This is a genomic window from Stenotrophomonas sp. 05L413 (genome assembly GCF_056397945.1).
Window position 1 is genome coordinate 345644 of record NZ_JBFTOL010000002.1, and the last position, 56461, is coordinate 402104.

Sequence of the window (56461 nt, forward strand, 5' to 3'; positions counted from 1 at the left end):
CGCACATGAGCATCTTCTCAACAGCATCGAGGACGAGCGCATCGATATCGATGCGTGGGCCCCGGACACCGTGTCGCGCTACGTGCACGCGCAGACCGCCGGCTTCGTCCACGAATGGCGGATCCCGATCAACGAAGCGGAGAAGGACATCGTGGCCACTGCGCTGGTCAAGGAACTGACCGGCTTCGGCCCGCTCGATGACCTGCTGCATGACCCGGAGATCGAGGACATCCTGATCAACGGCTACAAGGACATCCACGTCTCCCAGGGCGGCATGCTCAAGCGGGCGCCGCAGCGTTTCAGCGATGACAGCCACCTGCTGCGGATCCTGCGCCGGATCCTGGCCCCGCTCGGGCGCCGCCTGGACGAATCCAACCCGATGGTGGATGCGCGCCTGCCCAACGGCGGCCGCCTCAATGCCATCATCTCGCCGTTGGCCGTGGATGGGCCGATGGTCTCGATCCGCAAGTTCCGCAAGGACCCGTTCACCCCCGATGAACTGCTGCGCATGGGCACGTTCGACCGGCCGATGCAGGCGCTGCTGCATGCGATGGTCCTGGGGCGCTGCAACATCCTGGTGTCCGGCGGCACCAGTTCGGGCAAGACCTCGCTGCTCAATGCACTGGCCAATTACATTCCGGCCAACGAACGCGTGATAACCGTTGAAGACACTGCCGAGCTCTCGCTCAACCATCCACACGTGGTGCGCCTGGAAAGCCGGATCGGCGGCGCGGACGGCAACGGCGCGATCAGCATCCGCGACCTGGTCCGCAACAGCCTGCGCATGCGCCCGGACCGGATCGTGGTCGGCGAAGTGCGTGGCGCCGAAGTGCTGGAAATGCTGCAGGCGATGAATACCGGCCATGACGGCTCGATGGCCACCATCCACGCCAATTCGCCGCGCGACTGCCTGTACCGCATCGAGATGCTCGCCGGTTTCGCCGGCTTCCAGGGCAGCGAGGACAGTCTGCGCCGGCAGATCGCCAGCGCCATTGATTTCATCGTGCAGATCTCGCGACTGGGCAGCGGCCGCCGCGTGCTCATCTCGATCACGGAAATCACCGGCGTCACCGACAACATGATCGCCACCCAGGAGATGTTCCGTCACGAAGTGCAGATCGACGCCGATGGCAACGAGTACGACCGTTGGGTCGGGCTTGGCTTCCAGCCACACTCGCACAAGCTCGAACCGTTCCGCCGGCAGCTGCGCGAAGCACTGGGCGGAGGCTTCTGAGCATGGCCTTCGTCCTGCTCCTGTGCAGTGCGGCACTGGTGCTGATCGCCCTGGCCGTGGAGCTGTGGGGCGGCGCGGCCGCACGCGAGCAACGCCGGTTGTCATTGCAGCACGCCGAGCAGCGGCTGGCGCGTCCGGACACCTCGCCGCGCCTGGCAGGCATGGGTGACAGCCCGGGGCCGATGCCGGTGAGCACGGCACCGGCGGGGCTGCCGTGGGACGCGTTGATGCAGCGCGCTGCGCTGCCCACCGGTTGGCGGGTACCGCTGCTCATCCTCGCCGCCGCGGCGCTGATGGCCTGGATCGCCAGTGCACGCCTCGGCACGGTGTGGGCCGCGCCGATCATCCTGGTACTGAGCGCTCTGGCAGCCTGGTTCTGGGTATCGCGCCGCATCAACCGGCTGCAGACCAAGCTGTTGCGCCAGCTGCCGGACTTCCTCGACAACCTGGTGCGCCTGGCCGGTCTCGGCAACAGCCTGCAGATGGCCTTCCAGACATCGGCCGCGCAGATGCCGATGCCGCTGCGGGGCCTGCTCGATGCCACCCTGTCCTACACCCGCAGCGGCCTGGACCTGGACCGCGCCCTGGCGCAGGCCGCCCAGCCCTATCGGCTGGAAGCCTTGAATGTGCTCTCGGTGGTGCTGGGCGTCAGCGTGCGGATCGGCGGGCGCGCCGATCAGATCCTGCAACGCATGGCCGATTTCATGCGCGATCTGGATCAGGCCCAGCAGGAACTGATGGCCACCACCTCCGAGACCCGGATGTCGGCCTGGGTACTCGGTCTGCTGCCACCGATCAGTGCCGTCCTGATGGCGATCACCAGCCCGGATTTCTTCCAGCCGATCATCCACGAGCCGCTCGGCCACAAGCTGTTGCTGTGGGCATTGGGGCTGGAACTGATCGGCGGCTTCCTGCTGTACCGGCTGGCCAAATCCCTATGAGTGCCTGCCTGCGCGTCCAGATCGGAGGCCCGCATGACCAGTAGCAGCTGGTGGATCGCCACGTTGTTGGTGCTCGCCGCCGGCGTGGCGCTGTTGGGGGTGCGTGGCTGGGTGCTGAGCGGGCGCGAACAGCGCCACCAGGATGCGTTGCAGGCCGCATTGCGGCCGCGCGATGTGGCGGGCACGCCGGCCGCACCACCACCGCCGGCGGTGAGCCTGCGCCAGCGCTGGCTCAAGGGTGTCGCCGCGTTCGGCCAGCGCTTCAACGGCGGGCGTATCGAAGCGGCGCTGCTGGCTCCGGAAGACCGGCTGCTGCTTGATCAGGCCGGATGGAACACCCAAGCCGGCACCGCGATCTTCCTCGGCCTGCGCCTGTTGATCGCGGTCGCCACTCTGGCCGTGGTGCTGGCCTTCAACCACAGCACCGGCTTCAGCCGCGCGATGGTGATCTTCGGCGCGCTGGCCTTTGGCATCCTGCTGCCCAAGTTCGCCCTGCGCGCGTGGGCGATGCGCCTGCGCAAGCAGGTCTCCGCCGAGCTGCCGCTGCTGATCGACCTGTTGCGGCTGCTGCAGGGCGTGGGCTTCAGCATGGACCAGAGCCTGCAGACCCTCGGCGACAAACTGCGCAACGCGGTCCCGGTGCTGGGCCGGGAGATCCACCAGGCCAACATCGCCTACATGCATGGACGCAGCCGGGAGCAGTCACTGCGCCGCCTCAGCGAATCCTTCGATGACGAGGACCTGCGCAGCCTGGTGCAACTGATCCTGCAGGTCCATGCCCATGGCGGCGCGGTGCAGGAACCGCTGCGTCAGTTCAGCCTGCGCCTGCGCGAGCAGCGCCGTTCCACGCTCAAGGAGAAGGTCGGCAAGCTCTCGGTGAAGATGACCGTGGTGATGATGTTGACGTTGTTGCCGGCGTTGATGCTGGTGCTGGCCGGTCCGGCCATCATCGCCCTCGCCTCCGCCCTGACCAAACTGGATTGAACGCCATGCGCCACGCCGTGCTTCCCCGCCTCTGCCTGCTGCTCGCCGCGACGGCGCTCTGCGCGGCCTGTTCGAACGTGCGCAACGGTTATCGCCAGGACCCGATGGCGCTGGCCTCGCCCGAGGTGGCGCCGCAGGACGACAAGCAGCTGTACGTCGAGCTGATCTCCAAAATGCAGCAGCAGGGCGCCTTCTACGCCTCGCTGGCGCATGTGGAGGCATATCGCCAGCGCTATGGCGACAGCCCGCAGCTGCGCCTGTTGAATGCCGATGCACTGCGCGAAACCGGGCAGCGTGAAGCCGCACTGACCATGTACGGCAGCCTCACCAGCGGCCCGCAGGCGGCCGCGGCCTGGCACGGCATCGGGCTGATCGCCGCCCGCGACGGCGATGCGGTACGCGCCGAGCAGTCACTGGCCAAGGCAGCGCAACTGCAGCCGTTGAACACCGGCTACCTGGGTGATCTCGGCTTTGCCCGCCTGCGCGCCGGTGACTGGGCCCGCGCACAGGAGCCGCTGGCCAAGGCCGCCGAGTTGTCCCCGGGCAGCGCGAAAGCCAACGCCAATCTGGCGGTGTGGGCACTGCTGCGCGGCCAGAACGAGATGGCCGAGACGATCATGCGCAATGCACGCCTGACCGACGGTGCGCAGGCAGAGGTGCGCCGCCTGGCCGAGCAACTGCGCCAGCAGGCGACACCCGCACCGTCCGTGCAACGCGCGCCTGCCAGCGTCGCGGCAGCGCCCGCCGTGCCCGGGCCCGGGCACGGCGCCCTGCCTGCGCCGCACCCCGCTGCCCCGCGTCCGGCCCCACGCCACGTGGCGGTGGATACCGATCGCCGCACCAGTGCCGATGCGCGCCTTGCGCCATCGATGCTGGAACGCTTCAGCACGCCCTCTCCTGCCAGCGAGACCACGCCATGAGCCAGCTGCGTCGCCTACCTGTTCCGCTCCTGCACGCTGGCCTGCTGCTGATGCTGGTGACCTGGGCGGTGCCCGTGATCGCGCAGCAGGCACCGCTCACCGGGCAGATGCTGGGCGGGCAGGATGCCCCCACGGCCGTCACCACGCCGCTGCCCCTGCCCGCGCCCGCGCCCATTGAGCGCGTTGAGCCCGTACCGGCTTACGTGCAGCGTTCGCATGAATATGTGGCCGCCACAGCTGCCGAGCGCTACACGCCACCCGCACCGCCACCGCGCGGCGAGATCGGCCAGACCACCCGCGACCTGCTGCGCATGCAGGCCCAGGGCACCCATGCCGGGGCACGGCTGCCGATCCTGGGTGACCAGGCCGCCGCCAGCTACGCGCGCTACCTCAAGAGCTTCGAGCACGAGATTCCCGAGTTCCTCAAGACCAGCGTCAAGAAGGACGTCGCGGACACCAACTAAGGAGGGCAAGGCCATGCACCACTCCAGCGCCTACGCACCCCGGCCGTCCCGACGGCGGCTGCGCGGCGGGATGTCGGTCACCATGATGCTGGTGCTGCTTGGCCTGGTCGGCATGCTCGGCCTGGTCGAAGTGGGCTATCTGTACTGGGCCAAGCGCGATGCGCAGAAGGTGGTGGACCTGGCCTCGATGGCCGGCGCGCAGCGGCTGGACCTGTGCAATGCCAACCGCACGGACAACAGCGCCGCCCGCGGCAACGCGCAGAAGGACAACGGCTTCACCGGCACGCTGGCGATCCAGTGCGGCAACTGGAACCCGAGCCGCGGCGCGGACGATCATTTCAGCATGATCCTGGACGCGGCCAGCCCGCTCAACGCGGTCAAAGTGGTCGCGACGCGCTCGGTCGTGCCGTTCTTCGGCCAGAACACGCGCCTGCCCACGCTGCGTGCGGAGGCCGTGGCGACCCGCGCCCCGCCGATCGCGGTGTTCTCGGTGGGCTCGCAGTTGCTGCGGGTCAATGGCACGACGCCGTTGGGCAACGTGCTCAATCTGGTGGGTGTCAATCTGGACCGGACCACCCTGCTTGGCTATGACGGTTTGGCCCAGGCGAAGGTCAGCCCGGGCGGCCTGCTGCAGGCACTGGGAATTCCAGTCAACGCAAATATCGGCGTCGCCGAGTTCAACGCACTGCTGGCCGCCAACCGGGTCTCGCTCGGGCAGCTGCTGGATGCCACGGCCACCGTGCTGACCAACAGGGGTGTCGCCAACGTGGACCTGAGTGCACTGCGCGATGCACTCGCGGCAAAGCTCGATCTCAACCGACTCACTATCCAGCTGGGCAGCACCGATGCCGCGGGCGGCCTGTTTGCACACATCGTGGCTCCCGAAGGCCCGGCATCGCCGGCACTGCAGGCCGACGTCAGCGCATTGGACCTGATCACCACCAGCATCAGCATCGCCAACGGCGGCAACGGGGTCACGGTCAACAATCTGGACATCCTTGGCATGGTCAAAACGCAGGCGGCGATCATTGAACCGCCGTCCATCGCCATCGGCGGTGTCGGCACGCGCGCCTACAATGCGCAGGTCCGGCTGAAGATCAATATCGATACCGGCGGCCTGGCGCTGCTCGGCCCCATCCTCAATACGCTGGGCATCCGTCTGAACCTGCCGATCTATGCAGATGTGACCAACGCGATGGGCACGCTGGAAGCACTGAACTGTGGCGCCACCCCGCCAACGGCCACGGTGCGGGTGCAGTCGTCGCTGCTGCGCGCCTGCGTCGGCCGTGTGGATGCGGCCAGTCAGTTCTCGCAGCGCAACGTGTGCGATACCGGGCTGCAGAACGAGCAGCTGCTGACCCTGCTGGGGGCGCCGCTGGTCACCGACAAGATTTCCCTCACTGCGCTCACCCACGATGAAGCCATCACCCTGGCCGCCGGGGAAACCGCGTCCACTTACTTCAACCAGGCGCAGGTCGGATCGGCCGTCTCCGGCCTGGTGAGCGAGCTGCTGCGCGTTCTGAGCAACGTGGTCACCCCGGGCAAGCAGGGCACCACCGATGCTGCTATCGCCAATCGATTGGCGGACCAGTATCTCAAGGCGGCCAATCCAGGTAATGGGTTCTACGATGCCAAGAAGACCATCGAGCTGCTGCGCCATGGTGATCCGGTGCATGGCGTCGGTGCATTGGGCGACTGGACTGTACCCAATGGCGTGCCGTTCGCATGCGGGATTCTGTATCTCGATACCTGTTTCAAGGCGGGATCCGTCTGGGACGGCTACAACGCTACGGTCACCGGCGAAGGCATGGGAGCATTGAGCGGCCTGCTCGGCTCTCTGCTTGGCGGCTTGGTGATCAACCGCTGCAACAGCCTGCTCAGCAGCCTGCTCAACTACAACAACTGCGTGAAATCCAACCTGGCCTCCTACATGCAGACCCGGCCCGGCGGCCTGCAGGACCTCGGCGGCGGCACCGGGGTGACCGACCCCGGCACCGACCAGGTCCGCTGCAGCGGCCTGCTGTGCCTGGCACTGACCCCGGTGCTGGAGACCCTCAAGCCGCTCCTCAACGGCGTCGGCACCCTGCTCTCGCAGACCCTGGCCCAGATACTCGGGCTGGAGCTGGGCCGGACCGACGTGCACATGCAGTCCATCCAGTGCACCCCGGCGCAGTTGGTTTATTGACGCTGTGGCGAAGTGCAGACCACGCGATTGTGCGTGCTAGACTCCGGCGGGGACTTTACTTCACTGATAATCCACTCGTGGATGGCCTGAATATGCGAGAGAGAAAAGGGGTTGGTTCCATCGTCGCGCACGCGCTGACCGGTGGGATTGTGTTGCTGCTGACGTTGAGCGTCGTCCCGCAGGCCCTGGCCGCGCGCGCACCGCGTGCCGAGCCGGCCGTGGATGCCGCTGCGCGCCCGGCGCCGGTGGTCCGCAATACCGTGGATGAACTGCGCCAGCTGGTCGATTCCAAGCAGCTCACCGAGCTGCGCACCACCTATAACGGCAGTTATGGTGCCAGCCTGCTGTTCAATACCAGCACGCTGAACTATTACGTGGCGCTGTTCCACGAGAAGGATTTCTGGCGCGTGATCAAGACCGATTCGGTCGACAATGCCGAGAAGGTCTACCGCACATTCGTCGAGCAGACCGAGCAGCTGGCCCAGGTGTATATCGACACCACCCGCCTGCAGGCCGGCAAGCGCTATACCGAGAATCTGGTCGCTTACAACGAAGAGCGGTTGCGCAGCCTGCAGCAGGAAGCAGATCTCCAGCGCCAGCAGTCGTTGCAGGTCAGCGCTTCGCTGGAACAGGCCAAGCAGCAGGCGGTCAGCCTGAGCACGGACCTGCGCAGCAGCCACAGCGAACTGGACGCGCTCAACCAGCGCATCCAGACATTGCAGGCCCAGCAGCTGAACCCGGCACTATCGCTGCCCTCGGCCGAGACGGCCACGCCGGACCCTGCCCCGCAGGGCAACCCCGGCAACCCGTAACGGCATGACGCCCTGTAGTTGCAGGGCACGTGACAGACGGCGCCGAGGGCGCCGTCGTTCTTTCCGGTGCAGTACCCTTGGTGGCGCAGACGTACTGCGCATCAGCAAGGAGTGCACCATGCCCGTTCCACGCCCCCGTAGCGCCCTGTCCCGCGCGCGCGCCGCCCTGGTGTCCTCCCGCACACGGCTGGCCGCGGCCTTGGTTGCCGCGCTCGCCCTGCCGGTCGCCGCCCCTGCCGCCCCGGCCCCGCCCGCATCGCCGCCACTGTCGGCCGAAGCGTCCGATCCCAGGCGGCTGGGCTGGATGCAGGGCGCGCCGCCGCCGGAAGACAAGCGCATCCGTTACACGGATGACGACTATTTCAGCTTCCCCAAGCTGCGCTGGACGGCCTGCCATTTCCGCCAGTTGATGCCCACCGTGGGCGTCAGCCGGGGACCGGGTGCCGCGCATGACCTGCCGCGTCGGCTGGATGCCGCGATCGACGCGCTGTCGTTCACGCCCACCGGCACCAACCGTCAGATGACCTGGGCACAGTCGCTATTGGCCAACTACACCGACGGCATCGTGGTGCTGCACGACGGGGTGGTGGTCTACGAACGTTACAGCGGCTGCCTGGACGAGCACGGCCAGCACGGTGCGATGTCCGTCAGCAAGTCGATGACCGGCCTGCTCGGCGAGATGCTGGTCGCCGAGGGGGTGATCGATGAAACCCAGCGCGTCAGCGCGATTGTTCCCGAGCTGAAGGACAGTGCGTTCGGCGATGCCACGGTCAAGCAGGTACTGGAGATGACCACGGCACTGAGCTACAGCGAAGACTACGCCGACCCCAACGCCGAGGTCTGGGCGTTTTCCGCCGCGGGCAGCACCCTGCCCCCTGCCCCCGGCTACACCGGGCCGCGCAGCTATTACGATTACCTGCAGACCGTGCAGAAGCAGGGCCGCCACGGCGAGGCGTTCGGCTACAAAACGATCAATACGGACGCGCTGGGCTGGATCATCGCCCGGCGTACGGGGCAGTCGGTTGCACAGGTGCTGCAATCGCGGATCTGGCAACGCCTTGGCGCCGAGCAGGACGCGTACTACACCGTTGATTCCACCGGCACGCCGTTTGCGGGCGGCGGCTTCAATGCCGGCCTGCGTGATCTGGCCCGCGTCGGCCAGCTGCTGCTTGACGATGGCAAGATCAACGGCCAGCCCATCGTGCCCGCCGCCGCGATCGCCCGTATCCGCGCTGGCGGCAACAAGCAGGCCTCCGCCAAGGCCGGCTATCCCCAGCTGCCGGGCTGGAGCTATCGCGGCATGTGGTGGATATCGCACAACGACCATGGCGCCTACATGGCGCGCGGCGTGCACGGCCAGGCGCTGTACATCGATCCCACCGCACGCGTGGTGATCGCGCGGTTCGGCTCGCACCCGGTGGCCGGCAACAGCGCCAATGACCCGACCACCCTGCCGGCGTTCGATGCCGTGGCGCGCTATCTGATGGACCGCCACTGACGGCAGTGACTGCCGACGATGCCTGCACCTCATCGGCAGGCATCGTGCACCAGGTCATCCATCCGCCGGCTCAGTGCCAGGCTCGGGCGGTCACCCGCCTTTGCGTAGGTTGCCTCGCGCTGGCGGCGCGCGGCATCGCACCGGAGCGGATCGGCATGCACCGAGATCACTGCGCCCCGGAAGGCGGGCGCCGGCCGCACGTTGCGGCGCGGCGACCGGCGCGGGCGCGCCGGTGCGGTCTCTGCGCGCCGTTTGGACTTGAGCTCCTGGCGAAGCGATTCGATGTACAACGCATTGGCGCGCGTATCCACAGGCGGCGGCATGTCACGGATGCGCTCGGTCCGGCCGCTGCACGGCGTGGACTGGTACTGACGGTTGCCTTCCACGACACAGGTGTGCACCTGCCGCGGAGAAGCCTCGCTCGCTGCAGCGCTCATCATGATGGCCAACATCCACACAGGCATGGCTCAGCTCCCTCCAGGAGGCTGCAGCATCTCCCCGGCCCATCATCCCCGGCCGTGACCTGCCGCACGCTGGACGCGCGACGCGGATGATCCCGACACGGAGTCAGTCCTACGCCCTACCCCGATCCTACGGCGTGGCGCCCACGTGCAGCTCGAGCACCTCATCGCCCAGCGCATCGATCTCACCGGTCGGCCGCCAGCCGAGATAACGATAGAACCCGTGCGAGCGCACCGCCGGATCCGCTGCACACCCCAGGATCAGCCGCGTATGGCCCGCCTCGACCAGATCGGCGATGGCCAGATCCAGCAAGTGCCGACCGATGCCCCGCCCTTCATAGGCCGGCAGCAACGCCAGGACCACGATCTCGCCGCCTTCGCGATCGCCAAAGCAATAGCCGACCATCCGCCCGTCTTCGAGTGCGACATGCCCCGGCAATGCATCGTCACGGATACCGGCCGCCCAGCTGTCTTCGGTGATGCCCAGTTCGGCCAGCTGAGCGGCGGAGAAGGCGTTCTCGCGGGTGCGTCCGCGCAGATCGATGCAGGCAGCGGCGTCGTCTGGCAGCGCACGGCGGTAGTGAAGGTGATTTACCATGGCGCATGGATTGCAGTGAGTTTCAGGCGGTGAGCATACGCGAGCGCCGCCCTTCCGGCCGCATTGCCTCGGATAATGACGTCTGGCGCGACCCCCGGCTGCCCTGGGTTGAGTCACGCCGCGCGTGCAACAGCCGGGCCTGTTACCGCCCGCACAGTCATCCAACCTGGTCGATCGGCGCCGTGGACGCGGGTGAGAGCATTTTCAGCGGCGCGCCTGGCGGACAGCACCGCCTTCAACCAGGCACCTTGGTCATCGTGCCGGCGCACCGTGTACACGCCTGCAATCCGGCGCCCAACACCGCCTGGAGCTATCAGATGCTGCATCTGGATGCGGCATGGGTGGCGGCAGTCACAGAAGACATGCAATCCATCGACAAAAGCGCCCCAACGGCGCCGCTGATCCGGATCGACCGCAGCCTTGCGCGCTACCGGACGTTCTGCGACATGAATGCCCTGCTGTTCTCCGGTGCCGATCCCGGAGAAAAAGAAGCAGCCATCGTCGCTTTCATCGACGATCTCGACGTCACTGCCGGGGCGCCGGTTCCCGCCCCGGACGCAAGCGCAGCGCAACACCGGCGACTGCAGCCAGCACTCGCCCTGCTGGATGCCGCGCCGATGTCGAGCGTATCGCTGGCCGATCTGGCCACATGCACGGGGATGGACCGCTACGCGATGATCCGGGCGTTTCGCAAGGCCACTGGGCTGACGCCACATGCCTGGCAGCTCAATCGGCGGATCAATCTCGCCCGCGAGCGCCTTGCTCAAGGGCAACCGCTGGCCGAGGTCGCACACGCGCTCGGCTTTGCAGACCAGAGCCATTTCCAGCGCCTGTTCAAGGCTCACGCCGGTATTACGCCAGGCCGTTATCGCCGCTGAGTACTGCGCAATATCGTGCAATACATCAACCCGCAACACCGGCACAGTCAGGCGCCCCGTTGAAGCCTGCCTACCCCCCATGGAACAGTTTCTGCTCGTTGCTGCCGTGCACTTTCTGGCGTTGCTGTCGCCCGGGCCGGACTTCTTGCTGATCACCCGCACCGCAATCCGTCAGGGCTGGCGTGTTGCAAGCGGCGCCTGCATCGGGGTCGCACTGGCCAATGGGGCCTATATTGCGCTGGCATTCTTCGGCGTCGCGGGGCTGCAGGCGGGCAGCGCGCTGTTTCAGGTGATCCAGATAGCGGGCTGCGCTTTCCTGCTCTACATCGGCCTGCTGTTCCTGCGCCATGCCGGGACCGCCTCACTGCGTCTGCCGGGTGAGCAACCGGCGGAGCTGTCCCGCCTGGCACAGCGTTCGGCGTGGTTCCGAGCCCTCGGACTGGGCGCCACCTCCGCCCTGCTCAACCCCAAGAACGCCTTGTTCTACGCCAGCTTGGCGGCCATGTTGGGTGGGCCGGACACTACCGCCGGAACACGGCTGCTCTATGCGGTGTGGATGTTCGCGGTGGTGCTCGGCTGGGACCTGTTGATGGCCGGTATGGTTGGGCGCGCGGCAGCGATGGGCCGATTCAACGCAGCGCTGCCGTGGATCGAGCGCCTGTCTGGCGTGCTGCTGATCATCCTGGCACTGGCGGTATTGGGCGCGATGGTGATCTGAGCAGCTTCGACGCCTGTGACCCAAACGCAGCGGGCCCGGCATTGCCGGGCCCGCGAGCGGATTACAGGAAGCGGTAGTCGAACTCCAGCCACAACTGACGGCCGTAAGGGTCGTAGTTGCCGACCGGGTAGAACGGCCAACCACCGCCGTTCTTGTCTGCCGGTGGGCGGCTGTCACGCAGGTTGTTGACGATCAGGCCGAGCGTGGCGTTGTCGTTGAGCTTGCGGTACAGGCTGGCGTTGTAGGTCATGTACGGCGCGATGCGACCACTGCCGTCCGTCTTCGGCAGCGAGCCGTAGCGCATGCCGTACAGGGTGGCGGTCCAGTCGTTGATCGCCCAGGTGACGCTGCCGTTGACCTTGCTGCGCCACTGGTAGGAATCCAGCGAGTTGCGCTGGTCCTGCACGTCATCGCCAGCGAACTGGCGGTAGCTGTGATCGATCACCAGCGAGTACGCGACGCGGGCCGAGAAGCGACCATAGCGGCCCGCGTCCCAGCGCAGGTTCGACTTCAGGTCGATGCCGCGCACGGTTTCGGAGGCGGCGTTGATCGGATTGATCAGCACGCGCACCACCTGGTTGGGCTGCACGGCGGCATCGGCCGGATTGCGGATCACGCGACGCAACGCGTCCTGGCATTGTGCCGAGCCGATGTCGCGTGCGTCGCCACCCACGGTCTGGCCAAGGCGGCAGTCCGCTTCGTCCTTCAGGATGCGGGTGGCATCCAGGTTGGTGACCTCGTCATCGATGCGGATGTCGTAGTAGTCGGCGGTGAAGTCCAGGTTGGCCGACGGCGACCACACGAAGCCCAGACCGTAGGACGTAGCGGTTTCCGGCTGCAGTTGTGGGTTGGCGCCACTGGTGTAGTCGATCGCCAGCCCGCTGAAGTCGCAGTCATCGTATGCCTGCCCCGCACTTCGGCAGCGCCAGTAGTCGGTCATGCCGGGGTTGTAGCCGCGCGTTTCGGTGGCGAACACGTAGTTCATGTCCGGCGCACGGAAGCTGGTCGCTGCACTGGCGCGCAGCAGCAGCGTATCGAACGGACGGAACTCCAGGCCCGTGCTCCAGGTCGTCTTGCCCAGGTGGTCCCCGGCGGCGCGGTACTGGTCGTAACGGCCGGCGACGGTAGCGGTCAGACGCTCCAGCAACGGCAGCTGCAGTTCCACGCCGGCCGCATAGCGGTCACGTTCGCCACCGGCGGGAATGCCGGCGTTGAGATTCCAGAACACCCCCTGCGCCAACGCCGGGTCCGGGCGGTTGCTGTAGCCCTGGCTGCCGGCTTCGACGACGGCTGCCAGCGCGGCACGGCCGCCGGGCAGATCGAACAGCTGGCCGTTGACGCTAACGCTGGCCGTCTGCAGCCACGCGGCGTTGCGGCTCTCGTAACGGTCCGACAGGCCCTCGTATTCGCCTGGAGTCAGCGGCTGGTACAGGCGCGACGGATCCGGTGCGTAGACCTCCACGCCGTTGCGGGTGCCCAGCTGCGGGCCGAGCAGGTACTCGTTGATACCGACCAGCAGCCCCGGGCGCTGCGTCCTGTTCTCATAGCGCGAGCGGCTGTAGGCCGCTTCGTAGTCCCAGTCCGAGCTGCCGATGCTGCCGCGGGCGCCCACGTTGAACGACCACGACTGCTCCAGGAAACGGTTGGCATTGCGCTGCACCCCACCGATCTCTTCGGGCGCGAAACGCCGGTACCAGCTTTCCAGCTGGCCACTGTTCTGGTTGTAGAAATAATTGCGCGAAGAGGTCCAGCTCGGTGCGCGGGTGTTGTTGTAGATGCGCGCGGTGCCGATGGCCGCATCGGCGAACAGTTCCTGGCGATCATTCAAGCGCCAGGTCACCGCGCTGTACGCGTCGATGTTGCGCTTCTCGGTCTGCACGGTCCAGAACGTGGGCGCGGCTTCATTGCTGCCGCAGTACCAGCCCTGGCGCGGATTCTGCGCACGGAAGACGCTGCCGCCATACAGCGTGCTGGAGGCATCGCAGCCGTCGGTGCCGGGATCGATGTAGTTGTTGGTGGAGGCGTTGCGGCGATAGGCCACGGCCGTCGCGAGCGGCGCCACGCCGCGCGGATCGTCGGTCAGCGAATCCATGAAATCGCGCTGCGAACCATAGATCGCCTTGCGGTTGGCGATCTCCAGGCCGAAGATCGCGTCCCACTGCTCGCCCGAGCCGCCGCCGACCGCCTGCAGGCGCTGGTTGTCGCCGCCCCCCTGTTCGGTGGTGCCGGCGCGCACATTGATGCCGACGCCGTCATAGGTCTTCTTCAGGATGATGTTGACCACGCCGGCGATCGCATCGGAGCCATACACCGCCGAGGCACCGCCGGCCAGCACTTCGATCCGGTCGATCAGCGCACTGGGAATGTTGGCCAGGTTGACCACATTGACCGAGCCTTCATAGGCCAGCGGGTAATCCGACTGGCGGCGACCGTTGACCAGCACCAGCGTGCGGTTGGGGCCGAGGCCGCGCAGGTTGATGGTGTTGGCGGCGGGGGTGAACGTGTTGCCGAAGTCCTCACCCTGCACATTGCCGGTGTTCTCGGTCAGTGCGCTGAGCGCTTCGAAGGCGCTGCGGTAGCCCTGCGCCTCGATCTGTTCCTGGGTGATCACGGTCACCGGGGACGGTCCTTCCACACTGGCGCGGGGAATGCGCGAGCCGGTGACCGTGACCGCATCGAGCTGGGTGGGCGCATCGGCGGCGTGGACGACAGCGCCTGCGCCGAGCAGGGGCAACAACGACAGAACCAAGGCCCGCCGACGCAGCGGGCGATACAGCACAGACATGCAGACTTCCGGTAAAAGAGGTACGTCCCGGCGCGGACAGGCCCGTGCCAGAGCGTAGTGAGGGAGGGGCCGTGATTCTGCTGAACAGGCAGAAAAGGGGGAAATGACCGGCCGGGATATGCTTATCGGGATTTCGCCTAAGCCCTGCCCTGCAAGGACTCCGCATGCGCTTCATCCAGACCTTCGAGCTGTATCCCTTCCTGGACACCGTGGTCAGCCTGGTGGCCGCGTTCGTGCTCGGCACCCTGATCGGCGCGGAACGGCAGTACCGCCAGCGCACCGCCGGGCTGCGCACCAATGTACTGGTGGCAGTCGGCGCGGCCGCCTTCGTGGATCTGGGCATGCGCATCGCCGGCAGCGCCGAAGCCGTGCGGGTGATCTCCTACGTGGTCTCCGGGGTCGGCTTCCTCGGCGCCGGTGTGATCATGAAGGAAGGCATGAACGTGCGCGGCCTGAACACCGCGGCCACCTTGTGGTGTTCGGCGGCGGTCGGCGCCTGCACCGGTGCGGACATGCTGGCCGAGGGCGCGCTGCTGACGGTGCTGATCATCGCCGGCAACACGCTGCTGCGGCCGCTGGTCAACGCGATCAACCGCATTCCGATCAACGAGGCCGCCTCCGAGGCCACCTACGAGGTCCGCCTGAGCGTGGACCCTGCCGCCACGCCCTTGGCGCGCGAGCGCCTGGTGGACGCGCTGGAAGCCGCGCAGTACCCGGTCAGCGACGTGCAGGTGATCGAGCACGGCGACGGCCCGGTCGAACTGGTGGCGATCCTGGTCAGCACCGCCGTCAGTGCCGACGAGCTCGATGCCGTGATCGCGCGCCTGCAGCGTCAGCCCGGTGTGGTGCATGCCAATTGGGAAGTCAGCACCCGCGACTGAGCACCGCCCTGCCCCCGCACAACGAAAAACGGCGGCCTGCGGCCGCCGTTTTCGTCATTGCGCGTGCGCCTGGACTCAGGCGTCGGCAGGCAGCGCGCTCTGGCGGCTCACCAGTGCGCTGAAACGTGCCAGCGAGCTCAGGTGATGATGGACCAGCGCCAGCCAGCCACTGCGGTGCCAGGCCACGACGGTGGCGTCCGGCAGCGCGGCGAACTTTTCCACGTCCACGACCTGGAAGCCGTTGATCGACATCTGCCGGCCATCGGCCAGGGTGACGTCGATGTTGCGGTCGATCAGCAGTTCGTTCTCGATCAGCGCAGCGGTGAAGCGACGGGTCTGATCATGCTCGCGCGTGTAATCGCCGCAGAAGCGCATCGCGTTGTCGACAATCTCGGTCGCCTTGCCATCCTGGAACAGCGGCACGCCGTCCTCGCTCTGGCCCTGGTTGACCTGCTTGGCGGCCGAGTCGAGCGCGAGCACGTACTCGTCCTGCTCACCGGCCTGCATGAACACGAACGGGTAGCGGCGCACGTACGCCGGCACGTAGCTCTGCTCGTCCCATACGCCATCGGCAACGAACAGGTTGCGCTGGGCCAGGCCGACGGCCACCAGCGGCATCGCGTCCTTCCCGGTGAAAATGATCGGGTAATGCTGGGCCAGCGAGCCGAACTCGCCGATCACGGCGGGGATCGCATTGGTGTCGGCAGCAAAATGCGCGGTGTCGGGCACCAGGCGCCAGGCGGCATGCAGATCCGAGCGCAGCGGCACGGGCGCTTGGTAGAACAGCGGACCGGTGGCCTGGGACGGCGCAGCGGCGGGCGGAGTCGTGGTTTCAGCAGTCATGGATTAAGTCGGATACGACGCGCCAGTCAGCCCGGGCGCGAAAGCGGGAACCGCATTGAACGGCCACTATAACGTGCCACGTCCGCGGTTTTTATTTCAATCGCGCGTTGGATTCCCGCGCCCCACTACAGTTCGGTGAATTCGCTGCAGTCCGGCAATGCCTGATCGGCCATATAGGCACCGTTCTGGAAGCGGTACACCCGCTGATACGAGCAGGCCGGATCCGACACGGTGCGCAGTTCCGACGTTTTTACCCGGCCATGCGCAAGCGAATCCTGGTTGCGTGAGGCAAACGCAGGAAACCGGTGCGCGTGCGTTTGATAGTGCAGCACCGGCATGCCCTCGCCAGCCGGATCCAGGCTCAGCGCTGCATCGAAACCATACTCGTCGTGACAGGCGCCGGCGCGGAGGTCCATATCACGCTCGCTGAAGCAGGCGCGGATGCTGGCATGGCCCTGCACCGGCAGCCGCAGCACCTCGCCAGAGTCGGCGTCGGCGTCGGCTGCGTGGCGCATGACGCGCGCCACGACCCGCTCGGTCACGCTGGCGCCGCCGCCGGAGTACATCGTGCTGGCCTGGGCATCCACGCCGACCAGTACACCGCCCCCCGCGGCCGGGCCAAGTTCGACCAGGGCCGGCCAAGGCTGCAGGCCGCCCTCGGCGTTGCCGATGGCCAGCGCGATCGCGCGGCGGGAGATATCCCTGCCAGCGGAGCGCTCACGCACGATCAGCACCACCTGTTCCTCGTCGTCGCCCGGCTGCACGCGCACGCACCAGTGCTGGTCCGCGCTGCAGTACCAGCGCGGGTCGAACCCTTGGTCGCCGGCCGCCGCATCACTTGCCCCTGCAGGCGCTGCCGCGAGCGGTATCAGCCGATTGCCGGACACGTCCTGCAGGCGTGCACCCGCGTCATCCGCCGCTGCCCAGCACAACGCGGGCAACGGTGGCAGCACCATCCATACCGCCCACGCCCAGGTGCGCCTCACAGCACGCCCTCCAGCGGCCCGGTTGCACCGGTCAGCACGGCGCAGGCATGGTCCTGGAGTTCCTCGCCACTGGCTTTGTTGCCCGCTGCCAGGTCCAGCCGGGTGGCCAGCAGCACGAAGCCCGGGGCACCGGCGGGGTCCGTCTGCCCGGCCACCACCAGCGACCAGTTGCCGATATCGGCAGGCTCGGCCAGATGAGCGGCCAGCAGACGGACCGGATTCGCGGTGAGCTCGGCACCCGGCAGCTGGCGGGCGAGATAGGCATGCCCGCGCAGCGGCTCCGGCAGTGGTTGCCAGTCCGCGCCGATGGAGGGCTGCAGCCGGCGCAGCTGGGTCAGGACATCCGCCCGCAGGCAATCCACGTGGATGTGCAACTGGTGCTGGGAGCGCCCATGCGGGGAGTTCAAGGCCAGGCTGGCCACGTCGCGCGGCAGGGACCGGCCCAGCGCCTGCTCGGTGTGGCTGCGGGCGGCCCAGGCCGCGGCGAAGTAGTTCGGTGCTCCGGCCCGCAGCAGCGCGGGGCTTTCGATCCCCGAGACCCGGTCCAGCGGCAACACCAGGAATTGGTAGTGGCCGTGCGAATCCTTGAGCAGCACATCGCGGCGCTGCGCCTCGGCGGCCACCGCCAGGCAGCTGCCACGGGGGGCGGCATCGCCGGCACAATCGCGCTGGATGATGCCCCACAGGGCGTCTGGATTGGCGGGCGGTTTGGCCGGTGGCCGGGCCGGCGTGGCGCAGGCGGCCAACAGCAGCAGCGCACAGGACAGGAAGAATCGGGCGATCACGGACAGGCTCGGACAAGGATGCGGGCCCGGCCGGCACGGCCGGTGGGCGGGCGCGATTGTACCGTGCCGGTTCTGTCGCTTCCGTGTCAGTAGGTGCTGTACGGCACCTCGACTACCACCGGCGCGGCCGGTGCCGGCGGCTGCAGGGTGTAACGATCCAGCGCGCCGTTGTCATCGGCGAACCGCTGCGACTGCACCTGCAGGCGGTACATGACGGTGCCGAGCTTGATGCTGCCGCCGGCATCCAGCGCAGCCCCGGCCGGCAGCAGCAGGCCTCCGAGGTCGCTGTAGCCGCCGCCTTCCTGCGAGAAGACGTGGTCGACCAGCTCGCCTTCGCGCTTCATCGCGAACACATGCGGGTCGCCGTGCCGGCGGTTGTAGTCCTCGTTGCCGAGCAGATCGGCGATCCATACCCCGGGCAGCCGGTAGCGGGTCTCCAGCGCGATCGCATCGAGGCGGTCGCTGTCCACCACCAGGCAGCACACTGCCTGCTTGTTCTCGCGGTCCAGGATCGCGAAGCGCTCGCCCTTGGCAACCTCGCCCGGCAGGATCGCAAACGGCTGGTTCCTCAGTACCGGCTCGGCGCCACTGGCCGAATGCAGGTTGCGCCAGCCACCGAACACCGGTGCGTCCGGCTCGGCCGCCACGGCGTTGCCTGCCATCATCATTCCCAGCGTCACGATCACTGCGGCGGTGATCTTCCTGCTCTGCATGCGCTACTTCCGTTGGTTGACCTGTCGCGGCGACATCGCCGGACCTCACAAGACCGCGACACTATGCGCCAGCGGCACGGCCGCGGGCAATCGGGGCCGTTCAGCCGATCACGATGTAGTCACTGACCAGCGCGATGCCCTGGTGCTCCCCGCGCTCAAGCTGCACATACCGGCCGCCGACCTGATCGATGGCGATGCAGTCATCGACCTCCAGCAGGGCATCGGTATGCGGCTTGAACCAGCTGGCATCGCGCAGCGCCCTGGCCTTGTGCTTGGCCTCTTCGACACTGGTGGCGACCAGCAGCCGGTAGTCATGGGCCTCGCCCAGCGCGCCGGCGGCATACCCGCCGAGATTGAGAAAGTAGAGCCGCGGCGCGCCCGCCGCCGGGGCCACCTCGCCGAAGCGCACCTGGTACGCCTCCACCCCATCCACCGCGAGCCAGCCATCGACATGCAGCCCTTTGCGTTCGCCGAACCACTCCTGGCGCAACTGCGGGTAGGCCTCTTCGATGACATCGACGTTGGCGAAGGCCACATCGTGGACCTCGATGCTGGCCCGGGCATGGCGCCCGCCAAGCATGAACACGTGCAGCACCTGCGACTCCCGGCATGATCGATCGTGAGAGGCCGTCAGTGTAACGCCAGGGTAGCCACCACACGTCCCTGCGCACCGCGGTGGTATGGTCGGCGCCTGACCCCGCAGGAGCGACCCGATGACATCCCTTTACCGCTATCCCCTCGCCGCGATCATGCTCGCAGGCACCCTGTCACTGGCCGCCTGCGTCAGCACGCCGGGGCCGGAAATCAAGGGCCCGGGCCTGTGCAAGGCCGATGCGCTGGGCTGGGCTGTTGGCCAGCCGGCCGACGAAGCGAACATGCGCAAGCTGCTGGTACAGAGCGGCGCCGGCCTGATCAACCCGATCGGCCCGGCCACGATCACCACCCGTGACCTGCGCCAGGATCGCCTGCGGGTGTTCATCGACAAGGACAACGTGATCACCGCCGTCCGTTGCGAGTGATTCCGCGCGGGTAAAGCCACCCCATGGGTGGCTCTACCCGTGGGTGGTGCAGTCGCAGCTGCCCCATCCGCGCGTCTTCGGGGTCTGGCCGATGCCCGGATTGAGCGTATTGCTGGGATCCAGCTGCTGGTAGAACGCCGCCAGCGGCGGCTTGGCCGGGTACAGGTGGCCCACGTTGTGCTCAGCCGGATACTCGGCACCGCGCGCATCCAGCAGCGCCCACATCGCGTGCTCGATGGCCAATGGATCTTCCCCCTTGCGCACGATGTAGTCCTGATGGAACACGTGGCACAGGAAATGGCCGTAATACAGCTTGCCGGCCAGGCATGCATCGAGGTTGGATGGCAGGTGTTCCACCCACTGGCGGTCGTCGCGTCGCAGCGCCACGTCCAGGGCCACGATGTCCTCGACCTCGCGCCGGTGCACTTCGCGATACCGCACGGCCGCGCCGGCCACGGCGAAGCGATGCAGGAACGCCTTGCGCCCCTCCCCGGCGGTGCACTGGAAGAAGTCGCCCTCGCCGTCAGCGAAGTGATTGCGCAGGAAGGTCTCGGTTGCGGCGGCATCCACCGCCGACACCTTGAGCAGCAGATGGTGCTCGTAGCGGTCACGGAACTGGCCCATGCGCGCGGGCAGATGGCGTGGCAGGCAGCGCATCGCCCACTGGATCACCCGGTCGGTGACCCCGCGCAGGCCGAGACTTTCGAACCAGCCATCGACGCGGCTTTTCAACGCGAACGCAGCCGGCACCCGGGCCGTACCGAAGCGATCGATGAGCAGGAAGGTGTCCTTGCCGTAGCGCTCGCCGATGTCATACGCCTCGCGGTGCAGGTACTCGCCGGAGATCGGCAGGCGTTCGAACGCGGTCAGCAGATGGCGGCGGATCGCGGTCAGATCCTCCATCGCGTTGCTGCCGATGTAGAACACCTCACCCGGCTCGCGCGCAAACGTATCCAGCCGCACCGCGAACACCGCCAGCTTGCCGGCCGAGCCGGAGGCTTCGTAGTGGCGCGAGGGATCGGCGTTGTAGCGTGCCGGCGTGGCTGCATCGACCTGGCGCACCTGCTCGGCATACCGCGGGTCGGAGGCGGCGCGGCCGTTGCCGTTGTCCACATCGGCGGGCGCGTAGTCGCCGCGCTGCAGCCGTTCCAGGATCTGCTCGGGGGTGTCGCCCAGCGCGATGCCAAGATGATTGACCAGCTGCAGCTGGCCGTGGGCATCGACCTGGGCGAACAGCGCCATCTCGGTATACGCCGGGCCACGCCGCACCAGCGAGCCACCGGAGTTGTTGCAGACCCCGCCCAGCACCGACGCGCCGATGCACGACGAACCGATCACCGAGTGCGGCTCGCGATCCAGCGGCGCGAGCACTTTCTCCAGACGGTCCAACGTCGCCCCAGGCAGGCACACCACCTGGCGGCCCGCGTTGATCAGCTGCACGCCGGTGAGGCGCAGCGTGCTGATGATCACCACGGGACGGTCGTAATCGGCACCATCGGGGGTGGAGCCGCCGGTGAGGCCGGTGTTGGCGGCCTGCATGATCACGATGGCATCGGCCGCCACGATGACCTGCAGGGCGCGCCACTGTTCCAGCAGCGTGCCCGGGCGTACCACCGCCAGCACCGGGCCGTCGCCGAAGCGGTAGCCCCTGCGGAAGCGCCGCGTCGGTTTGTCGCCCGAGAGCACGTGCGCGTCGCCGACGATGCCGCGCAGCTGCGCAAGCAACGTGGCGCTATCGCTGCCGACGCCGCTCACGGTGCGACCGCAAGGCGCCGGGTGGCGTCCACCAGCGAATCGGCACTGATATCGGCGATGGTCTTCGCGCCGGTGAGCGTCATCGCCACACGCATTTCCTTGGCCATCAGATCCAACAGGTTGGCCACGCCGGCCTCGCCCTGCGCGGCGAGCGCATAGACGAAGGCGCGGCCGAGCAGCACGCTGTCCGCGCCGAGCGCGATCATGCGCACCACGTCCAGGCCGTTGCGGATGCCCGAATCGGCCAGGATCTTCAACTCACCCTTGACCGCATCGGCGATCGCCGGCAAGGCCCGCGCGGTGGACAGCACGCCGTCCAGCTGGCGCCCGCCGTGGTTGGAGACCACGATGCCGTCGGCCCCGAAACGCACGGCATCGCGCGCATCGTGCGGATCGAGGATGCCCTTGATCACCATCGGGCCGGTCCAGAACTCGCGGATCCACTCCAGGTCTTTCCACGAAATGGACGGATCGAAGTTGTTGCCCAGCCAGCCGATGTAGTCGGCCAACCCGGTCGGGCTGCCGCGATACGTGGAGATGTTGCCCAGATCGTGCGGGCGGCCGAACAGGCCGACGTCCCACGCCCAGCGCGGGTGGGTCACCGCCTGCAGCATGCGCCGCGCCGGCGCGTTCGGGCCACTCATGCCCGAATGCGCATCGCGGTAACGTGCGCCCGGCGTCGGCATGTCCACGGTGAACACCAGCGTGGTCACGCCGGCCGCCTTGGCCCGCTCCAGCGCATTGCGCATGAAGCCGCGGTCCTTGAGCACATACAGCTGGAACCACATCGGCCGATCGATGGCCGGGGCCACCTCCTCGATCGGGCAGACCGACACCGTGGACAGCGTGAACGGAATCCCCCGGCTCGCCGCCGCCCTCGCCGCCTGCACCTCACCGCGGCGCGCGTACATGCCGGTCAGTCCGACCGGCGCCAACGCCACCGGCATCGCCAGGCGTTCGCCGAACAACGCCGTTTCCAGGCTCAGATCGGACATGTTGCGCAGGATGCGCTGGCGCAGTGCGATGTCCGACAGGTCGGCGACGTTGCGTTTCAGGGTGTGCTCGGCATACGCGCCGCCATCGATGTAGTGGAACAGGAACGGCGGCAGGCGGCGTTGTGCCGCGGCGCGGTAATCGGTGGAGGCGGAAATGATCATGGGTCAACCGTGGGAAGAAGGAAGCCGCGACGCACGTGCGCGCCGGGCTTCGTTGTCGTCGAGCGTGCGCAGGGAGGTGTGCACGAATTCCAGGTGCGCGTGCGCGGCGGCACGCGCGCGTTCCGGGTCGCCGGAGAGCACCCCATCCATCATCTCGCGGTGCTGGACCGACAGCGGCTCAAAGGTGCGGGCCGAGGTATAGAGCTTCTCGCGGCTCTGCGAGATATTGGTCTGCAGCAGGTCGAACAGGCCGCGCATGACCTGCAGCAGCACCAGGTTGTGCGAGGCCTCGGCGATGGCCAGGTGGAAAGCCGCATCGGCCTGCGCCTCACCGGCGGGGTCGTCCTTGCCGTGCGCGGCCATCATGGTGTCGAAGGCCTGGCGGATCTTCGCGCGGTCTTCGTCGGTGGCGCGCAATGCCGCATGCCAGGCGGTCGCCCCTTCCAGCGCGTGGCGGATCTCCAGCACGTCGAAGCGGTATTCCGGGTCCCCCTGGAACAGCGGCAGGTACGGCATCAACGGCTCATCGATGGTCTGCCGGGCCCGGGCCGCCGGCTCGCTCACGTAGGTGCCGCCGCCGACCCGCGCGCTCAGCAGGCCCTGGCTGGCCAGCTGCGCGATCGCTTCGCGCAGCGCCGTGCGCGACACCCCCAGCTGCACCGCCAGCGGTCGCTCGGCCGGCAGCCGGTCGCCCGGCTGCAGGTTCTGCTCACGGATCAGGCCACGCAGCTGCGCGGCCACCTTGTCGGACAGGCGTTCGTTCTTCATGCCGCCATTGTCGCCCGCGTGGCGGGCGATGGGGTCGATGCCGGTGGTCGGAATGCCGCGCATGGGCTCAGGGAATCATCCAGGTCAGCCAGTAGGCCTGGACCGTGGTGATGATGCCGACCATCACGGTGAAGATCAGGCTGTGCTTGACCGTGAAGCGGAACAGGTCCGATTCCTTGCCGGCCAGGCCGACCGCCGCGCAGGCGATGGCGATCGACTGCGGCGAGATCATCTTGCCGGTTACCCCGCCAGTGGTATTGGCCGCGACCAGCAGCACCTCGGACACGCCGATCTGCTGTGCCGTGGTGGCCTGCAGCGCCGAGAACAGCGCGTTGGACGAGGTGTCCGAACCGGTCAGGAACACGCCCAGCCAGCCCAGGAACGGCGAGAAGAAGGTGAAGGCCTTGCCGGTATGCGCCAGGGCCAGCGCCAACGTTGCCGACAACCCCGAGTAGTTGGCGATGAAGGCGAACGCCAGCACCATGCCGATGGAATAGATCGGCACTTTCAGCTCGTTGACGGTTTCGCCGAAGGTGCGCAGCGCCGCGGCCGGGCGCATCTTCAGCAGCACGATTGCGATCACCGCGCCCAGCATGATCGCCGTGCCGGTCGCCGAGACCGCATCGAACCTGTAGACCGCCTCGTACCCGGTGGGCACCGGCACGATCGGCGGCATCTTCTGTACCAGCTGATCCAGCGACGGCACCGGGATCTTCAGCACCCAGTGCTCCAGCGCGCCGCCGGCGGCGAACAGTGCCTTGAACGGCGCGATGCTCCAGATCGTGACCATCGCGGTCAGGATCAGGAACGGCGACCACGCCTTGACGATCTGGCCGGTGGAATAGCGCGGGGCCTCCAGTGCCTGGGCGGCGGCTTCAGCGCTGGTCTCGGTATCGAAGCGGAAGATCCGCACGGGCCTCCACCTGCGCAGGAACAGGGTCAGGCAGACCAGCGACGTCAGCGAAGCGGTGATGTCCGGCAGCTCCGGGCCGATGAAATTGGAGGTCAGGTACTGCGCGATCGCGAAGGAACCGCCGGCCACCAGCACCGCCGGCCAGGTTTCCTTGACCCCGCGCCAGCCATCCATGATCGCCATGATCCAGAACAGCACGATGAGGGTCAGGAACGGCAGCTGGCGCCCGGCCATTTGTCCGATCTCGAACGGATCCAGACCGGTCACCTGCCCGGCCACGATGATCGGAATGCCCATCGCGCCGAACGCCACCGGCGCGGTGTTGACGATCAGGCACAGGCCGGCCGCATACAGCGGCTTGAAGCCCAACCCGACCAGCAGCGCGGCGGTGATCGCCACTGGCGCACCGAAGCCGGCCGCCCCTTCCAGGAACGCGCCGAACGCGAACCCGACCATCAGCATCTGCAGGCGCTGGTCTTCGGTGACCGACAGGATCGAGGCGCGGATGATGTCGAACTGTCCGGTCTTGACCGAGACCTTGTACAAGAACACCGCGCCCAGGATGATCCAGGCAATCGGCCACAGGCCATAGACGAAGCCATACCCGGCCGCCGCGAACGCCTGCGACAGCGGCATCCGGTAGAACAGCAGGGCCACTGCCAACGCGATCGCTACGGTGATCGTGCCGGCCAGCCACCCCTTCATGCGCAGCACAGCCAGGGCGACGAAGAAGAAGGCGATCGGCAGCAGCGCGATCAGGCTGGACAGCCAGAGGTTGCCAGCGGGGTCATACAGTTGTTGCCAGGCCTGCATCGGCGGATCTCATCAAGACGGACAGGGGCCCGCGCGGTCAGCACCGCACGAGCCAAGAACGTTCAACGATGAGCATTGGTAGTACCAATACTCATGGAAGTCGTTGAAACTGCCCGCATTGAAACGCCAAACGCAAGGCGAGCCTATTAGACCATAGGTCTAGGCCCGCCCATTGGTATTACCATTTAACAGCCGCAGTCGTTGGAGCGGCCTTTGAGCTCGACCGAGTTGCCATCGGGATCGCGCAGGCGCAGCGACAGACCGTCGCCCTCCGCGCCGTAGTTGCGCTCGGCCGGTCCACTCAGCGCCACCTTCAGTCCCTGCAGATGCGCGCGCACCTGTTCGGCGTCGAACGGCTCCACGCGCAGGCAGACATGCTCGACATTGCGCCCTTCCCGCCCAGGTGCTGCGCCACCTTCGCGCCCCAGCGGGCCGTCGACACTGATCAGATCGATCAGCGATTCGCCGGCATGCAGATGCACCATGCCCAGCGAGGGCCGCTCGCGGGCAACCGTGCAGCCCAGGACGTCGCAGTAAAAGCGTACCGCGCGTGGCAGATCCTGCACGCGCAGCACCACATGGTCGATGCGCTGGATCTCGAAGGGACGTTCGCTGCTCATGACGACTCCAGTTTTTTAGCGATACGGCTGAACACCACCAGCACGATCAGGCACAACACGCTCACTCCGACAGCGATCACGTACTCGCCGATGCCCACCGCGATACCGATCGCCGCGGCCATGATCAGTGAGCTGGCGGTGGTCAGGCCGCTGACCTGATCGTCGCGCGAACCGCGCAGGATCGTACCGGCGGCGACAAAGCCGACGCAGGCCACCACTGCTTCGATCAGACGGACCGGATCGACCTGCAGCAGGTCGCGGTAGCGCTCTTCCTGGAAGTGCTCGGCAATGCTGTCACCGAGCCCGACAATGAGGGCGGCGGCACCGGCGATCAGCATGTGCGTGCGCAGCCCAGCCGCATGCTTGCCCATCTCCCGCTCGATGCCGAGCGTGGCGCCGAGCAGCATTGCCACGGCGATCCGCAGCAGGATTGATAGATCTTGTTCCAGTCCCATCTGCACCTCTCATCCAGCAATGGACGGAGCGTCGCAGACAAGGGCGTCTGAGCACCGTGAAGCCAGCGGCAGGCCCGGGTGAGCCTGCCGCTGCAAGGCTTACTGCGCCAGATAACCGCCATCGATGGCGTAGTACGTGCCTGTGGCAAAGCTGGCGTCCGCACTGGCCAACCAGGCCACCAGCGCAGCGACTTCCTCCGGGGTGCCGAGCCGGCCGAGCGCGTGCTTGCTCTCCAGCGCCTGCTTCACCTTCGGGTCCATCTTGTCCAGCAACGGCGTGGCGATGAACCCGGGGCCCACCGCATTGATGCGGATGTTGTCCGCGGCGTGCTCCCACGCCGCCGTCCGGGTCAGACCGACGACCCCATGCTTGGCCGCGACATAGGCCGCGGAGTTGTTGAAACCGACCTGGCCGAGGATGGAGGCCATGTTGATGATGCTACCGCCCTTGCCCGCGCTGCGCATCGCCTGGATCTGCGCCCGCTGGCACAGGAACACGCTGTTGAGATTGACGTCGATGACGTTCTTCCAGCCCTCCACCGGGTAGTCGCCGCTGGCCGCCGACGGCCCGCCGATACCGGCGTTGTTCACCGCGATATCCAGCCCACCGAGTTCCTCGACGGTCTGCTTCACCGCCGCTTCAACGGCGTGCTCGTCGGTGACGTTCAAGGCGATGCCGATCGACTTCACGCCTTTCTTCCGCAGCGTCTCGGCGGTTTTCTCGACGGCGTCGGCCTTGAGATCCCACACCGCTACCGCCGCACCGGAATCGGCCAGCAGCTCAGCCACGGCCAGGCCGATGCCGGAGACGCCGCCGGTGACGATGGCGACCTTTCCCTTGAGTTGATAATCAATCATCGCGTTGTTCCTCGGGTTGGAATAAGGCTGCGGGCAGTACCTGCCCATGCCTGGACCATACGCCGCGAAAACGTTACAGAACGTGCACAGGATGCTTCGCAACAATCCTTCCCATCACTGCAACGCACCTGGGCCTATGCTCGGGGTCGTACGCCCACATTCCTTCTTTCATCCGCCGATGGCGGTCGCCCTCCCCCAAGGTAAACCCATGACAGACTCCAATGACGGCCAGTTGTTCTCCCCCACCCGCCTGGGGGCCATCGACGTCGCCAACCGCGTCGCAATGGCACCGCTGACCCGCAACCGCGCGATCAACGACCGCATCCCCAATCCGCTCGCCATCCAGTACTACGAGCAGCGCGCCAGCGCCGGCCTGATCATCGCCGAGGCCACCCAGATCAGCCCGATGGGCCAGGGCTATCTCGACACACCCGGCATCTACAGCCAAGCCCAGATCGACGCCTGGAAGAAGGTCACCGATGCGGTGCATGCACGCGGCGGCAAGATCGTGCTGCAGCTGTGGCATGTCGGCCGCATCTCGCACACCAGCCTGCTGCCCGAGGGCGAGGTCCCGGTAGCACCGAGTGCCTTGCGTGCCAACACCAAAACGTTCACGGCCAAGGGCTTTGAAGAGGTCTCCGAACCACGTGCCCTGCGCCTGGACGAAATCCCCGGCCTGATCCAGGACTTCCGCCAGGCCGCGCGCAACGCGATCACCGCCGGTTTTGACGGCGTGGAAGTGCATGCCGCCAATGGCTACCTGATCGACCAGTTCCTGCGCGATGGCAGCAACCACCGCACCGACGGCTACGGTGGCAGCATCGAGAACCGCACCCGCCTGCTCGATGAAGTGGTCCGCGCGATCGTCTCGGAAATCGGCGCCGAACGCACCGGTGTGCGCCTGTCGCCGGTGACACCGGCCAACGACGCGGAGGATTCCAACCCGCAGCCGTTGTTCGAACGCGCCGTGGAGCGCCTGGATGCCATCGGCCCGCTGGCCTTCATCCATGTGATCGAAGGGGCGACCGGTGGCCCACGCGACAACATCGCCTTCGACTACGCCGCCCTGCGCGCCAAGTTCACCGGTGCCTGGATCGCCAACAACGGCTATGACCAGGCACGCGCGGAAGCGGCCGTGGCGTCGGGCTATGCAGACATGATCGCGTTCGGCCGCCCCTTCATCGCCAACCCGGATCTGGTCGAGCGCTTCCGCCTCGGCGTAGCGCTGTCCGAGCTGGACCAGGACACGCTGTACGGCGGCGGTGCGCACGGCTATACCGACTACCCCAGCGTTTCAGGCTGATCCGCGCGCGGTTACCGCTCGCGCATCGCATCGGTCACATCGCCGCCGGCAAGCACCGGCAGCAACGCCCGGGGCAGCTTGCAGGGGCGCGTGGGCACACTGTCCACGCGCCACCCGCGCCCGAGCAGCACGCCCTTCCCCTTCGAGGGCGGGCCATCGCCGGGTGCCGGGCAGCTGATGTCACTGAGCAGCACCTGTCCGTCGCGGTCCAGCCATTGCTGGACGAAGTATTCGCCATCGGCAAAGCGCATCGTGCCGAGATTGACCAGCGTCAGCGCCTGGCTTTCCACATCCCCTTGCCAGGTGGACTGCAGCTCCACGCCGCTGAACAGCAGGCGTCGCCGCAGCAGCACCTGATGGTTGGCCTCCAGCAGGACCAGTTCCTCATCGCCCCCGTCCAGATAGCGGCGCGTCCAGGTGCGGTCCGTGCCCCAGGGCAGGATATCGAAGCTCTCCGGCGGCGCCGGTTCGCTGCCATCGGCCAGCATCATGCCCAGTTTCCCGTCCCGGCGGAACACCACCCGGCCACCGTCCATGCGCACCACACCTTCGACGGGACGACCCACGATACGGCCCCGCGCGAGGTTGTACAGGTGGTTGACGCCGGCGGCCTGCTCCCGGAGCAACAGCAACGGCGGGGTGACGTGGTGTTCGTCGATGGCCATGTCGGCAGGCACCGTGTAGGCCGTGCGTCCATCCCACCACAGGCGCGGTGAGGATTCGCCGCCGACCCTTCCAAGCAATCCAGTGCCGACGGCGTCGAACCGGGTCACGTCTGAAGGCGCGAACACGACCTCGCCATTGCAGTCCAGCACCGCTGCGGTCTCGGTCTCGGTGGGATGACGCACGCGCCACGGCGGTGCCTGCCGTTGTTCGGCATCGGGCTCGTCGAGCACCGCTGCCAGCGCGGCCGGGGCGGCGGTGGGCGGGTTGGCGCCCTCGTTGTCCAGCACCTGCCAGCGGCCACCGCAGTAATCCAGGCGGACGTTGCCACCCTGTGCGGCAAAGTGTCCGTCGGCCATCAGCCAGCCGGGCTCGGGCGTGTCCTCGGCGCTGCCGGTAGCGTGCCGATAGACCTGCTCGGGCCAGTCGCGCCGGCCTGCGGTACCGCCATACTGTCGGTAGCGGGGATACAGCCCATCCTGCCGATAGCGGGCGATGTCCGTCGCCCTGCCCTGTGCATCCACCCGCCGCCACAGCTCGCCCTGGCGCAGCCACCAGCCACCGTCGCGGACCGGCAACAGCGCATCGATGTCATCGGAAAACACCGTCGTACCGGATTCATCCCGCACGTCGCAGTGCTCAGGCACCTGGACACTGCACGCAACATACACGTGGCGGCCGGCGAAGGGCCCGGCCACCCACTGGACCTGGCGCTCGTCCAGTTCCATGACCGCGCGCCCCTGCAGGTCATGGAAGCGCAGCGGACCACTGCGCGCGTTCCACAGCACGCGATCGGGTACCGCCAACGGCATCCATTCGCCATCCTTCAGCGCTGGAAAGCGCACCTGGCCCAGCGCATCCACCACGCCCCGGCCACCGGTCGCCTCGCCGTCCGCCTGGATGAACGCCTCCCACAACGGATCACCGGGTGCGGCCTGCGGCAGCACGAACCGCTCCTGGTACTCGATATAACGGTGGTCCTCACGCAGCAGTCGTCCTGCATCGTCGTACCACTGCTGCGGCGTGGTGGGGCCCTGCGCACGCATCCAGCGGTCGGCGGACAGCCGATGCATGCGCGCGCCATTGGGCGGCACCAGCAGGCGGCCATCGACGGACACCAGCGCCTCGGCGCCGAAGCTGTTGCCCAGCACAGTGAACGATTGCGCCTGCGCGCCGCCTGCCAGCGAGATCAGCGCGCCTACCACGAACATCCTTTTCATCGGTCGCATCAGACAAAGTGGAGCTGCACGCTAGCGCCTGTCCCTTGGCGATGCAATGTGCCCGGCACTCCCCCCGCGCGCAGCATTCATGGCCGCGGCGTGGCACCGGGAACGCGCTTGCGCTCAGTACACCGGCAATGAAATGAAACTGGCCTGCTGCGGCGCGTGCCAGATCTGCTGCGTCGCCTTCTGGTAATCGCCCGGTTTGGCCAGGTAGATGTTCGGCACGAACGTCTGCGGGTTGCGGTCATACAGCGGGAACAGGCTCGACTGCACCTGCACCATCACCCGATGACCCGGCTGGAACACATGGTTCGCGGTCGGCAGACCGAATTTATAGTCCAGCACCTGATTGCTCGCGATCGCCTTCGGGTCGCTGAAGCTCTCGCGGTACCGGCCACGGAAGATCGCCATCGAGACCGACAGCTCGTAGCCGCCCATCTCCGGCGTCGACGGCGTCTGGTCCGGATACACATCGATCAGCTTCACCACCCAGTCGCTGTCGCTGCCACTCGTGGCTGCCTGCAGATTGACCTGCGGCGCACCGCCGATCCGCAACGGTTCGGTCAAGGGCTCACTGACGAAGGTGAGCACGTCCGGGCGGCCATCCACGAAGCGCTGATCCTTCACCAGCCAGCTCGTCCACATATCCCGATCAGCGAACCGCACCGGGCGCGGCACGAACGGCACCGGCTTGGCCGGATCGGACACATAGGCCTCGAACGTCGCCTCACCCGCCTGCGGCGCTTCGAAGGACAGCTTGCCGCCCGCGCGCAGATACAGCGGCCTGGACTGCGCCACGCTGCGCGGCCATTGCTGCAGTTTGTCCCACTGGTTTTCACCGGTGTTGTAGATCAGCACCGGCGGCGTCTGCGCCGTGGGCGCGCCATCCACCAGGTACTGATCGAAGAACGGCTTGAGCACATCGCGGCGGAACTGCAGCGCGGTGTCCCCGTCGAACTTCAAGGCGCCCAGGCTGCTGCCGTCGTAGTTGACCTGGCTGTGCCGCCACGGCCCCATCACCAGATAGTTCAGCGTGTTGCCGGTGTCACGCGGCTCCATCGCCGCGTAGCTGTGCACCGCGCCCCACATGTCTTCCTGGTCCCACAGGCCCTGCAGCCACATCGTGGGCACCTTCAGCTCCGTCTTGGCCATGCGCGCGTCCAGCGCCTGTTCCTGCCAGAACGCGTCGTAGCTGGGGTGTTCGATCAGCTTGTGCCACCACGGCAACTGATCCAGGCCATTGGCCTTGGCGTAGTCCCCGGCCGAGCCGGCGCGAAGGAAGGTCGTGTAGTCGTCGTAGCCCACGCTGGGAATGGACGGCCCCTTGCCGCGCTTGGCCAGCTGGCCGGTGAAATAGCCGAAATTGACCTGCCGGAACGCACCGTAATTGAGCCAGTCATCGCCCATCCAGCCATCGATCATCGGGCTCTGCGGCGCAGCCACCTTCAGTGCCGGATGCGGGTTGGTCAGCGCCATCACCACGGTGAAGCCTTCGTACGACGAGCCCAGCATGCCGACCTTGCCGTTGCTCTCGGGCACGTGCTTGACCAGCCAATCGATGGTGTCCCACGCGTCGGTCGCGTGGTCCACCTTCGTGGTGTTGAGCGGCCCGCGCAGCGGCCGGGTCATCACGTAATCGCCCTCGGAGCCGTACTTGCCGCGGATGTCCTGGAACACCCGGATGTACCCGCCATCGACGAACACCTCGTCGCCCTGCGGCAGGATGTCGCGCATGTTCGGCGAATCCATGCGCTTGGCACGGTTGGCGGCATCGTAAGGCGTACGGGTCAGCAGGATCGGCGCGTGCCTGGCGCCCTTGGGCACCACGATCACCGTGTAGAGTTTCGTCCCATCGCGCATCGGCACCATCACCACGCGCTTGTCGTAGTTGTCCTGCGCCGTGGGCGTCACGAAGCCCTTGGCGGGGATGTCCGGGGTCATCGGCGAGGTCTGCGCCGACACACTGGCGGCAACCATCAGACTCAACAGCGCAACTGGCACTACACGCACACGCATGGGGCTCTCCCGGCAGTGATGGCAACTCCCGCAGCCTAGCGCCGCGCGGCCTGCGCCGGTAGATGCCGATCGGCCTGTTCCGTGGCCATTTCGCGCATTCAGCCGCCAACCACCGTTTCGTGCAAAGCCTGCCAGCGCAGCGTGCCGTCCGGGCGGCTCACGAGAACCGCCAAGGCCTCACGTCGATGGCCGGTGCCCTCCGCGCCGATCTGATCCTCGCGATAGCGCACCGCGCAGGCGGCGGGCGCGAGCGGCAGGTACTGCATGGCATCGACCGTGATCTGCAGCCCGGGCCGGCTGCCATGGGCGGAGGCGAAGAGGTCGGCGAGCGCGGGCTTGTCCAGGCGGATGCCACGGATCCCGACCATGCTGAAGTCCTCGCTGAAACGGGCCAGCAGCGTGTCCAGCGCAGCCACCGGCGAGCGGCCGGTGAACCAGTCTTCGATCAGCACATGCAGGTCATGGATCTCGTTGAAGGCAAGCGTGTCATTCATGGGGAGGCTCTCAAGGCAAGGGAAGACGCCGGCAGGCGCCATAGCAGAAGCATCGGCAGCAGGCTCATGCCCGCCGCCAGCATCAGGGTGAGCGGGAACGCGTGCGCTGGCAGCACGGAGGACAGCACTGCCAGCACACAGGCCAGCAGCGCGGCGGCCAGACAGAAACTGAGTTGGCGGTTGAGATTCCACAACGCACTGCCCGGCAGCAGCTCCGCGTCCGCCAGTGTCTGGAACGCGAGCGTCTGTGCGCTGCTGCTGCACAGGCTCCCGCCCAGGCCCATCAGTGCGAAGGCCAGCACCGGCAGCCACGGTTGACTGGCCGGTAGGCCGATCAACAACGCGATGCCGACCGCCTGGCCTCCCATGCCAGCCGTCAACAGCGGGCGCGCCCCGATGCGTGGCAGCCAGTGCCGCGTGGTGGCGATGGCGCAGGCCGAGGCGATCGCCCACGGCAGCATGAAGCCCCCGATGGCCGCGGCCCCGTAGCCCTGGCGATGCAGCAGCAGCGTGGCCACCAGCTGGGTGCCGATGAACGTACCGGGCACCAGCAGATAGATCAGCATCGCCAGCCGCAGCGAGGCATGCCGCAGCAGCGACCACTGCAGGACCGGATGATCCGTAAGGTGCGCACTGCGGGTATACAACGCCAGCACCAGGGTGGCGACCACGAGCAGGCCCGCGCCGAGCATCCGCTGCCCCGGCTCTGCCAACAGGCTCAGCGCCACCAGCAACATGCTCAGGCCCAGTGAGCCCAACAGCAGCCCGCGACGGTCCAGCGCAGGTACGACCACCGGCGCACCCGGGCGCACCCATGCGGCCGCCAACGCCAGGGCCACCATGGCCAGCGGCACACTGACCAGCAACACGCCGCGCCACGAGCCCCATTCGACCAGCAGGCCGCCCAGCGTCGGCGACAGCGCCGGCACCAGCAGCGCCACCGCCATGATGCGTGCGGTCAAGCGCGCGCGGTCGGCCGGTGGGCATTCGCGGTAGGCCATCGCCTGCCCGACCGGAATCAACAGCCCGCCACCCAGCCCCTGCATCAGGCGCCACGCGATCAGCCACTCGATGCTCGGCGCGGTGCCTGCCAGCACAGCGCCCACGGTGAACAGGGCCAGCGAGAGGCACAGCACCCTGCGCTCGCCGAGGCGCGCGGCCAGCCAGCTGCCCAGTGGAATCACCAGGGTCAGGCCGAGCATGTAGGCGTTGCCGATCCACGCCAGCTGCGGCACGGACGCCTGCAGGTCGGCGGCGATGGCCGGATAGGCGACGGTACCGATGAACATGTTCACCAGGTCCAACGAGAATCCCAGCAGGTACAGCGTTTCCACCTTGGCCCGGTATGTCATGCGGCGCTCCGATTGCGAGGCGGCAGCATGCGCGTTGGCGGCGGCTGGATATACGGGCAACCGGATGCAAGACTGTCAAACCTTTTTTGACAGTCAGCGCACCGCCATGGTCAGCCTGGACCGCTTCGAGACCTTCAAGACGATTGTCGATGCCGGCAGCCTGACCGCGGCCGCACAGCGCCTGGGACAGAGCCGCGCGGTGGTGAGCTTCAACCTCAAGCGGCTGGAACAGGAACTGGGTGTGACCCTGCTGGTGCGGAATACGCGCAGCCTGGCGTTGACCGAGGCCGGCGAGCGTTTCTACCAGCATTGCACGGCGCTGCTGGCCACCGCCGAGCTCGCCATCGAGGAGGCACGCAGCGAACAGCTGCAGCTGCGTGGCACGCTGCGGCTGACCACCACGCCGGAGTATGCGATCGCCCGGGTCGTGCCGGTGCTGGAATCCTTCCGCGCCCTGCATCCGGAGCTGCGCCTGCACCTGTCCACCTCACCGGCGCCGGCGGACCTGATTCCCGAGCGGTTCGATCTGGCGATCCGGTTGGGGCGGCTGCAGGATTCGCAGCTGCGCGCGACCCTGCTGGACAAGCACGCGCTGTGCGCGGTCGCCGCACCGTCGTTGTTGTCCACGCTGCCCGATGATGCCGCGCGCGATGACCCGGACTGGATCCGCACGCTGCCACGATTGGGGTATCCGCGCTTGGCGGATCTACCGCTGGTGGCGCCCGATGGCAGCGACCAGGTGTTTGCCTGCAACCCCGCCCATGCGGTGGTCACGGTCGATAACGCCTCCACGCTGCGCGCCTTCGCGCTGGCCGGGGCCGGCGCGACCGTATTGCCGCAGTGGTTGATCGATGACGATCTGGCGCAGGGCCGGCTGCTGCCGATCCTGCGCCGTCATCGTTTCCCGCGCCAGGGCGTGTATGCGGTGTTTCCCAACACCACCCAGCCCTCGCGCCGGGTCCGGCTGCTGCTGGCGCACCTGCGCGAGCACCTGCCGGGGTGACCGGAGGCACGACCGACGGTCGTGCCCTGCCCGTCAGCTCAGCGGACCACCTGCTCGGCCAGCTCCAGCGGCACGCGCTGCACCGGTGCATTGGCCGCGCGCGAGAGCTGTACTTCGTACTGCCCACCGGCGATCTTCCACTGCTTGGCAGCGGTATCGAAACTGGCCAGCGTCTTCGGCTCGGCTTCGATGCGGATCCGGCGGCTTTCGCCCGGCTGCAGCGTCACCTTCTGGAAGCCGATCAGGCGGATCGGCGTGGTGCTGCCCTGCGGCAGCTGCAGGTACAGCTGCGGCACATCCGCACCGGCGACCTTGCCGGTGTTGCGCACGTCCACGCTGGCGACCACACGCTGGCCGTCCACCACCACCTGCAGGTTGTCGTAGCCGAAGCTGGTGTAGGACAGGCCATGGCCGAACGCATACTGCGGGGTCAGGCCCTTGGCGGCGAACCACTTGTAGCCGACGTTGGCACCTTCGATGTCGTAGTCGATGGTGTCATCCGGCTTGTTCTTCGGGTTGAAGCCCAGGCCATTGACGTGCGGGCGCGGCAGCTGGCTGACATCGGTCGGCCAGGTCACCGGCAGGCGACCGGACGGATTGATCTTGCCGGTCAGCAGCGCGGCGATGCCTTCACCGCCCCGGATGCCCGGGTACCAGGCCTGCAGGATGGCCGGCACCTGCTGCAGCCACGGCAGCTCGACCGGGCCGTTGGTTTCCAGCACCACCACCGTCTTCGGGTTGGCCTTGGCCACACCGGCGATCAGCGCGTCCTGGTTGTCCGGCAGCTGCATGTGCGGCAGATCGACCGATTCGGCCGACCACTGCGTGGCGAACACGATCGCGACATCGGCGGCAGCGGCAGCGCGCGCGGCGGCGGCCACATCGCGGCCATCCACGTAATCGATGCGGGCATCCGGACGCTCGGCGCGCAGCGCTTCCAGCGGCGAGGACGGGTGGAAGATCACCGGGCCCGGCCAGGTCGTCGGCATCACACCCGGCACCGCATTGGTGCCCCGCGCGGTCCAGCCCACCATCGAGGAACCGCCGCCGCCGATCACGCCCTTGTCGGCATGGCCACCGATGATGACGATGCGCTGCACGTCCTTGCCCAGCGGCAGCAGGTCATCGGCATTGCGCAGCAGCACGCTGCCTTCTTCGACGGTGCGCTGCGCGGCGTGGAAGCCGGCCTCGTCGTCGATCGGCTCATGCACAGGCGGCAGATCGAAATTGCCGTGCGCGAACATGGTGCGCAGGATGCGGCTCACCATGTCGTCCAGGCGCGCCTGCGGCACCACGCCACCGGCCACGGCCAGGCGCAGCGGTTCGTCGAAATAGACCGCCTTGTCGAACACTTCACCGGCCGACTGCTGGTCCAGGCCCGCCAGCGCCGCCTTGGAGCCGCTGTGCACGCCACCCCAGTCGGACATCACGAAACCGGGGAACTTCCATTCCTGCTTGAGCACCTCGTTCATGAGGTAATCGTGTTCGCAGCCGTAGGTGCCGTTGATGCGGTTGTACGAGCACATCGCCGAACCGGGCTTACCGATGTCCATGGCGATCTCGAACGCCAGCAGGTCCGATTCGCGCATCGCCTGCTCGCCGATCTCGGCGCTGTGGAAATTGCGCGAGGTCTCCATGTCGTTGAGCGCGAAGTGCTTCATCGTGGAGATGACATGCTGGCTCTGCACGCCGCGGATCGACTCACCGACCAGCACACCGGCCAGCAGGGGATCTTCACCGGCGTATTCGAAGTTGCGGCCATTGCGCGGATCGCGCTGCAGGTTGACGCTGCCGGCCAACAGGATGTTGAAGCGCTGCTGCCAGGCTTCGCGACCCATGGTGGCACCGCCAGCGAAGGCGATATCCGGGTTCCAGCTGGAGGCCGTGGACGGGCCGGACGGCATCGCGGTGGCGTGGTCGCCCTTGCGCAGGCCGCCCGGATTGGTCACGCCGACACCGGCATCGGCCGACTGCTGCGCCGGAATGCCCAGGCGCGGCACGCCCGGCACGAAACCGGCCGAACCGACCGCGCCTTCCGGCAGCGGACCGCCATCCTTGCCCAGCCCGAAGTAGCTGTGCAGCATCTGGAACTTCTCATCCACGGTCATCTGCGCGACCAGCGCCTTGGCACGGGCATCGGCGTTCAGGCCGGTGTCCATCCACGGCGTGTCGCCACCGACCGGCGCGGCATACCCCAGGGTCAGCAGCGTGGCGGCGGTGGTGCCCTTCTTGCCGTCATGGGTGCGCAGCTTGATCGCCGCCGACGTGGCGGACTGGAAGCCATCGCTGAAGTAGCTTTCATTGGCTTCCAGCGCGACGCGCGACGGATCGAAGCCTGCGGTGGTGGCTGCATCGGCACTGACCGCGCCCAGCAGCACGGCCGGCGCGCCCAGGCGCGAACCGGTGACCAGCGGGGGCAGTGCCGCCGCATCGGCGGCGCTGGTGTACAGCGCGACCACGTGGCGGCCATCGTTGAGGCGCAGGTAATTCAGCGACGGCTGCTCGGTGCCCGATTCGGCCTCGATCGGCAGGCGGGTGAGCACGACGCTGCCGGTCTGCTGCGCGGCGGCCGGATCGGCGGTCACGAAACGATAGTGATAACCCAGCGCATCGGCCAGGCCCTGCAGCGGATCCACGCGGTCGGCGCGGCGCTCCACGTTGCGCACGGTCACTGCATCGACCTGCAGCTGCTCCAGCTGCGCGGCGACCACGGCGGCGTCCAGCTCACCCGGGGTCTGTTCCAGGGTCAGCACGGTGAACGCGTCGGTGGCGGCGGCCGGGGCAGCAGCCCAGGCGGAAGCGCTCAGCGAGAGCGCGATGGCGGCCGTCAGGGCCAGGGGCTTTGAAATCGTTTTCATGAGCGGACGAAACACCTTTGCTTGCGCAATAAATCCAGGGAGTCTTGCCGCAGAAGGGTGCAGCGCCATGTCGGCGGGAACCACGCGCGGGCGCGCGGAACCGTTTACAACGCAAGGCGATGACGACTACGTCCAGGCCCCTCCGCCCGTCGTGACAGCCGCACCACCCGGGAGCCCGTGACCGGCGCCCCACCCCGGAAGAGTGGGCGAGCGTGTTCATCCCTGTCAACAGGATGCTTACATTTGAGACACCGCAACCCGCGCGAAATCAGGGCGACAGCGGCTTCATCACCCGGGTGTCGGCGCCCTCAACCACCTGCCCACGCTGGTCGCGCGGCTGCATCGGGGCCAAGGGCTGCCCATCGCTGTCGGCCTGCAGCACCGAGCGCGGCTCGCCGGGTGCGAACAGGAAGGCCTCGCCCCATTGGCGCAGCGCCACCACCAGCGGGAACAGCGCGCGACCGCGCTCGGTGAGCACATATTCCTGATAGCTGCGGCCTTCGCCCAGCGGCTGCTGCGCCAGCACGTCCGCTTCCAGCAAGGCCTGCAGGCGCTGGCTCAGCATGCTGCGCGACATTCCCAGGCGGCGCTGGAAATCGCTGAAGCGGCGCACCCCGTCGAAAGCTTCGCGCACGATCAGCAGCGACCAGCGGTCACCGACCAGATCCAGCGCGCGCCCCACCGGGCAGGGGGTAGTGGCATCGGTTGTCATGAGCGGCCTCCTTTCCAGGTTTCATTTTAGAACCACATACCCCAGAATCAACTGGTTCTATTTTGAGACCACCTATGGCGATCATCGCTCAACCCCCTGCCTCCCCCCTCTCCTCCGCCCTGCTGATGCTGTTCGCCTGTGCCGCCGGTTTGAGCGTGGCCAATGTCTATTACGCCCAGCCCTTGCTGGACGCGCTGGCCGCCGATCTCCAGATCAGCACCTCCCGCATCGGCGCGGTGATCGCCGCCACCCAGCTGGGGTCGGTGGCGGCGCTGCTATGGGTGGTGCCACTGGGTGACCGCGTGGACCGCCGCCGCCTGATGGCGATCCAGACCGGTGGCCTGGTGCTGGCCCTGCTGGCCGTCGCGCTGGCCGCGCAGGCCTGGAGCCTGCTGCTGGGCATGCTGGCGGTGGGCCTGCTCGGCACCGCGATGACCCAGGGGCTGATCGCCTATGCCGCCGCCGCTGCAGGCGGGCACGAGCGCGGCCGCGTGGTCGGCGCCGCACAGGCGGGCGTGGTAGTCGGGTTGTTGTTGGCACGCGTCGTGGCCGGCGCGGTGGCCGATCTGGGCGGATGGCGGGCGGTGTACCTGCTCTCGGCGGCGCTGATGGTGGTGACGGGCGCGCTGTTGTGGGCGCGTCTGCCACGGCTGCCGGTGGCGACGCCACCCACCGCACGCACCGGGTTGATCGCCTTGCTGCGGCAACAGCCGGTGCTGCGCCAGCGCGGCGTGCTGGGCCTGCTGCTGTTCACCGTGTTCGGCCTGTTCTGGAGCTGCATGAGCCTGCCGCTGGGCGCGCCGCCGTATGCGCTCACGCACACCGCCATCGGTGCCTTCGCGCTGGTCGGGCTGCTCGGTGCATTGGCGGCGGCACGCAGTGGGCACTGGAGTGACCGGGGCCATGCCGGGCGGGTGACCACCGGCGCCCTGGGGCTGATGCTGCTGAGCTGGCTGCCGATCGCCGCGATGCCCCACCACCTGGGCTGGCTGGTGCTCGGCGTGCTGCTGCTGGATATGGCAGTGCAGGCGCTGCACGTGACCAACCAGAGCCGGATTCTGGCCGCAGCCCCGCATGCGCAGGCGCAGGTGATCGCCGCCTACATGCTGTTCTACGCGGCCGGCAGTGGGCTGGGGGCGCTGGCCGGCAGTGCGTTGTATGCCGCGTTCGGCTGGCCCGGGGTCTGCACGGCGGGTGCCGGTGTGTCGCTGCTGGCGTTGCTGGCCTGGTGGGCGATGCCGGGTTATCACGCCATCACCGGTGGTCATGAGGCCTGCCCGGTTCCAGGCGGATCGCGGCTCGATAATGAGCGCTCACGTCCCGGAGCCGCCGCATGCCCCCACACCGCCACTTCGATCAACTCTGGCGCGACCGCAACGACACCTCCCGGCAACGCAGCCCGCGGGTGCTGATCCGGGTGTTCGTCGGCCCGGGCGAACTGGAAGCACGGGTGGCGTTCTACGAGCAGTTGCAGGGCGTGGTCGCCGATGCGGGCTTTCCGTTCCCCGAGGCCGGCCTGCGCCTGGCGATGGTCGGGGCGTTCCTGCTGATCGAGGGCGCGCCGGACAAGCTGGCCCCGTTCACCTCCACCACCGGCACGCTGCTGGTGGATGACGTGCAGCCCTATTACGACCGGCTGGTGGCGGCCGGGGCGCAGATCATCTTTCCACTGCAGGTCGTGCCCACCGGGGCGGCCTTCAACGCCGTGCATCCGGACGGCACCGTGGTCGAGTACGTGCACCACCGGCCCGATCCGCAGGGGCGCTGAGTAGATCCACGCCATGCGTGGATGCCCTCCATCACACGCGTGGCCATCCCATCTGGCGCGCTGCCATTCCGCTCTCCTGAAGCATTCATCACCCCCAACGGGTTGGGAATCCGGCCGCCGAATTCGTTAGCATTTTTACTAATTGCGGGTAGGATTGTCGGTCTCAGCCTTTGACACGCGTGCTGCCGATACTCGCCGCCATGCCCTTGTTTCCTGCCCGTTTCCACCTGCTCCAGCCCTGCCGGGAGGCCCGCTGATGGGCGCCGTGCTGGCCCTGGACCGGCTGCTGGAAACCCGCCGGGTCTGGCGGGGGCAGCCGCGTGCGGCCTTCCCGGAGGTGGCCCCGCACCCGACCGGCCACCCGGCGCTGGATGCCCGCCTGCCGGGCGGTGGCTGGCCGCCCTCGGCGCTGTCGGAGGTGCTGCTGGCCTCGCCCGGGGTCGGTGAGCTGGCCCTGGTCTGGCCGACGCTGGCGCGGTTGAGCCAGCAACAGCAGACCGTGGTGCTGATCGCCCCGCCGCACCTGCCGCATGCCCCGGCGTGGGCCCGCGCCGGGCTGGCGCTGAACCAGGTGCAGGTGGTCCAGGCCAGCCCGCGCGATGCGTTGTGGGCCGCCGAACAATGCCTGCGCTCGGCCGCGTGCGCGGCGGTGCTGTGCTGGCCGCAACAGGCCGATGACCGCGCGCTGCGCCGGCTGCAGGTGGCGGCCGAAACCGGCCAGTGCCTGGGGTTTTCCTTCCGCGATGCCCGGCACGCGCGCAACCCCTCCCCGGCCGCGCTGCGCCTGCAGCTCGACGATGGCCAGGTGCGTGTCCTCAAATGCCGTGGCGGGCTGGCACCGGCCCAGCCGTTGCCGCTGGCCGTGGCCCATTGAGCGGCCGCCGTGGACTGGGCCTGCCTGCTGCTGCCGCACCTGGCGCTGGATGCCGCCCTGCGCCAGCAACCGGACCCGGCCGCGCCGCTGGTGCTGGTCACCGGCCCGGCGCAGCGGCGCGTGCTGCATGCGGTCAGTCCCTCGGCGCGGCAGCTGGGGCTGCGCCGCGGCATGCTGCTCTCAGCTGCGCAGGTGCTCACCCGCGACATGCTCACCGTGGAATACGACCCGCGCGCCGAACAGGCCACCCGCCAGCTGTTGGCCAGTTGGCTGTACGGCATCAGCTCGCAGGTCAGCCTGGATTTCCCGCACGCGCTGGCGTTGGAGATCCGGGCCAGCCGCGCGCTGTTCGGTGATTGGCCGGAGGTCGAGCAGCGGCTCACCCGTGGCCTGACCGAACTGGGTTTCCGCCACCGGCTGGTGGCCGCACCGAATCCGCATGCCGCCAGCGTACTGGCCCGCGTGCATGGCCGGCTCGGCGTGGCTGCGCACCAGGTGGAGGCGGCCCTGGCCCAGGTGCCGATCGAACGCAGCGGGTTGCCGGCCGAGGCGGTCACGGTGCTGGCGCGCTCGGGGTTGCGCACACTGGGCGCGGCATTCGGCCTGCCGCGCGAGAGCCTGGCCCGGCGCTTCCCGCCGCAGGTACTGGCGCACCTGGATGCGCTGCGCGGGATCAGCACGCCGCCGCTGCGCTATTTCCAGCCGCCGGACCGCTTCGATGCGCGCATCGAGTTCGAGTACGAGGTCGAGTCCACCCAGGCCATGCTGTTCCCGTTGCGGCGCCTGACCGCCGATCTGGCCGCGTTCCTGTGTTCGCGCGATGGCGGCGTGCTGCAGTTCGATCTGTGGTTCGAACACGAACACCACCCCGATACGCGCCTCTCGATCGGCCTGCTCGCGCCCGAGCGCGAACCGGCGATGCTGTTCGAGCTGGCCCGCAACCGTGTGGATCATCTGCAGTTGCCAGCGGGCAGCCGCGGCCTGCGCCTGCAGGCGGAGCAACTGCCGCCGTTCGTCCCGGCCGCACGCGATCTGTTCGACCCGCGCCCGCAGCAGGCAATGCCGTGGGAACAGCTGCGCGAGCGCCTGCGCGCCCGGCTCGGCGATGACGCCGTGCAAGGGCTGGGGCTGCGCGCCGACCATCGGCCCGAACACGCGACCGGTGACGCCCAGGGCGCGCCCAAGCCCCCGCCCCCGGTGCTGCCGATGCGCCCGGGCTGGCTGCTGGCCCAGCCGCAGGCGCTGCAGGATCCGCATCTGCGCATCCTGTCCGGGCCGGAGCGGATCGAATCGGGCTGGTGGGATGCCGGCGACATCCGCCGCGACTATTACGTCATCGAAACGCCGCAAGGCCAGCGCGGCTGGGCCTATACCGCCGCCGATGCACGCAGCGGACCGTTCATGCTGCATGGCTGGTTCGCATGAGCGCACCGCTGCCCGGATACGCCGAACTGCATTGCCTGTCGGCCTTCAGTTTCCAGCGCGGCGCGTCCATCGCCGAGGAGTTGTTCGCGCGTGCCAAAGGCCAGGGCTACCACGCGCTGGCGATCACCGATGAGTGCTCGCTGGCTGGCATCGTGCGCGCCTGGCAGGCCGCGAAGAAGCACGCACTGCCCCTGATCACCGGGGCCGAATTCCAGCTGGAGGACGGCCCGAAACTGGTGCTGCTGTGCACCGATCAGGGCAGCTACGCCGCGCTGTGCCAGCTGATCACCACCTGCCGCCGGCGCGCGCCCAAGGGCGAGTACCGCTGCCTGCGCAGCGACATCGCACAGCTGCACGCCGGCCTGCTGTGCCTGTGGGCAGACCCTACCCCGGGCATCGAGGATGCGCAGTGGCTGCAGGCCTGCTTTCCGCAGCGGCTGTGGCTGGCGGTTGAACTGCACCGCGAGGCCGACGACCGTGCGCGCCTGCAACGGCTGCGTCGTTTCGGCCGCGACCAGGGCATTCCACTGGTGGCCAGCGGCGATGTGCACATGCACGTGCGCCGCCGCCGCGCGCTGCAGGACACCCTCACCGCGATCGGCCACCACTGCACGCTCGGCGAAGCTGGCTGGCGGTTGTTTCCCAACGGTGAGCGCCACCTGCGTACCCGCCAGGCCCTGGCCACGCTGTACCCGCCCGAGCTGCTGGCCGAAACCGTGCGCATCGCCGAGCGCTGCCACTTCGATCTCAAACAACTGAAGTACACCTACCCGCGCGAACTGGTGCCGGCCGGCCACGACCCGGCCAGCTGGCTGCGGGTGCTGGTGGAAGAAGGCATGCAATGGCGTTGGCCCGCGGGCGAGACGCCCCAGCAACGCCACCAGATCGAACACGAACTGGCGCTGATCCACACCAAGCAGTACGAGTCGTACTTCCTGACCGTGCACGACATCGTGCGCTTCGCGCGCGGCCAGCAGATCCTCTGCCAGGGCCGCGGCTCGGCCGCCAATTCCTCGGTGTGTTACGTGCTGGGCGTGACCGAGATCGACCCCAGCGAGATGGCGCTGCTGTTCGAGCGCTTCATCTCCGCCGAACGCGATGAGCCGCCGGACATCGACATCGACTTCGAACACGAACGCCGCGAGGAAGTGCTGCAGTACGTGTTCAACCGCTACGGTCGCGAACGCGCCGCATTGACCGCGGTGGCGATCAGCTACCGGGGTCGCAGCGCGGTGCGCGATGTGGCCCGGGTGCTGGGCCTGCCGCCAGACCAGGTCAACGAACTGGCCGCCTGCCTGGACCGCTGGAGCAGCCACGAGCCGCTGCCGGAGGCATTGCGCGAGCGCGGCTTCGACCCGGAGACCCCGCTGATGCGGCGGGTGGTGGCGCTGACCGCCGAACTGGTCGACTTCCCGCGCCACCTGTCCCAGCACCCGGGCGGTTTCGTGATTTCCGAACATCCCCTGTCCACGATGGTGCCGGTGGAGAACGCGGCCATGGCCGACCGCACCGTGATCCAGTGGGACAAGGACGATCTGGATGTCACCGGGCTGATGAAGGTCGACTGCCTGGCACTGGGCATGCTCACCGCCGTGCGCAAATGCCTGGCGATGCTGGAAGCGCATGGCGAGCCGAAGATGAGCATGGCGAAGATTCCCCCTGGTGATGAGCCCACCTACGACATGATCTGCCGCGCCGATACCCTGGGCGTGTTCCAGATCGAGTCGCGCGCGCAGATGGCGATGCTGCCGCGCATGCAGCCGCGCTGTTTCTACGATCTGGTGATCGAAGTGGCAATCGTGCGCCCCGGCCCGATCCAGGGCGACATGGTCCACCCCTATCTGAACCGACGGAAGAAGCTCAAGGAAGAAGGCATCGAAGAGGTCGATTATCCCCCCGAGCTGGAGAAGGTCTTCAAACGCACCCTCGGCGTGCCGCTGTTCCAGGAACAGGTGATGCAGCTGGCGGTCGCCGCCGCCGGCTTCAGCCCCGGCGAAGCCGACGCGCTGCGCCGCTCGATGGCCGCGTGGAAGCGCCACGGCGGGCTGGAGCCGCACCGCGACAAGCTGCTCACCGGCATGGCCAGCCGGGGCCACAGCCGCGAATACGGCGAGCGCCTGTTCGAGCAGATCAAAGGGTTCGGCAGTTATGGCTTCCCGGAAAGCCATGCGGCCAGCTTCGCGCTGATCACCTATGTCAGCTGCTGGCTCAAGTGCCATCACCCCTCCGCATTCGCCGCCAGCCTGATCAACAGCCAGCCACTGGGGTTCTATACCCCGGACCAGATCCTGCAGGACGCGCGTCGCCACGGCGTACCGGTGTTGCCGGTGGACGTACGCTACAGCGACTGGGACTGCACGCTGGTGCCGCCCACCTCGCCGGGCCGGCCGTTCGGCATCCGCCTGGGCCTGCGTCTGGTCGATGGCTTCAGCGAGGCGGTCGCCACCGGCGTGGTGCAGGCTCGCCAGCGCGCGCCCTTCGAGAGCGTGGCCGACCTGAGCCAGCGCGCGCAGCTGGACCGTCGCCATCAGGGTCTGCTGGCCGATGCCGGCGCACTCAAGGGCTTGAGCGGCCATCGCCATCGCGCGCGCTGGGAAGTCTCCGGCGTGGAGAAGCCGCTGCCGCTGTTCGAGGCTGCACGCGCCACCGCCGAAGCCGCCGTCCCGCTGCCGCTGCCCAGCGCGTTCGAGGACATGCAGGCCGACTACAACACCACCGGCACCACGCTGGGCCGGCACATGGTCTCCTTCATCCGCAGCCAGCTGCGCCAACGCCGCTGCCACCGCTCCGACGAACTGGCTACCTTGCCGCACGGGCGCAGCGTGCGCTTTGCCGGGCTGGTGCGCATGCGCCAGCGCCCGCAGACCGCCAGCGGGGTCACCTTCCTCACCCTGGAAGACGAATGCGGCATGGTCAACGCCGTGGTCTGGCGCAAGATCGCCGACCGCCAGCATCGCGTACTGGTTGAAGCGCAACTGATGCAGATCGACGGCCGGCTCGAACGCGTGGACGGCGTGCAGCACCTGATCGTCCGCCAGATGCACAACATCGACACCCTGATCGACGGCGTGCGTACCCACAGCCGCGATTTCCGCTGAGCCATCCCGTGACCGACCTCACGCTCTGAATGTAATTCCAGACTTTTCCGACTGGTGTCGTGAATGCCCTATCCGGTATGGTCGCAGCCTTCCAAGGATCCGGAGAGCCACATGTCGCGCGCGCTGACCATCACCACGCTGGTCGTTTCCAGCCTCGCCCTGATCGTTTCCGGTTGGACCGCGCTGCGCCTGCACCAGAGCCAGTCCGAGGAGCGTGTCATCACCGCCCGTGGCCTGGTGATCCGCGATGCCAGTGGCCAGGCGCGGGTGATTCTCGGCGCCCCCGTCCCCGATCCGCTCACCAAGGGCGTCACCCAGGGGCCGCGCGCGTCACCGCTGTCAGGCCTGATCCTGCTGGGCGCCGATGGCTCCGAGCGTGGCGGCTACGGCACCGCCGATGTCGGCGACGAGGCCATCCTCACCCTCGATGATGCCACCGGCACCACCGAGGTATTCAAGGTCACCGCCAACCCGGATCGCGGCGCCACCCTGGTGGTCAAGCACCAGAACAGCACCGGCGCGATGCTGACCTCCTGGCAGGGCAAACCGGAACTGATTTTCCTCAACGACGACGAACAGACGCACTACGTCAGCCCGAACGCCGCTGCGGCGCCCTGACATCGGCGGGCGGTGATTTTCGGGTAGCGCTATGACAACCTGTCCGGTGTTACGGGACCGCCCTGCCGGCGCGCCGACGCGCCGCAGCCGTCCCCGCTTCCGGAGCTCCCCATGCCCATCGCTGCCCCCACCTGGCCCCAGGCCACCACTGTCGACGAGATCCGCCACAACCTGGCGATGGTCCGCGAACGCATCGCCCGCGCCTGCGCACTGGCCGGCCGCGACCCGGCCAGCGTGCGCCTGCTGCCGGTCAGCAAGACCGTCGATGAGGCCCGCCTGCGCCTGGCGTGGGAGGCCGGCTGCCATGAGCTGGGCGAGAACAAGGTGCAGGAAGCCCAGCGCAAGGCCGCGGCGATGGCCGACCTGCCCGGCCTGCGCTGGTCGGTGATCGGCCACCTGCAGACCAACAAGGCACGTGACGTCGCACGCTTCGCCAGCGAGTTCCAGGCGCTGGACAGCCTGCGCGTGGCACAGGCACTGGATCAGCGGCTGGAACTGGAGCAGCGCACGCTGGATGTGTTCGTGCAGGTCAACACTTCCGGGGAGGACAGCAAATACGGTCTGGACCCGATCGAGGTCGCCGATTTCGTGCAGCAGCTGCCGGCCTTCTCCAACCTGCGCGTGCGCGGGCTGATGACCCTGGCGGTGTTCTCGCCGGATCCGGAACAGGTACGCCCGTGCTTCGCGCGCCTGCGCGACCTGCGCGACCGGTTGCGCCCCACCCTGCCGCCGGGCGTCAGCCTGGAGGAACTCTCCATGGGCATGTCAGGTGACGTCGAGATCGCCATCGAAGAAGGCGCTACCGTGGTACGCGTGGGCCAGGCCATCTTCGGTGCGCGTTCGACACCGGACAGTGTCTACTGGCCGACCCCGACATGAGCGGCTATCGCCTGCAATGGCAGCAGGCGGTCGGTGAGCAGCGGCGGCTGCACGGTGGTCCGGATGGACTGAAGGTGCTGAGCAGCGAGGCGGCCTATCGGGATATGCCTGCGCCATGAACGGCCGCACCCCGGGTTCACTTCAGCGCACCCACCGCACGCCGATGCGCCGGCCGACACCGGATGTGCCATGCTCGCCTCCGTTGCAACCCACCTGGAGAGCGTCGCCATGGCCAAAGGCCTGAACAAACAGAAAGAGCAGAAGAAGAAACCTGCCAAGACCGCCAAGGAAAAGAAGGCGGAAAAGAACGAAAAGAAGACCACCCGCGGTTTCGCCCCGGTCTGACCGGCGGCACCTTCGCTTACATCGCGGGCATCATGGGACTGCGGCCACACCACGGTGTCCCGCAGCTCCTCCCGATGTCATCGCGCGAGCACCGGCACGCTCACACCTCCGCCAACCTCAGCCGCTGCGCGTCCGTTGCCGGTGGCATGCCGAACAGCCGTGAGTAGTCCCGGCTGAACTGTGAGGGGCTCTCATAGCCCACCCGGTGGCCGGCATCGGCCGCATCCAGACCGTCATTGACCATCAGCCGGCGCGCCTCCTGCATCCGCAACTGTGTGCGGAAGTCCAGCGGGCTCATCGCCGTGACCGCCTTGAAATGGGCATGGAAGCTCGAACGACTCATGCCCGCAACGCGCGCCACCTCATCGGTACGCCAGACACCACGGAAATTCGCCCGGATCCACAGGATCGCGCGGGCAACCTGGCCGTGCCGGCTGTCGCCGCGGGTGATCGCGTGCAGCACGCTGCCGTTGGGGCCGGTCAACAGCCGATAGAGGATCTCGCGCAGCACCAGCGGCCCCAGCGCCTCGGCGTCGTCCGGTGAATCCAGCAAGCAGACCAGCCGCGTGGCGGCATCCAGCAGCCCGGGTGTCATCGTGTCGAGCGCCAGGCCCGCGGCGACCGCTGGCTCGCCGGCAGGCTGCGGATACTGCAGCGCGAGCTCGCCCAGCACCGCCGCATCGAGATCGACCTGAAGGCTCAGATACGGCTGCGTCGCGGTCGCCTCGATCACCGAGCCCATCACCGGCAGCCCGACCGACGCCACCAGATAACGGGTCGGATCGTAGTAGTAAACGCTCGACCCGAGCAGGGCACGCTTGCGGCCCTGGGCGACGAAGCACACGGTGGGCTCGTAGATCACCGGCATGGGCAGCGTCGCGGTGCTGCAACGGATCAGCTTCACCCCGGGCAGCCGGCACGCGAAGGTGCCATCGCGCGGTGCATGCCGGGCGATGGCATTACGGAACAACGCGAGCGGGGCCATGCAGGTCTCCATGGGCGCGGCAGGACAGGTCGACATCATCCGTCGTGTTTGTACGATCGTGCAAGCATGCCGGAGGACCCGGCTACCGGGTCAACGCGACGCGCCAGAACAATGGGAGCCCACGCAGGCACCGCCTGCCCGCCCCGGAGATCCTTCGCATGACGTCCCCTGCCTCGCTTGATCACTACCGCCTGCTCGGCCGTTCCGGGCTGCGCGTCTCCCCCCTCTCGCTGGGCACGATGACCTTCGGCGCCGACTGGGGCTGGGGCGCCGATGACGCTGAAGCCCAGCGGATTTTCGATGCCTACGTCGACCGCGGCGGCAACTTCATCGATACCTCGGTCAACTACACCAACGGCGCCGCCGAACGCATCCTCGGCCGCTTCGCCAAGGCCCAGCGCGACCGGCTGGTGCTGGCCACCAAATTCACCATGGCGCGCGACCCGGCCAACATCAATGCCGGCGGCAACCACCGCTACAACCTGGTGCGCTCGGTGGAAGCCAGCCTGCGCCAGCTGGATACCGATCGCATCGATCTGCTGTACGTACACGCCTGGGACTTCACCACCCGCCCGGACGAAGTGATGCGCTCGCTGGACGATCTCGTCCGCGCCGGCAAGGTCCAGTATCTGGGCATCTGCAACACCCCGGCGTGGCGCGTCGCCGAACTGCAGATCCTGGCGGACCTGCGCGGCTGGTCGCCGTTGATCGCGCTGCAGATCGAGTACAGCCTGGTCGAGCGCACCGTGGAGCACGAACTCATGCCCATGGCCAAGGCGATGGGTTTGGGGGTACTGCCGTGGTCGCCACTGGGGGGTGGCATCCTGACCGGCAAGTACACCCGCGCCGATCTCTCCGACGAAAATGGTGCGGACGTGGCAAGCAGCCGCAAAGGGGTGATCGCCTCGATCGGTCATCTCAACGAACGCTCGCTGGCAATCGCCGCAGTGGTGGGTGACGTGGCGGAGGAACTGGGCGTGACGCGCTCGCAGGTGGCCATTGCCTGGACGCTGGCCAACCCCGCGGTGGTCTCGCCGATCATCGGCGCACGCACCGTGGCGCAGGCCGAAGACAATCTCGGCGCCCTCACCGTCGTGCTGAGCGAGGCGCATCTGGCCCGATTGGATGAGGCCAGTGCACCGGCACCGATCTTCCCCGCCCGCTTCATCGGCCGGCCGATGGCCCAGCAGTTGATCTTCGGCACCGCCACGCTGAGCGGGCGGAGATAAGCCATGGCAACCTCTCCCTTTGGCGGGATACTCGCCATGGCCATCACGGTGGCCTCGCTCGCCGTTGGGCCACTGATCCCGGTCGCCGCGGCGGCTGAAGCCACCCTGCCGCACACGGCGCACAACAAGCAGGTGGTGACCGAGGCCTTCGATCGATGGGCGGCCGGTGGCACGGCGTTCTTCGACGAAGTGCTCGCACCCGAGGTCGTGTGGACGATCGCCGGCTCCAGCCCGAGCTCAGGCACCTACCGCGGGCGGGAGGACTTCATCGCCCGCGCGGTGCTTCCCTTCGTCAGCCGGCTACGCACGCCGGTCCGCCCGACCTCCCGACAGATCTGGGCGGACGGCGAGCATGTGATCATCCAGTGGGCCGGCAACGCGGTGGCCCGGGACGGCAGGCCGTATCGCAACGACTACGTCTGGATATTCCGGATGCGCGCGGGCAAGGCGGTCGACGTCACCGCCTTCCTCGACCTTGTTCCCTACGACGCTGTCATCCACCGCCTGCCCGGCACGGACCCCCCCGGCACGTGAACCCGCAGCGTGCCTGCACTGGCACCGCGCTGGCACCCGCGTTTGAAAGCGCAAACCGACAGATTGGGTGAAAAGGACCGGCGAATCACCGTGGGATAATCCGCCCCATGACCTCGCCAGACCCTCAACGCCCTCTCCTGTCCAGGGATGCGTGGAAGCGCCGTGCGGCCCTGTGGGGCGGTGCCGTGGCTGTCGCCCTGGTCGCGATCGTGTTTGCCAAGGCCAGTGATGCGGCCTTCCGGGTCTTCCAGTCGATCATCGCCTATTCGATCTGGTGGGCGCTGCTGCTCACCCCAACCGTGTTCGCGCTGTTGGCGTGGCTGACCAGTGGCGCGCTCAAGCCCACCCGCGGCAGCGGGATTCCGCAGGTGATCGCGGCCCTGGAGATCCCGACGCCCACGTTCCGGCGTGTGAATCTCTCGCTGGGCGTATCGGCAGGCAAACTCGCCTTGACCACGCTGTCGTTGCTCGGGGGCGCCTCGGTGGGCCGGGAGGGCCCTACCGTGCACGTCGGTGCCAGCGTGATGTACATGTTCGGGCGATGGTTCGGGTTCCGCGATCCGAAAGAGCTGTCGCACTTTCTGCTCGCCGGCGGCGCAGCCGGCATCGCGGCGGCGTTCAACACGCCGCTGGCGGGCATCGTATTCGCCATCGAAGAGCTCAGCGGCCGCTTCGAGCACCGCTTCTCCGGCACGCTGCTCACCGCGGTCATCGTGGGTGGCGTGGTGTCGCTGGGCCTGCTCGGCAACTACACGTACTTCGGCAAGGTGAGTGCCACGTTGCCGCTGGGGCAGGCCTGGCTGGCGATCGTGCTGTGCGGCACCGCCGCGGGGTTGCTTGGCGGCCTGTTCGCCAAAGCCGTGCTGCTGACCATGGAAGGCAGACCACGCTGGCTGGGCACGCTGCGCCAGCGCCATCCGGTCCTGCTGGCGGCGCTGTGCGGGCTCGCCTTGGTGCTGCTGGGCGCAGCGTTTGGCGCAGGGGCCTTCGGCACCGGCTACGAGCAGGCCAAGGGGCTGGTGCAGGGAGCACCCTCGGTGGGTCACGAGTTCGGGCTGATGAAGCTTGTCGCCAATCTGGTCTCCTACGTCGCCGGTATTCCCGGCGGCCTGTTCTCGCCCGCCCTGGCCGTCGGCGCCGGGCTCGGCCACAACCTCGCCGCCCTCATGCCTTCGGTCGATGAACGCATCTTCGTGCTGCTGGGGATGTGTGCCTACCTGACCGGCGTCACCCAGGCACCGTTGACCTCGGCGGTCATCTCGCTGGAGCTGACCGACAGCAGCGATATGCTGCTGCCCATCCTGGCCACCGTGCTGGTCGCGCGCGGCGTCTCCGGCCTGGTGTGCCGCGTGCCGATCTACAAGGCCATGGCCGAACAGCTGGTCAAGCAGCTGCCGGGCCCCCACCCGCCTTAGTGCCGCGACTGGATCACGCGTTGACGTCGACCACGGTGCGGCCCTGCACACGCCCCTGCAGCACCTGGTCGGCCAGCGCCGGCACCTCGGCCAGACCGATCATCTGGGTGGTGCGCGCCAGCTTGCCCAGGTCCAGATCGGCCGCCAGGCGCGTCCAGGCCTGCTCGCGCGCGGCGTAAGGCGCGTTGACCGAATCGATGCCGGCGAGCGTCACGTTGCGCAGGATGAAAGGCAGCACCGAACCCGGCAGATCCGCACCCTGGGCCAACCCGAACGCCGCCACCACGCCGCGGTAGCGCGTCTGCGCCAGCACATTGGCCAACGTGTGGCTGCCCACCGCGTCGATCGCACCGGCCCAGCGTTCCTTGGCGATCGGCGCACCGGCCTCGGACAGCGTCGCGCGGTCGATGATCTCTGCCGCACCCAGTTCCTTGAGATAGGCGGATTCCTCGAGCCGGCCGGTTGACGCGACGACCCGGTAACCCAGCGTGGAGAGCAGTGCGATCGCGATGGACCCGGCACCGCCGTTCGCGCCAGTGACCAGGATGTCGCCCTGATCCGGTGACACGCCGCCATGCTCCAGCGCCAGCACCGACAGCATCGCGGTGTAACCGGCGGTGCCGACCGCCATCGCATCGCGGCTGGAAAACGCCGCGGGAATCTTCACCAGCCACTCGCCTGGCACCCGCGCCTTCTGCGCATAGCCGCCATGGTGGGTCTGGCTCAAGCCCCAGCCGTTGACCAGCACGCGATCGCCCGGCGCAAAACCCGGGTGGGTGGACGTTTCAACCACACCGGCCAGATCGATGCCGGGAATGAGCGGGAAGGTGCGGATCACCGGCGAACGGCCGCTCAGCGCAAGGGCGTCCTTGTAATTCACCGTGGAGTACTCCACGGCAACGGTGACGTCGCCGGGCATCAGATCCTGCTCGGTCAGCTGGACGAGACCGGCCGCGATGGTATCGCCGGTCTTGGTCGCAAGGAGGGCGTTGAAGGACATGGGATCTCCGGTTCGGGTGCATGAGGGACAGTGCAGACAGAACCAGTGTGCGCACCTGGCCGTACCGACGCGTTAAACGGCCCCGGCTAGCGCCCGCTCATGGAATAGGACCCGGCGCACACGTCACCCTCCTCGACCCCGGCAACCCAGGCCTTGAGCTGCTTGATCCGATCCAGGGTCAGCTGCTCGTAGTCGCCACTCTGGCACATCGGCAGAACGCTCCCATAGTCGTCTGGAGACGGATACCGCGCCGCGATCTGGGCATCGCGGAACACCAGCCAGGCGCGCTGCGCTGCCTTGAACCGCTCCAGGAAAACGGGGTCCTGAGCATTGAGCGCCAGCACGTTGGCATAGATCCGATTGAGCTCGGCATCGGCGCGCTGCGCGCTGTTGCTGGCACATTGGTTGAGCCCGGCCTGCGACTGGTTCGGGCTGTCACAGGCCATGCCATCGGAGGTATGCGGTGACGCCACGGCCCTGACAGCCGCCTTGGGTGCCTGGGCGCATGTCGCCCCCACCGGGGCCAGTGCGCAGACAAGGAGAAGCGAAGGAAGCATGCGCATTGGATCCGCTCCACACGGGACAGCGGGGAGACCGCCACGGGCGGATTAACCGCGCCGATCCGTGAAATCCACGTGACTGCGCTTACTCCCCCAGCACGGTTGCAATCGAGGCCGTCAGCAGCGCCCGCACGGTGTCGGCGGCCACATCCGGATCGCGTACCGCGCGCATCGCCAGGCCCTCCACCAGCAGCCGCATCAATATCGTGCGGCGCTCCAGGTCGGCGTCTTCGGGCGTGCGGCCGCGCGCGATGTCGTGCTGCCGCAACCACGCGGTGATCGCCGCACTGGTCTGCCTGTCGTGCCGGCGCAGCACCTCGGCAATCACCGGATCGCGATGCGCTTCGGCGGTGATCTCCGCATACAGCGCCACATTGGCGATGGCATTGCCACGGGTTTCCAGCGTTTCGCCCCGCGCCCACAGCTGATAGCAGCGCAGCAGCCCGTCGACCAGATCGGCCGCCGCCGGCATATGGCCGATCGCATCCTGGTCGTAGGCGAGCTGCCGTTCGATCAAGGCCAGGATCAGCGCGCGCTTGTTCTCGAAGTACCGGTACATCAGGCCCTGGCTGATCTCCGCCTCCGCGGCGATGTCGCTGATCGAGCCGGCATGGAAGCCGCGGGCGATGAAACAGCGCTGCGCGGCGTCCAGGATCCGCTGGCGCTGCACTTCGGCACGCGCGGCTGCAGCGTCTTCGGCGGGGGCGCCGGATAGGGGGGGAAGCGTCATTGCTTGTCGTAGATGGCGTCCAGTTGAGCACCGATGGTACGGCAAACCCGGGCATGAATGAACGGTCATTCACCTGTCATTTCGCACACCCAGACTGCGCCGGCCCCCTTCCTTCCGTGAACCCGACCGATGCGCCACGCCCCGTTGCACCGTCGCCTGTTAGTCCTTGCCATTGCCACCGCCCTGCCCGGTCTCGCCCTCGCCAACGACGCGGAGACGACCGGCACCGCCGATGCCGCCGCGCGCGATGTGGTCGCACTGGATCAGGTCGTCGTCACTGCCCAGAAGCGTGCGACGAATCTGCAGAACACCCCGATATCGGTCTCCGTGGTGGATGCCGAAGCATTGAAGGATCGCAGCGCGATCTCGATCGGCAGCCTCTCCGATGGCTCCATCCCCTCACTGCGTGTCACCCCGTTCGCCACCCGCAGCTCGGCGCTGAACATCGGCATCCGCGGGATCGGTGCCTCCGGCGATGCCAATCAGCCCGCGCGCGATGCCGGTGTCGGCGTGTATGTCGATGGCGTGTTCATGGGCCGCGCGCAGGGCCTGGGCAGCATGTTGTACGACGTGGAGCGCATCGAGGTGTTGAAGGGGCCGCAGGGTACGCTGTTCGGCCGCAACACCGAAGGCGGCGCGATCAGCATTGTCACCAGACAGCCCACCGGCGAGTTTGGCGGCAGCGTCAGTGCCGGCGTCTCCAACTACAGTGGCTACACCACGGGCCTGCATCTGGACCTGCCGAAGGTGGGCGATGTGAGCTTCAAGATCGACGCCGTGCAGGCCAAACGCGGCGGTACCACCGACAACCCGATGCGCGGCGAGCGCGACTTCAACAGCTACGACAAGCGGGGCGCACGCTTCAGCGCGCTGTGGCAGCCCAGCGATGATTTCTCCGCGCTGTACGCCTTTGACCGCTCCTACGATGCCACCACGCCGTACCACACGCAGTTGCTGGTGCCGGGCCCCTACGTGAGCCCGCTGCAGAAAGCCGGGGCCAGCGAGGATCGGCGCGATTCCGCCATTCTGGGCGGCCCGCAGGAAGACAACATCGGCCGCACCAGTGGCCATCTGCTCAACCTCGGCTGGACGCTCAGCGAACACTTGGAACTGAAGTCGATCAGTTCCTACCGCGAATTGACCCAGGGCCAGTTCGACATGGGCCTGGTCGACGCGATTTCCGCCTATGGCGGTCCCAGCACGCCGTTCGGCCGCTACAGCCTGGCCCAGGTGTACCAGCACCAGTACAGCCAGGAATTCCAACTGATCGGCACCACTTCGCAGGTGCAGTTCCTCGCAGGCGCCTTCTACTATCACGAAACCGCCGGCGACAACGCGCAGACCCCCAACATGCTGCTGTGGGGCCCGGGCGGCAACAGCTATATGCTCAACCCGGCAACCAACCCGTTGAACCTGGGCGCCGTGCGCATCGACCGCGCCAGCAAGGCCTGGACGGACAGCCTGGGCATCTTCGGCCAGGCCACCTGGACACCGGCTTCGCTTGAGCGCCTGCACCTGACCGCCGGTGGCCGCTACACGCGCGATGACAAGAAGGGCAGCCTGTACATCGTCAACGGCCTGGCAACCGACCTTGCCTTCGACGATGCGTGGGGACGCTTCGACCCGATGGTGAACATCGCCTACGACGTGGGCGACAACGCGATGGTGTATGCCAAGTACAGCACCGGCTTCAAGGCGGGCGGCGCCAACTCGCGCTCCACCACGTATACCGCCTTCGCGCCGGAAGAAGTGACTGCGATCGAGCTCGGCGTCAAGTCGCAGTTCTGGGACAACCGCGCACGCCTGAACCTGGCCCTGTTCGATTCGAAGATCGAACACAAGCAGATGGATTTCTCGCTGCCGTTCGACCCCAACAGCGGCGAAACCCGCACCACCATGGTCACCACCAACGCACTGAGCAAAGGGACCTCGCGCGGTGCGGAGCTCGAATTCAACGTGATGCCGGTGGACAACCTGACCGTGGGCCTGAACTACGCCTACACCCGCATCGATGCGCAGAGCGCGGTCGATCCGTTCGGCGCCGGTGTCCAGGTCACGGTGCAGCCGCTGCTGGCGCCGAAGAACGCCGGCAGCGTGTCGCTGGACTACCTGGTGCCGTTCGCCAACTTCTCCGCGCTCAAGTTCCATCTGGATGGCAACTGGTCCGACGGTTACTACACCAGCGAATACGACCAGATGCTCACCGACCGCTCCTTCATCGTGAACGCCCGCGTCGCGCTGATCGACGTCCCCCTCAACAGCACCGGCTCGACCCTGGCCGTCTCGCTGTGGGCGCGCAACCTGCTCGACGAAGAACACCTGTTCTACAAACT

52 protein-coding genes (2 of these 52 cut by a window edge) are annotated in these 56461 nt (G+C 67.6%); 27 read left to right on the forward strand and 25 right to left on the reverse strand.

Annotated elements, in window-relative coordinates:
* The 8 genes from AC1DIQ_RS06165 to AC1DIQ_RS06200 form a co-directional block, all read left to right on the forward strand.
* On the forward strand, positions 1-1234 hold the 3' portion of the coding sequence (locus AC1DIQ_RS06165; RefSeq protein WP_313211414.1) for a TadA family conjugal transfer-associated ATPase. Its footprint begins 119 nt before the window's first position; the window shows 1234 of its 1353 coding nt (coding positions 120-1353); its start codon lies beyond the left edge, outside the window; it ends in the stop codon at positions 1232-1234.
* 2 nt (positions 1235-1236) lie between these two features.
* Complete coding sequence (locus tag AC1DIQ_RS06170; protein ID WP_478049659.1) at positions 1237-2175, forward strand: type II secretion system F family protein; 939 nt, start codon at positions 1237-1239, stop codon at positions 2173-2175.
* Positions 2176-2208: 33 nt separating this feature from the next.
* Complete coding sequence (locus AC1DIQ_RS06175; protein ID WP_461769941.1) at positions 2209-3159, forward strand: type II secretion system F family protein; 951 nt, start codon at positions 2209-2211, stop codon at positions 3157-3159.
* A gap of 5 nt (positions 3160-3164) precedes the next feature.
* A complete protein-coding gene (locus AC1DIQ_RS06180) occupies positions 3165-4079 on the forward strand; it encodes a tetratricopeptide repeat protein (protein WP_461769942.1) in 915 nt (304 codons plus the stop codon).
* Positions 4076-4543, forward strand: a complete 468-nt coding sequence (locus tag AC1DIQ_RS06185; protein WP_478049660.1) for a DUF3613 domain-containing protein — start codon at positions 4076-4078, stop codon at positions 4541-4543. The genes AC1DIQ_RS06180 and AC1DIQ_RS06185 overlap by 4 nt, the downstream gene beginning before the upstream one ends.
* 13 nt (positions 4544-4556) lie before the next feature.
* Positions 4557-6728 carry a TadG family pilus assembly protein gene (locus AC1DIQ_RS06190; protein WP_282260992.1) on the forward strand — a complete coding sequence of 724 codons (2172 nt, stop codon included), beginning with the start codon at positions 4557-4559 and terminating at the stop codon, positions 6726-6728.
* Positions 6729-6820: 92 nt separating this feature from the next.
* Positions 6821-7540 carry a DUF2968 domain-containing protein gene (locus AC1DIQ_RS06195; protein WP_282260991.1) on the forward strand — a complete coding sequence of 240 codons (720 nt, stop codon included), beginning with the start codon at positions 6821-6823 and terminating at the stop codon, positions 7538-7540.
* Between the two features lie 118 nt (positions 7541-7658).
* On the forward strand, positions 7659-9038 hold the full coding sequence (locus tag AC1DIQ_RS06200) for a serine hydrolase domain-containing protein (protein WP_478049661.1): 1380 nt from the start codon (positions 7659-7661) through the stop codon (positions 9036-9038).
* Between the two features lie 29 nt (positions 9039-9067).
* On the opposite strand, the gene AC1DIQ_RS06205 is transcribed toward AC1DIQ_RS06200, so the two are convergent.
* The gene (locus tag AC1DIQ_RS06205; protein ID WP_478049662.1) at positions 9068-9502 is read right to left on the reverse strand and encodes a hypothetical protein; all 435 of its coding nucleotides are present in this window, start codon (positions 9500-9502) and stop codon (positions 9068-9070) included.
* A gap of 127 nt (positions 9503-9629) precedes the next feature.
* Positions 9630-10097: an N-acetyltransferase family protein gene (locus AC1DIQ_RS06210; protein ID WP_478049663.1), complete on the reverse strand. Its 468-nt coding sequence runs from the start codon at positions 10095-10097 to the stop codon at positions 9630-9632.
* Positions 10098-10102: 5 nt separating this feature from the next.
* Between AC1DIQ_RS06210 and AC1DIQ_RS06215 the strand changes: the two genes are divergently transcribed.
* Together AC1DIQ_RS06215 and AC1DIQ_RS06220 are read left to right on the forward strand one after the other, a co-directional pair.
* On the forward strand, positions 10103-10975 hold the full coding sequence (locus AC1DIQ_RS06215; RefSeq protein ID WP_478049664.1) for an AraC family transcriptional regulator: 873 nt from the start codon (positions 10103-10105) through the stop codon (positions 10973-10975).
* Positions 10976-11054: 79 nt separating this feature from the next.
* Positions 11055-11693, forward strand: coding sequence for a LysE family translocator (locus tag AC1DIQ_RS06220; protein ID WP_478049665.1), 639 nt, complete (start codon positions 11055-11057; stop codon positions 11691-11693).
* Positions 11694-11754: 61 nt separating this feature from the next.
* Here AC1DIQ_RS06220 and AC1DIQ_RS06225 read toward each other — a convergent pair whose 3' ends face one another.
* Entirely contained in the window at positions 11755-14478 is a 2724-nt protein-coding gene (locus AC1DIQ_RS06225; RefSeq protein WP_478049666.1) for a TonB-dependent receptor plug domain-containing protein, read from the reverse strand.
* A gap of 164 nt (positions 14479-14642) precedes the next feature.
* Between AC1DIQ_RS06225 and AC1DIQ_RS06230 the strand changes: the two genes are divergently transcribed.
* Positions 14643-15359 carry an MgtC/SapB family protein gene (locus AC1DIQ_RS06230; RefSeq protein ID WP_088433353.1) on the forward strand — a complete coding sequence of 239 codons (717 nt, stop codon included), beginning with the start codon at positions 14643-14645 and terminating at the stop codon, positions 15357-15359.
* A gap of 75 nt (positions 15360-15434) precedes the next feature.
* On the opposite strand, the gene AC1DIQ_RS06235 is transcribed toward AC1DIQ_RS06230, so the two are convergent.
* From AC1DIQ_RS06235 to AC1DIQ_RS06255, 5 genes are all read right to left on the reverse strand, one after another.
* Positions 15435-16202, reverse strand: a complete 768-nt coding sequence (locus AC1DIQ_RS06235; RefSeq protein WP_478049667.1) for a SapC family protein — start codon at positions 16200-16202, stop codon at positions 15435-15437.
* Positions 16203-16327: 125 nt separating this feature from the next.
* A complete protein-coding gene (locus tag AC1DIQ_RS06240) occupies positions 16328-17188 on the reverse strand; it encodes a hypothetical protein (protein ID WP_478049668.1) in 861 nt (286 codons plus the stop codon).
* Positions 17185-17973 (reverse strand): CDP-diacylglycerol diphosphatase, encoded by a 789-nt coding sequence (locus tag AC1DIQ_RS06245; protein WP_282259875.1) that lies wholly within the window; start codon positions 17971-17973, stop codon positions 17185-17187. The genes AC1DIQ_RS06240 and AC1DIQ_RS06245 overlap by 4 nt, the downstream gene beginning before the upstream one ends.
* 86 nt (positions 17974-18059) lie before the next feature.
* The gene (locus AC1DIQ_RS06250; protein WP_121037024.1) at positions 18060-18686 is read right to left on the reverse strand and encodes a decarboxylase; all 627 of its coding nucleotides are present in this window, start codon (positions 18684-18686) and stop codon (positions 18060-18062) included.
* Between the two features lie 100 nt (positions 18687-18786).
* Complete coding sequence (locus AC1DIQ_RS06255; RefSeq protein WP_478049669.1) at positions 18787-19281, reverse strand: DUF1543 domain-containing protein; 495 nt, start codon at positions 19279-19281, stop codon at positions 18787-18789.
* Between the two features lie 118 nt (positions 19282-19399).
* On the opposite strand from AC1DIQ_RS06255, the gene AC1DIQ_RS06260 reads away from it, so the two are divergent.
* Positions 19400-19705 (forward strand): hypothetical protein, encoded by a 306-nt coding sequence (locus tag AC1DIQ_RS06260; protein WP_121037027.1) that lies wholly within the window; start codon positions 19400-19402, stop codon positions 19703-19705.
* A gap of 33 nt (positions 19706-19738) precedes the next feature.
* Here AC1DIQ_RS06260 and dld read toward each other — a convergent pair whose 3' ends face one another.
* From dld to AC1DIQ_RS06295, 7 genes are all read right to left on the reverse strand, one after another.
* The gene (gene dld / locus AC1DIQ_RS06265; protein WP_478049670.1) at positions 19739-21460 is read right to left on the reverse strand and encodes a D-lactate dehydrogenase; all 1722 of its coding nucleotides are present in this window, start codon (positions 21458-21460) and stop codon (positions 19739-19741) included.
* The gene (lldD, locus tag AC1DIQ_RS06270) at positions 21457-22617 is read right to left on the reverse strand and encodes an FMN-dependent L-lactate dehydrogenase LldD (RefSeq protein ID WP_478049671.1); all 1161 of its coding nucleotides are present in this window, start codon (positions 22615-22617) and stop codon (positions 21457-21459) included. The genes dld and lldD overlap by 4 nt, the downstream gene beginning before the upstream one ends.
* Positions 22618-22620: 3 nt before the next feature.
* The gene (gene lldR / locus AC1DIQ_RS06275; protein ID WP_121041082.1) at positions 22621-23385 is read right to left on the reverse strand and encodes a transcriptional regulator LldR; all 765 of its coding nucleotides are present in this window, start codon (positions 23383-23385) and stop codon (positions 22621-22623) included.
* Positions 23386-23452: 67 nt separating this feature from the next.
* Positions 23453-25111 carry an L-lactate permease gene (lldP, locus tag AC1DIQ_RS06280; RefSeq protein WP_478049672.1) on the reverse strand — a complete coding sequence of 553 codons (1659 nt, stop codon included), beginning with the start codon at positions 25109-25111 and terminating at the stop codon, positions 23453-23455.
* A gap of 185 nt (positions 25112-25296) precedes the next feature.
* Positions 25297-25731, reverse strand: a complete 435-nt coding sequence (locus tag AC1DIQ_RS06285) for a VOC family protein (protein WP_121037034.1) — start codon at positions 25729-25731, stop codon at positions 25297-25299.
* A complete protein-coding gene (locus tag AC1DIQ_RS06290) occupies positions 25728-26186 on the reverse strand; it encodes an MgtC/SapB family protein (protein ID WP_121037036.1) in 459 nt (152 codons plus the stop codon). Before AC1DIQ_RS06290 ends, AC1DIQ_RS06285 begins: the two co-directional genes overlap by 4 nt.
* Before the next feature lie 99 nt (positions 26187-26285).
* Positions 26286-27044, reverse strand: coding sequence for an SDR family NAD(P)-dependent oxidoreductase (locus AC1DIQ_RS06295; RefSeq protein ID WP_478049673.1), 759 nt, complete (start codon positions 27042-27044; stop codon positions 26286-26288).
* A gap of 208 nt (positions 27045-27252) precedes the next feature.
* Between AC1DIQ_RS06295 and AC1DIQ_RS06300 the strand changes: the two genes are divergently transcribed.
* Positions 27253-28347, forward strand: a complete 1095-nt coding sequence (locus AC1DIQ_RS06300; protein WP_478049674.1) for an alkene reductase — start codon at positions 27253-27255, stop codon at positions 28345-28347.
* An 11-nt stretch (positions 28348-28358) separates the two neighbouring features.
* Here AC1DIQ_RS06300 and AC1DIQ_RS06305 read toward each other — a convergent pair whose 3' ends face one another.
* From AC1DIQ_RS06305 to AC1DIQ_RS06320, 4 genes are all read right to left on the reverse strand, one after another.
* Positions 28359-30230, reverse strand: coding sequence for a hypothetical protein (locus tag AC1DIQ_RS06305; protein WP_478049675.1), 1872 nt, complete (start codon positions 30228-30230; stop codon positions 28359-28361).
* A gap of 123 nt (positions 30231-30353) precedes the next feature.
* Positions 30354-32249, reverse strand: a complete 1896-nt coding sequence (locus AC1DIQ_RS06310; RefSeq protein WP_478049676.1) for a CocE/NonD family hydrolase — start codon at positions 32247-32249, stop codon at positions 30354-30356.
* A 98-nt stretch (positions 32250-32347) separates the two neighbouring features.
* Positions 32348-32743, reverse strand: coding sequence for a hypothetical protein (locus tag AC1DIQ_RS06315; protein WP_121037046.1), 396 nt, complete (start codon positions 32741-32743; stop codon positions 32348-32350).
* Complete coding sequence (locus AC1DIQ_RS06320) at positions 32740-34095, reverse strand: MFS transporter (RefSeq protein WP_478049677.1); 1356 nt, start codon at positions 34093-34095, stop codon at positions 32740-32742. Before AC1DIQ_RS06320 ends, AC1DIQ_RS06315 begins: the two co-directional genes overlap by 4 nt.
* Positions 34096-34201: 106 nt before the next feature.
* Between AC1DIQ_RS06320 and AC1DIQ_RS06325 the strand changes: the two genes are divergently transcribed.
* Positions 34202-35098, forward strand: coding sequence for a LysR family transcriptional regulator (locus AC1DIQ_RS06325; protein WP_478049678.1), 897 nt, complete (start codon positions 34202-34204; stop codon positions 35096-35098).
* A gap of 38 nt (positions 35099-35136) precedes the next feature.
* Here AC1DIQ_RS06325 and AC1DIQ_RS06330 read toward each other — a convergent pair whose 3' ends face one another.
* Together AC1DIQ_RS06330 and AC1DIQ_RS06335 are read right to left on the reverse strand one after the other, a co-directional pair.
* Positions 35137-37956: a beta-glucosidase gene (locus tag AC1DIQ_RS06330; protein ID WP_152151335.1), complete on the reverse strand. Its 2820-nt coding sequence runs from the start codon at positions 37954-37956 to the stop codon at positions 35137-35139.
* 268 nt (positions 37957-38224) lie between these two features.
* A complete protein-coding gene (locus AC1DIQ_RS06335; RefSeq protein WP_121037054.1) occupies positions 38225-38668 on the reverse strand; it encodes a winged helix-turn-helix transcriptional regulator in 444 nt (147 codons plus the stop codon).
* A 74-nt stretch (positions 38669-38742) separates the two neighbouring features.
* Here AC1DIQ_RS06335 and AC1DIQ_RS06340 point away from each other — a divergent pair, with 74 nt between their 5' ends.
* From AC1DIQ_RS06340 to AC1DIQ_RS06380, 9 genes are all read left to right on the forward strand, one after another.
* Positions 38743-40080, forward strand: a complete 1338-nt coding sequence (locus AC1DIQ_RS06340) for an MFS transporter (RefSeq protein WP_478049679.1) — start codon at positions 38743-38745, stop codon at positions 40078-40080.
* Positions 40002-40436 (forward strand): VOC family protein, encoded by a 435-nt coding sequence (locus AC1DIQ_RS06345; protein WP_070425312.1) that lies wholly within the window; start codon positions 40002-40004, stop codon positions 40434-40436. Before AC1DIQ_RS06340 ends, AC1DIQ_RS06345 begins: the two co-directional genes overlap by 79 nt.
* A 256-nt stretch (positions 40437-40692) precedes the next feature.
* A complete protein-coding gene (gene imuA, locus AC1DIQ_RS06350; protein ID WP_088433373.1) occupies positions 40693-41310 on the forward strand; it encodes a translesion DNA synthesis-associated protein ImuA in 618 nt (205 codons plus the stop codon).
* Between the two features lie 9 nt (positions 41311-41319).
* A complete protein-coding gene (locus tag AC1DIQ_RS06355) occupies positions 41320-42735 on the forward strand; it encodes a Y-family DNA polymerase (protein WP_121037057.1) in 1416 nt (471 codons plus the stop codon).
* Positions 42732-45833: an error-prone DNA polymerase gene (locus AC1DIQ_RS06360; protein WP_478049680.1), complete on the forward strand. Its 3102-nt coding sequence runs from the start codon at positions 42732-42734 to the stop codon at positions 45831-45833. The genes AC1DIQ_RS06355 and AC1DIQ_RS06360 overlap by 4 nt, the downstream gene beginning before the upstream one ends.
* A 111-nt stretch (positions 45834-45944) precedes the next feature.
* Entirely contained in the window at positions 45945-46451 is a 507-nt protein-coding gene (locus AC1DIQ_RS06365) for a hypothetical protein (RefSeq protein WP_121037061.1), read from the forward strand.
* Between the two features lie 111 nt (positions 46452-46562).
* A complete protein-coding gene (locus AC1DIQ_RS06370; protein WP_121037064.1) occupies positions 46563-47330 on the forward strand; it encodes a YggS family pyridoxal phosphate-dependent enzyme in 768 nt (255 codons plus the stop codon).
* Entirely contained in the window at positions 47327-47449 is a 123-nt protein-coding gene (locus AC1DIQ_RS06375) for a hypothetical protein (protein ID WP_461769958.1), read from the forward strand. Before AC1DIQ_RS06370 ends, AC1DIQ_RS06375 begins: the two co-directional genes overlap by 4 nt.
* A gap of 70 nt (positions 47450-47519) precedes the next feature.
* On the forward strand, positions 47520-47675 hold the full coding sequence (locus AC1DIQ_RS06380; RefSeq protein ID WP_167390404.1) for a hypothetical protein: 156 nt from the start codon (positions 47520-47522) through the stop codon (positions 47673-47675).
* 100 nt (positions 47676-47775) lie between these two features.
* On the opposite strand, the gene AC1DIQ_RS06385 is transcribed toward AC1DIQ_RS06380, so the two are convergent.
* Positions 47776-48660 (reverse strand): AraC family transcriptional regulator, encoded by an 885-nt coding sequence (locus AC1DIQ_RS06385; protein WP_478049681.1) that lies wholly within the window; start codon positions 48658-48660, stop codon positions 47776-47778.
* Positions 48661-48818: 158 nt separating this feature from the next.
* Here AC1DIQ_RS06385 and AC1DIQ_RS06390 point away from each other — a divergent pair, with 158 nt between their 5' ends.
* From AC1DIQ_RS06390 to AC1DIQ_RS06400, 3 genes are all read left to right on the forward strand, one after another.
* Complete coding sequence (locus AC1DIQ_RS06390) at positions 48819-49889, forward strand: aldo/keto reductase (protein ID WP_121037068.1); 1071 nt, start codon at positions 48819-48821, stop codon at positions 49887-49889.
* Between the two features lie 3 nt (positions 49890-49892).
* Entirely contained in the window at positions 49893-50423 is a 531-nt protein-coding gene (locus AC1DIQ_RS06395) for a nuclear transport factor 2 family protein (RefSeq protein ID WP_478049682.1), read from the forward strand.
* A 107-nt stretch (positions 50424-50530) separates the two neighbouring features.
* On the forward strand, positions 50531-51838 hold the full coding sequence (locus AC1DIQ_RS06400) for a chloride channel protein (RefSeq protein WP_478049683.1): 1308 nt from the start codon (positions 50531-50533) through the stop codon (positions 51836-51838).
* 13 nt (positions 51839-51851) lie between these two features.
* Here AC1DIQ_RS06400 and acuI read toward each other — a convergent pair whose 3' ends face one another.
* From acuI to AC1DIQ_RS06415, 3 genes are all read right to left on the reverse strand, one after another.
* The gene (gene acuI / locus AC1DIQ_RS06405; protein ID WP_461769961.1) at positions 51852-52838 is read right to left on the reverse strand and encodes an acrylyl-CoA reductase (NADPH); all 987 of its coding nucleotides are present in this window, start codon (positions 52836-52838) and stop codon (positions 51852-51854) included.
* Positions 52839-52924: 86 nt separating this feature from the next.
* Positions 52925-53311, reverse strand: a complete 387-nt coding sequence (locus tag AC1DIQ_RS06410; RefSeq protein WP_193222746.1) for a lysozyme inhibitor LprI family protein — start codon at positions 53309-53311, stop codon at positions 52925-52927.
* A 172-nt stretch (positions 53312-53483) separates the two neighbouring features.
* Positions 53484-54128: a TetR/AcrR family transcriptional regulator gene (locus AC1DIQ_RS06415; protein ID WP_478049684.1), complete on the reverse strand. Its 645-nt coding sequence runs from the start codon at positions 54126-54128 to the stop codon at positions 53484-53486.
* 129 nt (positions 54129-54257) lie between these two features.
* Between AC1DIQ_RS06415 and AC1DIQ_RS06420 the strand changes: the two genes are divergently transcribed.
* Positions 54258-56461, forward strand: the 5' portion of a protein-coding gene (locus AC1DIQ_RS06420; RefSeq protein ID WP_478049685.1) for a TonB-dependent receptor. 79 nt of this gene lie beyond the right edge of the window; the window shows 2204 of its 2283 coding nt (coding positions 1-2204); its start codon is at positions 54258-54260; its stop codon lies off the right edge, out of view.

Coding starts and splice junctions, on each gene's coding strand:
- AC1DIQ_RS06170 (WP_478049659.1), top strand. CDS start 1,237: ATGGCCTTCGTCCTGCTCCTGTGCAGTGCGGCACTGGTGCTGATCGCC.
- AC1DIQ_RS06175 (WP_461769941.1), top strand. CDS start 2,209: ATGACCAGTAGCAGCTGGTGGATCGCCACGTTGTTGGTGCTCGCCGCC.
- AC1DIQ_RS06180 (WP_461769942.1), top strand. CDS start 3,165: ATGCGCCACGCCGTGCTTCCCCGCCTCTGCCTGCTGCTCGCCGCGACG.
- AC1DIQ_RS06185 (WP_478049660.1), top strand. CDS start 4,076: ATGAGCCAGCTGCGTCGCCTACCTGTTCCGCTCCTGCACGCTGGCCTG.
- AC1DIQ_RS06190 (WP_282260992.1), top strand. CDS start 4,557: ATGCACCACTCCAGCGCCTACGCACCCCGGCCGTCCCGACGGCGGCTG.
- AC1DIQ_RS06195 (WP_282260991.1), top strand. CDS start 6,821: ATGCGAGAGAGAAAAGGGGTTGGTTCCATCGTCGCGCACGCGCTGACC.
- AC1DIQ_RS06200 (WP_478049661.1), top strand. CDS start 7,659: ATGCCCGTTCCACGCCCCCGTAGCGCCCTGTCCCGCGCGCGCGCCGCC.
- AC1DIQ_RS06205 (WP_478049662.1), bottom strand. CDS start 9,502: ATGCCTGTGTGGATGTTGGCCATCATGATGAGCGCTGCAGCGAGCGAG.
- AC1DIQ_RS06210 (WP_478049663.1), bottom strand. CDS start 10,097: ATGGTAAATCACCTTCACTACCGCCGTGCGCTGCCAGACGACGCCGCT.
- AC1DIQ_RS06215 (WP_478049664.1), top strand. CDS start 10,103: ATGGATTGCAGTGAGTTTCAGGCGGTGAGCATACGCGAGCGCCGCCCT.
- AC1DIQ_RS06220 (WP_478049665.1), top strand. CDS start 11,055: ATGGAACAGTTTCTGCTCGTTGCTGCCGTGCACTTTCTGGCGTTGCTG.
- AC1DIQ_RS06225 (WP_478049666.1), bottom strand. CDS start 14,478: ATGTCTGTGCTGTATCGCCCGCTGCGTCGGCGGGCCTTGGTTCTGTCG.
- AC1DIQ_RS06230 (WP_088433353.1), top strand. CDS start 14,643: ATGCGCTTCATCCAGACCTTCGAGCTGTATCCCTTCCTGGACACCGTG.
- AC1DIQ_RS06235 (WP_478049667.1), bottom strand. CDS start 16,202: ATGACTGCTGAAACCACGACTCCGCCCGCCGCTGCGCCGTCCCAGGCC.
- AC1DIQ_RS06250 (WP_121037024.1), bottom strand. CDS start 18,686: ATGCAGAGCAGGAAGATCACCGCCGCAGTGATCGTGACGCTGGGAATG.
- AC1DIQ_RS06260 (WP_121037027.1), top strand. CDS start 19,400: ATGACATCCCTTTACCGCTATCCCCTCGCCGCGATCATGCTCGCAGGC.
- lldD (WP_478049671.1), bottom strand. CDS start 22,617: ATGATCATTTCCGCCTCCACCGATTACCGCGCCGCGGCACAACGCCGC.
- lldR (WP_121041082.1), bottom strand. CDS start 23,385: ATGAAGAACGAACGCCTGTCCGACAAGGTGGCCGCGCAGCTGCGTGGC.
- lldP (WP_478049672.1), bottom strand. CDS start 25,111: ATGCAGGCCTGGCAACAACTGTATGACCCCGCTGGCAACCTCTGGCTG.
- AC1DIQ_RS06285 (WP_121037034.1), bottom strand. CDS start 25,731: ATGAGCAGCGAACGTCCCTTCGAGATCCAGCGCATCGACCATGTGGTG.
- AC1DIQ_RS06290 (WP_121037036.1), bottom strand. CDS start 26,186: ATGGGACTGGAACAAGATCTATCAATCCTGCTGCGGATCGCCGTGGCA.
- AC1DIQ_RS06295 (WP_478049673.1), bottom strand. CDS start 27,044: ATGATTGATTATCAACTCAAGGGAAAGGTCGCCATCGTCACCGGCGGC.
- AC1DIQ_RS06300 (WP_478049674.1), top strand. CDS start 27,253: ATGACAGACTCCAATGACGGCCAGTTGTTCTCCCCCACCCGCCTGGGG.
- AC1DIQ_RS06305 (WP_478049675.1), bottom strand. CDS start 30,230: ATGAAAAGGATGTTCGTGGTAGGCGCGCTGATCTCGCTGGCAGGCGGC.
- AC1DIQ_RS06310 (WP_478049676.1), bottom strand. CDS start 32,249: ATGCGTGTGCGTGTAGTGCCAGTTGCGCTGTTGAGTCTGATGGTTGCC.
- AC1DIQ_RS06315 (WP_121037046.1), bottom strand. CDS start 32,743: ATGAATGACACGCTTGCCTTCAACGAGATCCATGACCTGCATGTGCTG.
- AC1DIQ_RS06320 (WP_478049677.1), bottom strand. CDS start 34,095: ATGACATACCGGGCCAAGGTGGAAACGCTGTACCTGCTGGGATTCTCG.
- AC1DIQ_RS06325 (WP_478049678.1), top strand. CDS start 34,202: ATGGTCAGCCTGGACCGCTTCGAGACCTTCAAGACGATTGTCGATGCC.
- AC1DIQ_RS06330 (WP_152151335.1), bottom strand. CDS start 37,956: ATGAAAACGATTTCAAAGCCCCTGGCCCTGACGGCCGCCATCGCGCTC.
- AC1DIQ_RS06335 (WP_121037054.1), bottom strand. CDS start 38,668: ATGACAACCGATGCCACTACCCCCTGCCCGGTGGGGCGCGCGCTGGAT.
- AC1DIQ_RS06340 (WP_478049679.1), top strand. CDS start 38,743: ATGGCGATCATCGCTCAACCCCCTGCCTCCCCCCTCTCCTCCGCCCTG.
- AC1DIQ_RS06345 (WP_070425312.1), top strand. CDS start 40,002: ATGCCCCCACACCGCCACTTCGATCAACTCTGGCGCGACCGCAACGAC.
- imuA (WP_088433373.1), top strand. CDS start 40,693: ATGGGCGCCGTGCTGGCCCTGGACCGGCTGCTGGAAACCCGCCGGGTC.
- AC1DIQ_RS06360 (WP_478049680.1), top strand. CDS start 42,732: ATGAGCGCACCGCTGCCCGGATACGCCGAACTGCATTGCCTGTCGGCC.
- AC1DIQ_RS06365 (WP_121037061.1), top strand. CDS start 45,945: ATGTCGCGCGCGCTGACCATCACCACGCTGGTCGTTTCCAGCCTCGCC.
- AC1DIQ_RS06370 (WP_121037064.1), top strand. CDS start 46,563: ATGCCCATCGCTGCCCCCACCTGGCCCCAGGCCACCACTGTCGACGAG.
- AC1DIQ_RS06375 (WP_461769958.1), top strand. CDS start 47,327: ATGAGCGGCTATCGCCTGCAATGGCAGCAGGCGGTCGGTGAGCAGCGG.
- AC1DIQ_RS06380 (WP_167390404.1), top strand. CDS start 47,520: ATGCTCGCCTCCGTTGCAACCCACCTGGAGAGCGTCGCCATGGCCAAA.
- AC1DIQ_RS06385 (WP_478049681.1), bottom strand. CDS start 48,660: ATGGCCCCGCTCGCGTTGTTCCGTAATGCCATCGCCCGGCATGCACCG.
- AC1DIQ_RS06390 (WP_121037068.1), top strand. CDS start 48,819: ATGACGTCCCCTGCCTCGCTTGATCACTACCGCCTGCTCGGCCGTTCC.
- AC1DIQ_RS06395 (WP_478049682.1), top strand. CDS start 49,893: ATGGCAACCTCTCCCTTTGGCGGGATACTCGCCATGGCCATCACGGTG.
- AC1DIQ_RS06400 (WP_478049683.1), top strand. CDS start 50,531: ATGACCTCGCCAGACCCTCAACGCCCTCTCCTGTCCAGGGATGCGTGG.
- acuI (WP_461769961.1), bottom strand. CDS start 52,838: ATGTCCTTCAACGCCCTCCTTGCGACCAAGACCGGCGATACCATCGCG.
- AC1DIQ_RS06415 (WP_478049684.1), bottom strand. CDS start 54,128: ATGACGCTTCCCCCCCTATCCGGCGCCCCCGCCGAAGACGCTGCAGCC.